General features: G+C 66.8%; 52 protein-coding genes and 2 pseudogenes (2 of these 54 running past the window's edge). 31 read left to right on the top strand and 23 right to left on the bottom strand.

Annotation, left to right across the window (positions count from 1 at the left end):
- Nucleotides 1-50 carry the 3' end of a tripartite tricarboxylate transporter substrate binding protein gene (locus LH62_RS28930; protein WP_082012302.1) on the top strand. Its footprint begins 922 nt before the window's first position, so the window shows 50 of its 972 coding nt (coding positions 923-972); its start codon lies off the left edge, out of view; its stop codon occupies nt 48-50.
- Here LH62_RS28930 and LH62_RS32590 read toward each other — a convergent pair.
- The gene (locus tag LH62_RS32590; protein ID WP_082012301.1) at nt 31-864 is read right to left on the bottom strand and encodes a transglycosylase SLT domain-containing protein; all 834 of its coding nucleotides are present in this window, start codon (nt 862-864) and stop codon (nt 31-33) included. The two genes, LH62_RS28930 and LH62_RS32590, sit on opposite strands and share 20 nt — an antisense overlap.
- Nucleotides 865-1210: 346 nt before the next feature.
- On the opposite strand from LH62_RS32590, the gene LH62_RS01795 reads away from it, so the two are divergent.
- The gene (locus LH62_RS01795) at nt 1211-2155 is read left to right on the top strand and encodes an HpcH/HpaI aldolase/citrate lyase family protein (protein WP_082012300.1); all 945 of its coding nucleotides are present in this window, start codon (nt 1211-1213) and stop codon (nt 2153-2155) included.
- A gap of 426 nt (nt 2156-2581) precedes the next feature.
- Nucleotides 2582-3354: pseudogene (locus LH62_RS28920) on the top strand (IS5 family transposase).
- 23 nt (nt 3355-3377) lie between these two features.
- Here the strand turns inward: LH62_RS28920 and LH62_RS01790 are convergent.
- Nucleotides 3378-4715: pseudogene (locus tag LH62_RS01790) on the bottom strand (IS701 family transposase).
- A gap of 192 nt (nt 4716-4907) precedes the next feature.
- On the opposite strand from LH62_RS01790, the gene gmd reads away from it, so the two are divergent.
- From gmd to LH62_RS01770, 4 genes are all read left to right on the top strand, one after another.
- On the top strand, nt 4908-5888 hold the full coding sequence (gene gmd, locus LH62_RS01785) for a GDP-mannose 4,6-dehydratase (RefSeq protein ID WP_043358876.1): 981 nt from the start codon (nt 4908-4910) through the stop codon (nt 5886-5888).
- A 9-nt stretch (nt 5889-5897) separates the two neighbouring features.
- Nucleotides 5898-6863 carry a GDP-mannose 4,6-dehydratase gene (locus tag LH62_RS01780; RefSeq protein ID WP_043358873.1) on the top strand — a complete coding sequence of 322 codons (966 nt, stop codon included), beginning with the start codon at nt 5898-5900 and terminating at the stop codon, nt 6861-6863.
- Nucleotides 6864-7639: 776 nt separating this feature from the next.
- Entirely contained in the window at nt 7640-9013 is a 1374-nt protein-coding gene (locus LH62_RS01775; protein WP_052213596.1) for a glycosyltransferase family 1 protein, read from the top strand.
- Between the two features lie 85 nt (nt 9014-9098).
- On the top strand, nt 9099-10385 hold the full coding sequence (locus tag LH62_RS01770; protein WP_082012299.1) for a glycosyltransferase family 4 protein: 1287 nt from the start codon (nt 9099-9101) through the stop codon (nt 10383-10385).
- A 399-nt stretch (nt 10386-10784) separates the two neighbouring features.
- Here LH62_RS01770 and LH62_RS01765 read toward each other — a convergent pair whose 3' ends face one another.
- The 3 genes from LH62_RS01765 to LH62_RS01755 are packed head-to-tail and all read right to left on the bottom strand — an operon-like array spanning nt 10785 to nt 16044.
- A complete protein-coding gene (locus LH62_RS01765) occupies nt 10785-12467 on the bottom strand; it encodes a hypothetical protein (protein WP_043358871.1) in 1683 nt (560 codons plus the stop codon).
- 47 nt (nt 12468-12514) lie between these two features.
- Entirely contained in the window at nt 12515-13645 is a 1131-nt protein-coding gene (locus tag LH62_RS27955; RefSeq protein WP_052213594.1) for an FkbM family methyltransferase, read from the bottom strand.
- Between the two features lie 2 nt (nt 13646-13647).
- The gene (locus LH62_RS01755) at nt 13648-16044 is read right to left on the bottom strand and encodes a glycosyltransferase (RefSeq protein ID WP_144404342.1); all 2397 of its coding nucleotides are present in this window, start codon (nt 16042-16044) and stop codon (nt 13648-13650) included.
- 1766 nt (nt 16045-17810) lie between these two features.
- Between LH62_RS01755 and LH62_RS30970 the strand changes: the two genes are divergently transcribed.
- From LH62_RS30970 to LH62_RS01735, 4 genes are all read left to right on the top strand, one after another.
- Complete coding sequence (locus tag LH62_RS30970) at nt 17811-17957, top strand: hypothetical protein (RefSeq protein WP_160299761.1); 147 nt, start codon at nt 17811-17813, stop codon at nt 17955-17957.
- 283 nt (nt 17958-18240) lie between these two features.
- The gene (locus LH62_RS01745) at nt 18241-19293 is read left to right on the top strand and encodes a DUF808 domain-containing protein (RefSeq protein ID WP_052213592.1); all 1053 of its coding nucleotides are present in this window, start codon (nt 18241-18243) and stop codon (nt 19291-19293) included.
- A 132-nt stretch (nt 19294-19425) separates the two neighbouring features.
- Entirely contained in the window at nt 19426-20253 is an 828-nt protein-coding gene (locus LH62_RS01740; RefSeq protein WP_043358866.1) for a substrate-binding domain-containing protein, read from the top strand.
- A gap of 43 nt (nt 20254-20296) precedes the next feature.
- Nucleotides 20297-21277, top strand: a complete 981-nt coding sequence (locus LH62_RS01735; protein ID WP_043358864.1) for a tripartite tricarboxylate transporter substrate binding protein — start codon at nt 20297-20299, stop codon at nt 21275-21277.
- Nucleotides 21278-21715: 438 nt separating this feature from the next.
- On the opposite strand, the gene LH62_RS01730 is transcribed toward LH62_RS01735, so the two are convergent.
- A complete protein-coding gene (locus LH62_RS01730) occupies nt 21716-22642 on the bottom strand; it encodes a LysR family transcriptional regulator (protein WP_043358861.1) in 927 nt (308 codons plus the stop codon).
- Between the two features lie 144 nt (nt 22643-22786).
- Here LH62_RS01730 and LH62_RS01725 point away from each other — a divergent pair, with 144 nt between their 5' ends.
- From LH62_RS01725 to LH62_RS01700, 6 genes are all read left to right on the top strand, one after another.
- Entirely contained in the window at nt 22787-23515 is a 729-nt protein-coding gene (locus LH62_RS01725; RefSeq protein ID WP_043358859.1) for an SDR family oxidoreductase, read from the top strand.
- A complete protein-coding gene (locus LH62_RS01720) occupies nt 23515-23862 on the top strand; it encodes an Atu4866 domain-containing protein (protein ID WP_082012296.1) in 348 nt (115 codons plus the stop codon). The genes LH62_RS01725 and LH62_RS01720 overlap by 1 nt, the downstream gene beginning before the upstream one ends.
- A gap of 173 nt (nt 23863-24035) precedes the next feature.
- Nucleotides 24036-24422 carry a nuclear transport factor 2 family protein gene (locus tag LH62_RS01715; protein WP_201445404.1) on the top strand — a complete coding sequence of 129 codons (387 nt, stop codon included), beginning with the start codon at nt 24036-24038 and terminating at the stop codon, nt 24420-24422.
- Nucleotides 24423-24891: 469 nt separating this feature from the next.
- Nucleotides 24892-25422, top strand: coding sequence for an NnrS family protein (locus LH62_RS28915; protein ID WP_369796736.1), 531 nt, complete (start codon nt 24892-24894; stop codon nt 25420-25422).
- 46 nt (nt 25423-25468) lie between these two features.
- Complete coding sequence (locus LH62_RS01705) at nt 25469-25789, top strand: carboxymuconolactone decarboxylase family protein (RefSeq protein WP_201445403.1); 321 nt, start codon at nt 25469-25471, stop codon at nt 25787-25789.
- A gap of 302 nt (nt 25790-26091) precedes the next feature.
- Nucleotides 26092-27906 (top strand): sensor histidine kinase, encoded by a 1815-nt coding sequence (locus LH62_RS01700; RefSeq protein WP_043358852.1) that lies wholly within the window; start codon nt 26092-26094, stop codon nt 27904-27906.
- On the opposite strand, the gene LH62_RS01695 is transcribed toward LH62_RS01700, so the two are convergent.
- From LH62_RS01695 to LH62_RS01685, 3 genes are all read right to left on the bottom strand, one after another.
- Nucleotides 27844-28533, bottom strand: coding sequence for an NnrU family protein (locus LH62_RS01695; protein ID WP_043358846.1), 690 nt, complete (start codon nt 28531-28533; stop codon nt 27844-27846). The two genes, LH62_RS01700 and LH62_RS01695, sit on opposite strands and share 63 nt — an antisense overlap.
- 10 nt (nt 28534-28543) lie before the next feature.
- Nucleotides 28544-28840, bottom strand: coding sequence for a hypothetical protein (locus tag LH62_RS01690; protein ID WP_236552442.1), 297 nt, complete (start codon nt 28838-28840; stop codon nt 28544-28546).
- Nucleotides 28841-29230: 390 nt separating this feature from the next.
- On the bottom strand, nt 29231-29674 hold the full coding sequence (locus LH62_RS01685; RefSeq protein ID WP_043358844.1) for a group III truncated hemoglobin: 444 nt from the start codon (nt 29672-29674) through the stop codon (nt 29231-29233).
- Nucleotides 29675-29748: 74 nt separating this feature from the next.
- On the opposite strand from LH62_RS01685, the gene LH62_RS01680 reads away from it, so the two are divergent.
- Both LH62_RS01680 and LH62_RS01675 read left to right on the top strand, forming a co-directional pair.
- Nucleotides 29749-30198 carry an Rrf2 family transcriptional regulator gene (locus LH62_RS01680; protein WP_043358843.1) on the top strand — a complete coding sequence of 150 codons (450 nt, stop codon included), beginning with the start codon at nt 29749-29751 and terminating at the stop codon, nt 30196-30198.
- A gap of 63 nt (nt 30199-30261) precedes the next feature.
- Nucleotides 30262-32685 (top strand): recombinase, encoded by a 2424-nt coding sequence (locus LH62_RS01675; RefSeq protein WP_043358841.1) that lies wholly within the window; start codon nt 30262-30264, stop codon nt 32683-32685.
- A gap of 330 nt (nt 32686-33015) precedes the next feature.
- Here the strand turns inward: LH62_RS01675 and LH62_RS01670 are convergent, their stop codons facing one another.
- From LH62_RS01670 to LH62_RS01660, 3 genes are all read right to left on the bottom strand, one after another.
- Nucleotides 33016-33291 carry a hypothetical protein gene (locus LH62_RS01670; RefSeq protein ID WP_052213588.1) on the bottom strand — a complete coding sequence of 92 codons (276 nt, stop codon included), beginning with the start codon at nt 33289-33291 and terminating at the stop codon, nt 33016-33018.
- 384 nt (nt 33292-33675) lie between these two features.
- Nucleotides 33676-34947: a hypothetical protein gene (locus LH62_RS30085; RefSeq protein ID WP_144404341.1), complete on the bottom strand. Its 1272-nt coding sequence runs from the start codon at nt 34945-34947 to the stop codon at nt 33676-33678.
- The gene (locus LH62_RS01660) at nt 34944-35843 is read right to left on the bottom strand and encodes a hypothetical protein (protein ID WP_144404340.1); all 900 of its coding nucleotides are present in this window, start codon (nt 35841-35843) and stop codon (nt 34944-34946) included. Before LH62_RS01660 ends, LH62_RS30085 begins: the two co-directional genes overlap by 4 nt.
- 396 nt (nt 35844-36239) lie before the next feature.
- Between LH62_RS01660 and LH62_RS30080 the strand changes: the two genes are divergently transcribed.
- The 4 genes from LH62_RS30080 (at nt 36240) to LH62_RS28910 (ending at nt 38269) form a co-directional block, all read left to right on the top strand.
- Complete coding sequence (locus tag LH62_RS30080) at nt 36240-36617, top strand: hypothetical protein (protein WP_144404339.1); 378 nt, start codon at nt 36240-36242, stop codon at nt 36615-36617.
- 2 nt (nt 36618-36619) lie between these two features.
- Nucleotides 36620-36985 carry a glycosyltransferase gene (locus LH62_RS01655; RefSeq protein WP_201445402.1) on the top strand — a complete coding sequence of 122 codons (366 nt, stop codon included), beginning with the start codon at nt 36620-36622 and terminating at the stop codon, nt 36983-36985.
- A 227-nt stretch (nt 36986-37212) separates the two neighbouring features.
- On the top strand, nt 37213-38133 hold the full coding sequence (locus LH62_RS27950) for a hypothetical protein (protein WP_052213586.1): 921 nt from the start codon (nt 37213-37215) through the stop codon (nt 38131-38133).
- Nucleotides 38114-38269 (top strand): ATP-binding protein, encoded by a 156-nt coding sequence (locus tag LH62_RS28910; protein ID WP_160299759.1) that lies wholly within the window; start codon nt 38114-38116, stop codon nt 38267-38269. The genes LH62_RS27950 and LH62_RS28910 overlap by 20 nt, the downstream gene beginning before the upstream one ends.
- 132 nt (nt 38270-38401) lie before the next feature.
- On the opposite strand, the gene LH62_RS01645 is transcribed toward LH62_RS28910, so the two are convergent.
- Nucleotides 38402-39352 carry a LysR family transcriptional regulator gene (locus tag LH62_RS01645; RefSeq protein ID WP_043358836.1) on the bottom strand — a complete coding sequence of 317 codons (951 nt, stop codon included), beginning with the start codon at nt 39350-39352 and terminating at the stop codon, nt 38402-38404.
- Between the two features lie 143 nt (nt 39353-39495).
- Here LH62_RS01645 and LH62_RS01640 point away from each other — a divergent pair, with 143 nt between their 5' ends.
- A complete protein-coding gene (locus LH62_RS01640) occupies nt 39496-40521 on the top strand; it encodes an MBL fold metallo-hydrolase (RefSeq protein WP_052213585.1) in 1026 nt (341 codons plus the stop codon).
- 286 nt (nt 40522-40807) lie between these two features.
- On the opposite strand, the gene LH62_RS01635 is transcribed toward LH62_RS01640, so the two are convergent.
- Nucleotides 40808-41941 carry an NADH:flavin oxidoreductase gene (locus tag LH62_RS01635; RefSeq protein ID WP_052213584.1) on the bottom strand — a complete coding sequence of 378 codons (1134 nt, stop codon included), beginning with the start codon at nt 41939-41941 and terminating at the stop codon, nt 40808-40810.
- Nucleotide 41942: 1 nt separating this feature from the next.
- The gene (locus tag LH62_RS01630) at nt 41943-42338 is read right to left on the bottom strand and encodes a RidA family protein (RefSeq protein WP_043358835.1); all 396 of its coding nucleotides are present in this window, start codon (nt 42336-42338) and stop codon (nt 41943-41945) included.
- An 87-nt stretch (nt 42339-42425) separates the two neighbouring features.
- On the opposite strand from LH62_RS01630, the gene gcvA reads away from it, so the two are divergent.
- The 4 genes from gcvA (at nt 42426) to LH62_RS01610 (ending at nt 47593) form a co-directional block, all read left to right on the top strand.
- The gene (gene gcvA, locus LH62_RS01625; RefSeq protein ID WP_236552441.1) at nt 42426-43385 is read left to right on the top strand and encodes a transcriptional regulator GcvA; all 960 of its coding nucleotides are present in this window, start codon (nt 42426-42428) and stop codon (nt 43383-43385) included.
- 549 nt (nt 43386-43934) lie between these two features.
- A complete protein-coding gene (locus LH62_RS01620; RefSeq protein WP_236552629.1) occupies nt 43935-44399 on the top strand; it encodes a (2Fe-2S)-binding protein in 465 nt (154 codons plus the stop codon).
- Between the two features lie 4 nt (nt 44400-44403).
- Nucleotides 44404-45399, top strand: a complete 996-nt coding sequence (locus tag LH62_RS01615) for a xanthine dehydrogenase family protein subunit M (protein ID WP_043358833.1) — start codon at nt 44404-44406, stop codon at nt 45397-45399.
- 4 nt (nt 45400-45403) lie between these two features.
- Nucleotides 45404-47593, top strand: coding sequence for a xanthine dehydrogenase family protein molybdopterin-binding subunit (locus LH62_RS01610; protein ID WP_043358831.1), 2190 nt, complete (start codon nt 45404-45406; stop codon nt 47591-47593).
- Between the two features lie 321 nt (nt 47594-47914).
- On the opposite strand, the gene LH62_RS01605 is transcribed toward LH62_RS01610, so the two are convergent.
- Genes LH62_RS01605 through LH62_RS27945 form a run of 3 tightly spaced genes read right to left on the bottom strand, consistent with a single transcriptional unit; the run spans nt 47915 to nt 50601 of the window.
- On the bottom strand, nt 47915-48826 hold the full coding sequence (locus LH62_RS01605) for an SDR family oxidoreductase (RefSeq protein WP_043358829.1): 912 nt from the start codon (nt 48824-48826) through the stop codon (nt 47915-47917).
- Between the two features lie 12 nt (nt 48827-48838).
- Entirely contained in the window at nt 48839-49591 is a 753-nt protein-coding gene (locus tag LH62_RS01600; protein WP_236552440.1) for an SDR family oxidoreductase, read from the bottom strand.
- Between the two features lie 26 nt (nt 49592-49617).
- Nucleotides 49618-50601 (bottom strand): helix-turn-helix domain-containing protein, encoded by a 984-nt coding sequence (locus tag LH62_RS27945; protein ID WP_052213582.1) that lies wholly within the window; start codon nt 50599-50601, stop codon nt 49618-49620.
- 339 nt (nt 50602-50940) lie between these two features.
- Here LH62_RS27945 and LH62_RS27940 point away from each other — a divergent pair, with 339 nt between their 5' ends.
- A complete protein-coding gene (locus LH62_RS27940; protein WP_052213581.1) occupies nt 50941-51879 on the top strand; it encodes a helix-turn-helix domain-containing protein in 939 nt (312 codons plus the stop codon).
- A 193-nt stretch (nt 51880-52072) separates the two neighbouring features.
- On the opposite strand, the gene LH62_RS01585 is transcribed toward LH62_RS27940, so the two are convergent.
- From LH62_RS01585 to LH62_RS30075, 3 genes are all read right to left on the bottom strand, one after another.
- Nucleotides 52073-52684, bottom strand: a complete 612-nt coding sequence (locus LH62_RS01585; RefSeq protein ID WP_160299758.1) for an ester cyclase — start codon at nt 52682-52684, stop codon at nt 52073-52075.
- Between the two features lie 529 nt (nt 52685-53213).
- Nucleotides 53214-53363 (bottom strand): hypothetical protein, encoded by a 150-nt coding sequence (locus LH62_RS30965; RefSeq protein ID WP_160299757.1) that lies wholly within the window; start codon nt 53361-53363, stop codon nt 53214-53216.
- Nucleotides 53364-53976: 613 nt separating this feature from the next.
- Complete coding sequence (locus tag LH62_RS30075) at nt 53977-54348, bottom strand: hypothetical protein (protein ID WP_144404337.1); 372 nt, start codon at nt 54346-54348, stop codon at nt 53977-53979.
- A 155-nt stretch (nt 54349-54503) separates the two neighbouring features.
- Between LH62_RS30075 and LH62_RS01575 the strand changes: the two genes are divergently transcribed.
- On the top strand, nt 54504-54857 hold the full coding sequence (locus LH62_RS01575) for an EthD domain-containing protein (RefSeq protein ID WP_052213579.1): 354 nt from the start codon (nt 54504-54506) through the stop codon (nt 54855-54857).
- A 189-nt stretch (nt 54858-55046) separates the two neighbouring features.
- Nucleotides 55047-55736: a hypothetical protein gene (locus LH62_RS01570; protein WP_043358825.1), complete on the top strand. Its 690-nt coding sequence runs from the start codon at nt 55047-55049 to the stop codon at nt 55734-55736.
- A 425-nt stretch (nt 55737-56161) separates the two neighbouring features.
- On the opposite strand, the gene LH62_RS01565 is transcribed toward LH62_RS01570, so the two are convergent.
- Entirely contained in the window at nt 56162-57229 is a 1068-nt protein-coding gene (locus LH62_RS01565; protein WP_082012288.1) for an HWE histidine kinase domain-containing protein, read from the bottom strand.
- Between the two features lie 118 nt (nt 57230-57347).
- On the bottom strand, nt 57348-57671 hold the 3' portion of the coding sequence (locus LH62_RS01560; RefSeq protein WP_160299756.1) for a PAS domain S-box protein. Its footprint extends 2799 nt past the window's final position; only the last 324 of its 3123 coding nucleotides appear in the window; the start codon falls outside the window, past its right edge — the gene reads right to left on this strand; it ends in the stop codon at nt 57348-57350.

Below are 57671 nucleotides of genomic sequence, written 5' to 3'. Positions count from 1 at the left end.
CGCCGCGCATCGCCAGCTTGATCGCTCGATCTAACGTGAGGGGCGGTTGACTTGGCGTGCCTCCTGAGTGGCAGGCGAGTGTCCTGGCGCCGGGCTGCTCAGCCTGGTCTCTGTCGGCGTAGCAGCGAGGCTAGCAGCGATTTGGGATGAACTTGGGAGTCGGCGAGCCCAAGCCGATTCGAGCAACGTGCCAGCGTCCGAGTGCCTAGCCCTGTCTTCGTCCATGCGCCGAAGACGTGCCGCGAACTCAGGCAGGTACATGGAATAGTCAGCGCCGGTGTTGATGGCGGGGCTGGCCGTTGTTGGCAAAGGTCCGTAGCGCTCCGCCAAGGGCCATAGCGCGAGGACCTTCCGTGCATAATCATTGCCTCGCTCGGCCAGGCGGGAGTGGTAGGCAGCGGCCGCAAGCGGCCAGTTGCGCGTGTCTCCGTACAACGACTTGAGGAAACGCGCAGCGTAGCCAGCATTGGCTTCGGGGTCGAAGGCACGTTCGAGAGTAGCGAAGGCTGTGGGATGGTGCAGGAGGTTGACCTGTGCGCAGCCAACATCAATGGACTTGATACCCCTCGCCTGGAAATTTCTGACAGCCGCAACGGCCTCCTCACTGCTGGAGAAGAAGTAGCCGGTTCCCGACACGTTGATGGTCCAAGGCCAAGGCACCGTACGCCCGGTCACGGGATCAGCCCGCCCGCTTTCCACGAGGGCGATACTGCGCAGCAGCTGCGACGGAATGTGCATTTGCCGTTCCGCCGTCTGGATAGCCGACAAACATCGCTCGCCAGGCGACGGGGTGCGCGAAGTCGTTGGTGATGCCAAGGCAAGAGCCGGCACCAATCCAAACAGCGCTGCTAAGCTAACCTTCATCGAGTAACAACATTGCGAGTTCACCTGCTATGCAATAGGGCTCACAGCGCCCGATGCGCGAAGGTACCAAGATCGACGCCATGGCAACAACACGGTCTGGTTGGGTAGCCTCTGTGGGTAAGATACTGAGTGGGAGCAATAGGACTTGGCGTGTAGGGCCGCTATCCTTGATCGCATCACTCTTACGCAACCGATGGGCGACCGAGTAGCGGTTCGGCCGCTCATTCAGCGTCTGCTTTGTTCGCAGAAAGTAGGGGCAGTTGCGCCAGACTGCGCGGTTACTTCCGTCGGGTCCACTTGGCTTTGCGGGATTCTCCAAGCGGCCTCATTCTGAAATGGATGTGTGATGCCTGAGAACTCAGCGCTGGAAGCAGGTGGTTTCCCTCAGGTTGCGCAGATGCACTGGCCGGACAACACTTGCGATCAGCACCAAATTACCCGGAGGAAGCAAACCATGCGCCCAAATCGCTTGCGCCAGAAGCTGAACGCTGGAGAGGCGACCATTGGTACGCACATACTGTCGAGCTGGCCAACACTCGTCGAACTGATTGGTGACGCCGAGAATTATGACTATGTCGAGTTCACGGCCGAATATGCACCGTTCACCATGCATGATCTCGACAATCTCGGCCGTGCCTTCGAATTGAAGAACCTCTCCGGCATGATCAAGGTTGAGCAGAAGCAGTACACGCATCAGGCGATGCGGGCGATCGGGTCAGGCTTCCAAAGCGTGCTGTTTGCCGATATTCGGACCGTGGCCGACGCCGAAGCGTGCGTCGCCGCAGTGCGTGCCGAAACCCCCGGCACCGGCGGACGGCTTGGTGTCGGCATGCGACGCGACGTGCGCACGGTGCTGGAGGGCGGTTCGCCGGCCTATGTCGACGCGCTCAATGAGGTCGTGATCGCCGTCATGGTCGAAAAGCGCGAGTGCGTAGAAGACTTGGAAGCGATCCTGTCGGTTCCGGGCATCGATATGGTGCAGTTCGGGTCTTCCGATTACTCGATGAGCCTTGGGCTGACCGGACAGCGCTCTCACCCGGATGTCATCAAGGCAGAGCGCAAGACGATCGAAACAGCGCTGAAGATGGGCAAGCACCCGCGCGTCGAATTGGCGGACGTCTCCGGCGCGAAGCCGTACCTGGAGATGGGAGTGCAGCACTTCTGTATCGGTTGGGATGTGCGAATCCTGTACAACTGGTGGCGCACCAATGGAGCCGGCATGCGGACCATGCTGACGGGCGAGGCGGCTGCGGCCCCGGCGCCCCAGCCGGTGAAGACCGGGACCTACTGAAGCGCCAGGGCGACGCTGAGGAGCGACATGCCGTCCGCGGTGCTTGAGAAACGTGGGCTGCCAGGGCAGCCCGCTTTCATTGCTTGGTATCCGGTAACTGCGCGTTGGTCGACGGGGCGCGGCTTATAGGCAATGCCTCGTCTTCGGTAACGTGAGGCCACGCGGTCGTCTTCAACATGCTAGGCCGCATTGGCGGGGCGGACGCAGCGGCTGAAATTTGGCATAAACGTCTCTCTGGCCTTTCGCAGTCCGGTCCTGGTCGCCAAGCAATGCGGCCACTATTGACGTGCTGTCGGAAGGCCGATCGTTACTGGCTCTCGGCATCGGCAGTCCGGCGGCGCCTGAGTGTCCATCCGGGAACAGATCGAGTGATTTGAATCGGTTGTGATTGGCTCCCGGCGGCAGGTGCGGGAAGAAGGGCGTCCCATATGGACGTCCGAGAACCGGTCAAAATACGACCGCAACAAGCTGCGCTACCCAAGCGACCTGACCGACGAAGAGTGGTCGATCGTCGGCCCTCTGATCCCGGATGCGAAGGGCGGTGGTAACAAGCGGACGGTGGACATACGAGCGGTGCTGAATGAGGTCATGTACATCCTGAGCACCGGCTGCCAGTGGGCGGCGCTGGGACGAGGACCGGACGCTCGATCGCATTCACCATGCGCTCTACGTTCGGTGCCGGGAGCAGGCCGGGCGCGAGGCCAGCCTGACGGCCGCGATCATCGACAGCCAGAGCGTGAAGAGCGCGGAAAAAGGGGGACCTGCATCGACCCCTCGGGCTACGACGCGGGCAAGAAGATCAAGGGTAAGAAGCGGCACGTCCTGGTCGACACTCAAGGCTTGCTGATGCAGGCCGACATCCAGGACCGCGATAGTGGCGTGCTGCTGATGGGCTCGCTGATCGGCCTCTACCCCTCCCGCTGAAGCTCTACGCCGATGGCGGATACCAGGGCGCCAACTTCCAAGCCGGGCTGCGCACGACCTGTCGCCAGATCAACCTCGAGATCGTCAAGCGATGCGAGCTGCGCAAGTTCGTCGCGCTGCCGAAGCGCTGGATTGTCGAGCGCACTATCGCCTGGCTCAACCGCTGCCGACGATTGGCCAAGGATTGGGAGTGCCTGAACCGCCGCGCGCTTGCCTTCCTGCGATGCGCTTCCGTCCGCCACATGCTCCGAAGGCTATGTCAGAAAACAACATGATCCCGGACGGACTCTTAGGCTTTTCAGCACTGCCTGGGCAGTTTGAAATCATGTGGTGGCCTGAGCGTGTGCCGGCAGTGCGGACATCGGATGGGCGCGACGAGGTTGGCGAACAGCTGCGCCATGATGGCACGGCGCGCGGCCGGCAGGCTCGGCGATGGTGGCGGTCCCGGAACCTGACCCGGCATTTTCGTCGACCCCGTCGAGCGCTGCCCGGCGAGGCGGGGGTGCTGCAGCCAGGCAAACGCGATGCAGGTCATCAGTGCGTGTCGGTGCAGGCCCGTCCAAGACCGGCCCTCGAAGTGACTCAAGCCCAGTTCCTGCTTGAGCTGGTGATGCGCCCGCTCGCAGACCCAGCGCGCCTTGATGGCCGCGGCCAGGGTGCGGAGCGGGGTGCGGGGCGGCAGGTTGGACAGGCAGTATTTGCGCTCACCGCTCGAGTGCCACTCGCCAACCAGCCAGAACTCGTCGCCCGGCAGATACCGGTTGTTGGCCCAGACCGCGCCATCGGCGACCCGGATGCGGGTGGCGGCAAAGCGAGCGGGCCCTTGGTGCCCTGCCGCCAGGTCACCCGGCGCCAAGGCAGGTTGGCGAGCACCGCCTCCGCCTCCCTGGGTTTCTGGTCCGGCACCGGACGCCGCTTGCGGCCGCCGGGCGGGACCAGCTGGAACTCGGCATTGTAGATCTTCTGGTTGCGCGAGATGCCCACCGCCCAAGCCAAGCCCCGCTCGCTCAGGCCCTGCCGGATCGCCGCGCTCGCGCCATAGCCGGCATCGGCCAGCACGATGCCGAACCGCACCTGGGCAGCGGGCAGCCAGCCCAGCTCGGCCGGCGCAATCTCACCCTTACTGCGGGCCACCGTCCTGGCTTCGGGCCCGCCAGCGGCGGCGCAGCGCTCGGGATCGCGGGTCCACTCCTCTGGCAGGAACAGCCGCAGCCCCACAGGCGCCGGCACCTCGGCGCCCGCCAGCGTCAGCGAGACCGGCGCCTGACAGTTGGCCCGCTTGCCCAGCTGGCCACAGTATTGCCGCGCCACCCCGACCGAGAGCATGCCCTTCTTCGGCAGCGCCGTGTCGTCGATCACCAGCGCCGCCCGCAGCCCACCCACCAGCCGGTTCGCCTGCTTGGCCAGCACCTGCCAAAGCGGAGCGTCGTCCCAGGCCGGGCTGGCGATGGAGTGCTGCAGTTGATTGTGCCCACCCAGTTCCAGGCACGCAGCCATCGGCTGCAGGCTCTTGCGCTCACCCGGACCACAGCAGCCCGCACCGGTAGAGCGGCGCCTAGAGCCGCCTCCTCCTGTGCCCAAGCACGGCCAGGAACCGCTTCAGCCAGCGGTCCAGATCCGGCATCGTGCGGCCCATCGCGCGCCCCCAAACTAAGCCGTTTCAACCCAGTTCAGACACCGCCCATCAGCCGCAACAGTGCCCAGGTAGTGCTAGTATGGCTGGCACGTAGTGTTCGGAATTCAAACCAATCCATTGAACAGCCATCTTGGAATTTTTGGCCGATGCGGCTAAGGACGCGCTTAGCAGCTTCATCAGGGTTGATTTTAGATGCCGCGCGTACTCATTACCGGGGTTACCGGCCAGGACGGGGCATATCTCTCGAAGCTCCTGCTCGACAAGGGTTACGAGGTTTTCGGTCTGCTGCGTCGCTCCTCCTCGGGCGACGTGATCGACGAGCGCCTGCGCTGGCTCGGTATTGCCGGTCAAGTGCAGATGATGGACGGCAACCTCATCGACCTCTCCTCCCTCATCCGCATCCTGAATGAGGTTAAGCCGGACGAGGTCTACAACCTCGCCGCCCAGTCCTTTGTGAAAACCTCCTGGAACCAGCCGTTGCTAACCGGCCAGGTAACGGCGATCGGTGCCAACAACCTGTTGGAGGCGGTGCGGCTGGTCGCGCCCGGCGCCCGCTTTTACCAAGCCTCTTCCTCCGAGATGTATGGCTTGATCCAGCAGCCCGTTCAGAGCGAGACGACGCCCTTCTACCCGCGCTCGCCCTATGCCGTGGCCAAACTTTACGCCCATTGGATGACGGTGAATTACCGAGAGAGCTTCGGCATGCATGCATCCAGCGGCATTCTCTTCAACCATGAGAGCCCGCTGCGCGGAATCGAGTTTGTCACCCGCAAGGTCACCGACGGCGCCGCCCGCATCAAGCTTGGCCTGGCAACCGAGCTGCCGATGGGCAACATGGACGCCAAGCGCGACTGGGGCCATGCGCGCGACTACGTCGAGGCGATGTGGCTGATGCTGCAGCAGGACAAGCCGGATGATTATGTGGTTGCCACCGGCCGCACCGTCACGGTGCGCGACATGGCACGCATCGCCTTCGAGCATGTCGGGCTGGACTACGAGGAATTCGTGAAGGTCGACCCAGCCTTCCTGCGCCCTGCCGAGGTGGATGTCCTGCTCGGCGACGCTTCCAAGGCGAAGGCGAAACTCGGCTGGACGGCACGGACGACGCTCGAGGAGATGATTAAGGAGATGGTTGAGGCCGATCTCTTCCGCCACCGCGCCCGCATGCGCTGAGCCGCGACCATGGCCCCGCCGGCGCGCATCCTGGTGACCGGTGCCGGCGGCTTTGTCGGCCGCCACCTGCTTCCTGCGCTGCGCACCGCCTTTCCCGCGGCAACCCTGATCGGCGCAGGCCGCGGAGCCGCCATCCCCGGCACGGATGAGACCTTCTGCCTCGATCTCCTAGATCCCACCGGCCTGCCAGAAGCCATTGCCGCAGCCCGGCCGGATGCAGTGTTGCACCTCGCTGCCCAGGCGGATGTCGCCGCCTCCTTTCGCACTCCATCCGAGACCTGGCGACCTAACCTGCTTGGCACCCTGGCGTTGGCAGAGGCGGTGCAGCGGGAGGCGCCCACCGCCAGTTTCCTTTTCATTTCCTCCGGCGAGGTATATGGGCTCAGCTTTCAGTCCGGGCTACCGCTGGACGAGACGGCCGCTTTCCAGCCCGCCAACCCCTATGCCGCCAGCAAGGCCGCGGCCGACCTGGCAATCGGCGAAATGGCGCTGCGCGGCTTGCGCGCCATCCGCCTTCGCCCCTTCACCCATACCGGCCCAGGCCAGACGCCGCACTACGTCGTCTCCAGTTTTGCACGTCAGGTGGCGCGGATCGAGGCTGGTCTGCAGGAGCCCGTGCTCCGCACCGGTGCCCTCGACCGCTGGCGCGACTTCGTCGATGTGCGCGACATCTGCACCGGCTATGTCCTAGCCCTTTCATTGGCAGACGATCTGCCGCCCGGCCTTGCCCTAAACCTTTGCAGCGGCCAGCCACGCCATATCGGTAGTATCCTGGACTCGCTGCTCGCCTTGGCTGGCGTCGAGGCCAGCATAGAGCAGGAGGCCGCCCGTCTCCGTCCGACTGACGTGCTGCACGTCCAGGGAAACCCTGACCGCGCCCGGGAGATGCTGGGCTGGGCCCCTGCCATTGCCTGGGAAGAAACCCTGAGCTCCATCCTCGCTGATTGGCGGAGCCGTGTCGCGGCTGGCGAGTAGGCTGTCCTACCGGCCCCTGACCCGAACGGAATGCCGACACGCCGAAGTCCGATCCCTTCAAGCTTCAGGTCCTGCAGCTACCAGCAACGGATTGCGGACCAGGAGAGCCTCAGCCCGCCGCCGGCGGCCGCCTGTTCCCACCGCGGCGCCCTGTTCTCCGCTGGCCCGCCCGCAAATGCCGGTTCCGCGCGTAGCGAAAGTCCATTGCGTCAGACCGCAGGGCCTTCCGAACCACCATGTAGGAAAGCCCACGCTCACGGCAGATCGCCTCGAGCGGCATTCCTTGAACCAAATGCAGTCCATGGATCTTCGTGATCGTCCCGACGACCAGCATTGCGATCCAGGTTGCGAATGCCTGGAAGCCACAGTGACACCACTCGACAGGCGAAGTCCCATAGAACGTTCGTCACCCGCTCCGAAAGGTTGTTCCACGCCGAAGCACAAGCCCTCCCGCTCCAAGCGGTACGATCGAGGAGGCAGTGGTAGTCCACAAGCCAACCTTTTCGGCAAAGCTCGATGATCCGGAGTATGCTGGCCATCATGTATCAACCCGGTGCCGAGATGACCAGTTAGGAGCATTTGGGCGTGACACCAATTTCGATGCTGGGAAAGTGGCGCGAACTACCAGGTCGCCGCGGCGAAGCGGGCTGGCAAGCGCGGCACGGCGCTCATCCGTTGACGGAGGCCCCCCAGCTTAGCCGATCACTTGCTCCGCGTCTTCGACGTCCGGGGAACGGCCAAGGTCGAGTTTAGCGTTCGAGGGAACCACGCTTCAGATGATGATTTGGTGTGACGTCGAGGACCTGTTCGAGTATGCGCGGTCCCGGTCCCGACCAAGCGGCATTCAGCGACTTGCCTACGAGGTCTATGTAGCGCTGCGTGCCCTGTCCGGCGACCAAGTGGGCTTCGTCCGCCAGGATCCGGTAACCGCCGCGCTTCGGGTCGTTGACTGGCAAGACGTGGAGGCGCTGTACAACTACATGAGCAACGCCGCGCCGCTTCCGCCGCAGCGCGCGGTGCCGCCTGGTTTGATCGTCCCCACGGCGTTGCGTGGGCTGGCACGTCGTGTGCCGGACGATGTGCGTCTGCCACTGGGCCGGGCTGCACGCGGGCAGATCACCGCCGTTCGCGGCGTTGCTCAGGCCGCTGGTGCAATGCTGAAATTGCTGAGGGCCAGGGACTCGCCGCCAAGTCCGGTCGATACCGCCAAGGTGACGGGGCGCCACCTCCGGGAGGTCGCGCGCCCTGGCGACGTGCTGGCCGTCCTCGGCTCGCCTTGGTCGCATCCGGATTACCCAGCCATGGTGGCGGAGCTGAACCGGACCGCCGGGCTGCGGTTCGCCCTGCTGGTCTACGACCTTATCCCGGCGATCCGACCCGAATACAGCGCGCACCATACGGTGCCCGCATTCCTCCGCTTCATGCGCGGATGCCTGCCGTTGGCGGACTTCATCTTCGCCATCTCGAAGGCTACGGCCCAGGACTTAACCAAATGGGCGGAACGGGAGTTAATCCCGTTGCGCACTTCACCGCAGCCGATCCCGATCGGCACGGAATTCGTCCGACCGAACGCCGGCACCCCACTGCCCGGCAGCTTGGTGCCGGGCGGGTATGCGCTGTTCGTCTCGACGATGGAGGCGCGCAAGAATCATCAGCTGGCCTTCCGTGCCTGGCGCCGGCTGCTCGATGAAATGCCGGCGGAGCAGGTGCCAACGCTGGTCTTCGCGGGCCGGATCGGCTGGATGGTGGCCGATCTGATGCAGCAGATCGAAAACTCGAAGCGACTGGATGGCAAGCTCGTTCTGGTCGACAACGCGGACGATGCGACCCTAGCTGCGCTGTATGCCGGGGCGCGTTTCACGCTGTTTCCTTCCCTCTATGAGGGCTGGGGGCTTCCGGTCTCGGAAAGCCTGGCCTTCGGCAAGGTTTGTCTCGCCTCCAACCGCAGTTCGGTGCCTGAGGCCGGTGGTCCGTTCTGCCTCTACCATGACCCGGATAGCGTGACGGAAGCGGTGACGCTCTACAGGCGTGTCCTGAAGGAACCCGAGATGCTACGCGCGCTCGAACAGCGTATCGCTGCCGAGCACCGGCCGACTGCGTGGTCGGCAACGGCGCGGACGATCTTAGACGCGGTCGGGAGCGCGGCGTGAGGCCACTCGGTGCAATGCGCTGCCGCGATGACGGGCGCCGCATGGGGGCTACAGTCGGGCAACAAGGACGTGGGGCGCCCACCGCATGATCAAGGTATATGACTTAGGGCAGGGGCCAAGTGGACGCCCCCTGCGCCGGTTGGCACAGGGGCTCTATCGGCAGTTGCCGCAAGGCCTACGTCAGGCTGGCTTTCGCCATCTGACCGCCCTGCTGGCGCCGCGGCCGACGCGGCGCGGCGGCGACGGCCCGCGCGCGCCGGGCCTGATCATCGTCGGGGAGTTCTCTCTTCCAACCGGTCTCGGCCAGGCAGCACGGCTGATGCGCGATGGAGCCCGACGCCGCGGGTTGCCGGTTTGGACCATCGATGTCAGCCGCGTCGTGCCTGGCGGGAACGACCAGGCACCGTCGCCGCAGGTCTGTCTCGACGACTATCCCCCCGGCGTTCCTCTGGTGCTGCAGGTCAACCCGCCGACGTTGCCCTGGACGCTCCTGCACCTGCCGCGAGCGCTGCTCAAGGGACGCCGCGTCATCGGCAGTTGGGTCTGGGAACTGGAACGCGCTCCCGCCAGCTGGCGTAGCGCCGCACCCTTTGTGCATGAAGTCTGGACGCCATCCCGCTTTGTCGCGGGTGCCTTGGCGGACTGCGTCCGCTGCCCGGTGAGGCGCGTTCCCTACCCGGTGGCAGATGTCGAAACCTCACCCACCGCAATCGACCGGGACGGCTTCGGGCTCCCCCGCGACCGCACCATCGTATTCGCGGCGATCGGGCTGCATTCGTCGCCGGCGCGCAAGAACCCTGAAGGCGTGATCCAGGCCTTCAAAGCCGCGGCAGCCGGTCGTGACGACATGCTGCTGGTGCTCAAGGTATCCGGGCAGAATGCTTTCCCGGCCGACATGGCGACGCTGCAGGCGGCAATCGCCGGCGATCCTGCCATCCTCATCGAGGATCGGGTGATGCCCGATTCAGACATGCAGGCCCTGCTGCGGTGTTCCGACGTAGTGCTGTCGATGCACCGCAGCGAGGGCTTCGGATTGGTACCCGCCGAGGCGATGCGCGCTGGCATTCCGGTCGTCGCCACCGATTGGTCGGCGACCGCCGAGTTCATTGACGCGAGTTGCGGCGTACCGGTGCCATGCCGTCTCATTCCCGTCCAGGATTCCCGCAGCGTCTACACCCTGCCCGGCGCCCGGTGGGCAGATCCCGATCCTGCCGCCGCCGCGCAGGGATTGAAGCGTCTCGTTGAGGATGCGCAACTGCGGCGACAGCTCGGTGCCCGAGGCATGGAAATGGTACGGCAACATCTGGGTGCCGATGCGATGATACAGGCCCTGGCTGGCGATGGCGCGACCGTGCCTCATCATGGGGCATAGCGGTGCTGGTCTCTGGCGAGTCCGGAGTGGCGACGTGCCCCGCTTCCGGTGCAGTTTCCGGATCTAGGGCAGCAAGATCAACGGACGGCCGTTCTTCGCCGAGGTGATTGCCCAGGCAGTCCGCTGAGACCTGGTGCTGGCCGCGACGCGACGGGCATCCCTGGTTTTATATAAGTAGCGCTCGATCCGGCGCGATATCATCGGTGTCCCGGCCCTTGGCCCCAGTCAAGCGAGCGGCCTGGGGCAGGCTGTCGATGAGCTCGGCCGCCACCTTGGCATCTTGGGTCTCGCCTGGACGGGTCAACGGGCCTAGCGGCCAGCCGGCCGCGTTGGTGCCGGCATGGGGCTTGGTCCTGAGCCACCATGCGACCGGCCAAGCTTCTGGCGATGAGCCCTACTTCACGGGACGGAACCTGCCGCCGGAGGGTGCCATGCCAATGAGGTTAAATCCAGCACACACAAACCCTCGATGCGGTGATGCTTCACATAGGCGTCTACCCGTGCGGCGTAGTCGGGGTCGCTGGAACGAGCGAAGTTCCAGTCCCGCGGCACGAAGCTGGCCATGCCGTTGATCGTGGGCATGCGCAGATACTCGGCGATCAGCATCGCATCGACATTGTGGCTGTAGACTGCATCCACTTCCGGCGAGGCAGCCAATGGGCCCGGGCGCACCCCAGCGGTTGCGAAGGCGCGACAAGACGGTGGTGGGGGCGGGATGGCGGCCAGACGTGCCAGCTCGGTGTCTGGCGACAAGCCCACGGGATGTCCGAGATTGATCTCCCCGGCGACCAAGCCCAGCGCCAAGCAGGCCAGCAGCGGCCGGCTCAGTCGCGCGGTCGCCATCCAAAAGACGACCACGACGACCACCGGAGCCATCAGGAAAATCTGGTACCGGGCGATCACCCGCACTGCGGCCGCGCCGGGCACATAGGTATATACCCAGCGCCAGGGCGTGAAGCCGCCATAGTGCAGGGACAACAGCCAGGTTGCCAGGGCGGCGAGTGCCAAGGTGCGGGCGAGGCGATGCGGGCGTGCCGCGGGGGCGAAGCACAACCATGCCGTCGCCGCCAGGAAGGCCAGTATCAACAGTGGCGGCAGGCCGGAACTGCGCTCGCCGTCGGGCGGCACACCCGGTCGCAAGGCGGCATTGATCCATTCATTCACGCGACCGAACAGCAAGTTGTGTGTGCCGACATTGAAGGTGTCGAGGACGGAGGGCGAGAAGGTCATGGCCTGGCTGAAGGAATGCATGCCTGTTTCTGCCGCCTTGGGCAGGTAGACGAGGGCGAAGGGCACCAGGCCCGCCAAGAGCACGACGGCGCCGACCGCGGCGGGGCCCGCCATGCGTCGCCCGGCTATCACGGCGCGAGCCAGGCTTCGTGGGCCGGACAGTGCGTGGATGAGAAGGGCAAAGCAGGTGAACAGCGCGAAGAACCAAGCCGTGTAAAAGGCCGTGATGACCCAGGCGGCATAAAACACCGCGGCCGCAACGCACCAGCCGGCGCAGTTGCGCAACGCATCGCGCATGCCCGCATTCCAAGCGCGAAACAGCAATACGGCCATGACTGGCACGAAGGCCACGCTGAACAGCTGGACGTGATGAGCCTGGCTGAAGGTGTTGTTGCTGATGGAAAACAGCAAGGCCCCCAGAACCGCCAGCATTCGCGGCGTCGGCAGCGCGCTACGCATAAAGGCGTAGAAACCGATAAAGCCCATCGCCTTCACGGTGACGTTGACCATTTCCGCAGCAAGAAAAATGTTCAAGCCAAGAACTCTGAAGACGGTATGGATCAGGCCATAGAGGAAGTATCCATCATTGTAGCCCAAAGTATACGGATGGGGATAAAAATAGAACAGCATGCTCCATTTGGCGTGGCCAGTGAACACGTTGTGCCAGTGTTCCAGGATCGTGACTTCGATGGAGCCATCGGTCCGGTCTCCAAACAACAATGTCCAGCCATTGGTGATCTGCAGTCGGAAGAAAACCGCAATGGCGAGGATAAGCCCCAGCGCCACCGCGCCGACCCAGGCACCACGAAGCCTGGCAGGCGCGTCTTCGCGGCCGTGAAACTGCTGATTCATCCCAAACCTTTATGTGGCCATAGTGACTTCCGAAGCGTGAAATCGCCTCAGGAGCGTCCGAAGAGGATGCCGAGCGAGCGGCGCGGTCGGGCCAGGGCCCGCATCGGTCGCGTGATGCGCCAGGACGTCGACGCATAGACGTTGTGCAATTCACGGGCGATGCGGTCAGTCTCCGTCATCTGCAGCGCCGGCCGGGCCTGGGCCAACATCAGCTGCATGGTGACGCCGTCCAGCTCCGCCGACAGGGCCTCGCATCGGCTGCGCATGGCAGCCAGTTCGCTGCGAGCATGATGAAGGTCGACGCCTTGCGCCTCCGCCGCAACCTCGGCGCGATGGAGCTGCGCGGACAGCGCCGCATGTGCTGCGTCGCGCCGCGTCAGCTCATCATCCAGGGAAGCAATGCGGCGGCCGGCATTCTCCCGCTCCAGCTGCAGGTCTTCGACCTGGGCCTCCAGCGCGGCACGGGCGCGGACTAAATCATGCTGGCTGTAGGGGACGTAGCGGTCAAACACGTTGGGCGGACGGTCGAACGCCTCGGGTGGGGGCGCGAAGTTCCGCTCGACGTAGAAATCGTTCAAGCCGTCGAAATAAACGTGGCGATACCCTTGCGCCGCCAGGTAGTCCGCGACGCCGTCCTGCCGGCGCATTGGGCTTGCGGGGAAGGTGCCCTCCGCCAGGATGACGCGCGGGCGGAAGCGGTCCCAGTCGTTGGACTGCATGACCTTCAGTTCAAACCCTTCAACATCGACCTTCAGCACGTCGATGTCCGGCGGCGCGGCCTCCTGCAGAATGTCACGCAGGGTGCGGGCGGGGACGGTGTGGCGCACCACCTCGAATCCCGCGGCCGCAGCGCGGGAGGCGTCATCGGCGTTGCCGGTGGACAGGCCGGTGCCGACCACTTCGTGAAACACCAGCTCGCCAGGCGCATCGGACACCGCGACGTTCAAATTGATGTCCCGCGGCCGCTGCGCCACCAGCTCATGGAAGAACGCCGCCGTCGGCTCGATGTTGATGCCACGCCAGCCGCGGTCGTACAGTGCGCGGGTGTCGTTTTCGTACAGCGGATGGGCGGCGCCGACATCGACGAAGAATCCATGCGCCTGGCCACCGAATACCCGGTTCAGGATCACGTCCTCATTGTTGGCGCTGTAGGACAGGAAGGTGGCGGCCGTAGTCATCGTCATGCTCCAAGGGACCAGCTTGCCAACTGCCGGAGGCGGGCGGCCTGCAGACCGGCGATGTGGGCGCGGCTGTGGTTCTTCCGCAGATGCTGGGCGGCGTGCGCCACCAATGGTGCGGACCGTGTCGGGTCGTCGCAAAGCCGCCGCATCAACCAGGCGGCATGGGAGACGTCCGGCTCCGCCCAGAGCTGGCCTTCGGCGAAAGGGTAGTCGCCCGGTTGCAGCGCCACCAGCGCGTAGTCGACGGGATAGCCGGTGGAGGGCCCCAGGAACTCGCGGCTGGCGGAATAGCCGGTGGCGATCACCGGCTTGCCTAGCAGCATCGCCTCGGCAATCAGGAGCCCCAAACCCTCGCTGCGGTGCAGGGAGACGACGGCGTCGGTGGCGGCGATCAGCCCCAGCGTGTCGGCGCGGTCCAGCGTGGCGTCAATCAGGAAGATATCGGGATGCCCGTCGATCTCGGCAGCGAATGCCTCGAACCGGTCGGGTGCCAGGGCGCCGTTCATGCATTTCAGCACCAGCCCGGCTTGGCCGATACGGGGGAAGGCTTGGCGGAAAGCCTCGATAACAGCACGTGGATTTTTGCGCTCCATAAATGAAAGGAAGTCGAAGGAGAAAAAGAACAGGAAGCGGCCGTCTGGCAGCCCGAAGCGCGCACGCGGTAGCCTCGGGGCCTCGCCGACCTCGACTGCGACGGGCATGTAGATTGCCGGCTTGTCGAGCCGGCCCGCCAGGGCGGTTTGGATGAAGCGGCTGGGCGCCCAGATCTCGTCCATCTCGTTCAGTTGTGGCAGCCATTCGGCCGGGAAGCGGCTCAGCTCCCAGAACGGGATATTGATGCGCAGCGCGTCTGGGCGCAGCCGGTCGCGCATATGCCTCGTGACCAGGCCGAGCTGGTCGGCGTTGACGTTGAAAATCTGCACCGGCGCCGCGCCGTTCTCGCGCAGCAGGGCCGCGCAGCTTTCGTCGTTGCGTTGGGCGGCGACGTTCAGCGCGACGTCGCAGCCTTCCACTCGCAGGCCTCCGGCGGCCAGGGTCTGCAGCGTCTGCCGGCCGACCTCGCCGACGCCGGAAGCGGTGCGCAGATAGCCGACGACGGTGACTTCGGCTTCACTGGCTGCCGCCGGGGGTAGCAGCCGGGCTGGTGCCTGGAACAGTCCCATGCGGGCAGCTTCCGGCTCGATCAGCGGCAGGTCCAGGCGCAACTCGTGCGCCGCATGCATGACGAACCAGTCCGCGAGTTCCTGCACATGCGCGGCTTGGGCGAGGTCCAGCCGGTTGGCGAAGCTGGGGAAGCGGCCATGCATGAACTTCATGATGTTGGTGACGATACGGCTGGGTGCAGCACGCGAGGCACCGGGCCAGGGTTGGTGCAGGAATGCCTCGTAGGTTTCGAAGGGGTCGTCCGGCCAGGCCTTGTGCCATTCGCGGAACATCTGCCGCACTAAATGGTGGATGGCAGTGCCGCTGGCAAAGCGGCCATAGGCGTACAGCCCGGCCGGTACGCTGCCATGGCCGTTGGCCAGCAGGCGTGCTGCATATCCGGAGGTCAGCAGGCGCATGGCCTCCGGCATCCGGCTGGCGAACGCGGTATCGTATTTTGACAGCCGGTCCGGCCGGCGCGGGTCGAAGCCGCTATAGTGAAAGAAGCCCAGGGGCTGGCCGTCCACGGTCCAGTTCTTGCCGTCCTGCCGGAGGTCGCGCTGCTGGAGGTTCCAGTAAGCCACGTTCAGTGTGGTGTCGTTGTTGATATGGGCGTTCGGCGCGAATCCGGGCACCAGGTCCATGAACTTCTGGTCAACGAAGATCCCCTGCTCCTGCGCGCTGATGCACAGGAATCTCAACCGCCGCGCCCACCAGTCGATTATGGGGCGCGATTCTGTCCCACGGGCCACGCCCAGGAAGCCCAGGTTGTAGATGCCTGCGCGCATGATGGTCAGGTCGTTCGGCTCCGCCTCCGCCTCGTTCGGCGCACAGAGATGCGGGGTCAGCACGAAGGAGGCGCCGTCGCGCAACCGGCCGAAGATGTCGTCCAGCGGACGGAAGATCTCGATATCGGGGTCGAAATACAGCGCCGCATCGTAGCCGAGTCCGTCCAGCAGGCGGCGGAACATGAACGGCTTGACCGCAGTATTCAGCTCCATGATGTCGTAGCGGAAGGCGAAGCTGCGGAAATCCGGGATGTCCAGTGCTTCCGCCGGGATGATCGTCCAGCCCGGGTCGTATAGCCCCGGCATGTCGATGACGCGGTCCGCCAAGCAAAGGAACAGGTCGGCGTCCGGATGGTGGCGCCGGGCCGATTCAAAGAAGGTTCGTGCTGCCGGAACGTAGTTGTTGGAGCAGATGGTGAATATGGCGGCGCGAAACGCAGGGGTCATGGCCGCTTTATCCGGCAATATCCGGCCGCAGTCCACGCCACACCTGGGTCAGCCGCGGGCATCCCTCCTCGCAGACCAAGCGGCCAGCTGCCTTATCGCCTCCATCTGCTGGTCCGGCACCGCGGCGATGGAGGTTGGCCTGCATCCGGCGCAGCGTTGGCGGCGCGATGCCGTATTGCTTGAGGCGTTCGACACGCCGGCCATGCCCCACCCCGCGCACACTGTTGCGCGGCCGATGCATCTGCATGGAACACCGCGACCATCTGCTCAGTTGTAAGATAGTGGATGTCGGAGCGCAGCGGCGACGATTGTAGATGCGTTCGGCATGCTGGAACAGGTCAACTCTGGCTTGGTTGCTGGTGAGGTAGTCATACGGCTCAACGAGTTCGCCCTTCGGAGTGGCATGGAACTTTCCATCGGCGCGTTGTCTCGGCAACCGCCCTTGCGGCTCGTGGGGCAGAGCATACCGTTCTGCTGCAATTTCTGACGGTACTCGTGTGCTGCGATCTGTATCTTGCGGTTTGAATGGTGCCTCAAGCTGGGCACCAGCCGCTCACGAGCGAGGGCCATGTCGAGCGCGGCCAGCGCAAGCTCATAGCCGAGATGGTCAGCCATGCCTCGACCGAGCGACGCGGCGGGAGAACAGGCCGACACCATAGCCAGATACAACCAGCCCTCGGCAGTCCAAGGGAAGGCGAGATCGGCCAACCAGACTCGGTTGGCGGACTGGCCGTAAGGTCGTGCCCAAGCAGATTCGACGCCGCTGGGAAAGTGTATGTGCTGTCGGTGGTGTACCGGTACCGGCGCTTGCGCTTGGTGAGCCGTGTACGTCCGCGTCTGCCTCGTCGGCGAAGGCGCTCAAGAGTGCCGTCAGGTCCGGGTTGAGCGGCGGGCCCGGTTGCAAGCGGGCTACGATGCTGGGTTGGTCCGGCTCATGGCCGGCGCGGCATAGCTTCATTTCGGTCAGGGCGGCGCTCCTCGGCGGCGAAGGCTGTGGCGGTCAGATCAATCACGCTGGCGAGCCTTTTAAAGGTGGCGTCCAGACCTGGCCCGTCCGGCGGCGCTTGGTCCGCAAGGATACCCGGATCTCGCCTGCCCTGTTTTCGCCTTGGCGTCTCGCCTCGCGCCCGGCAGGCGGCGCCGCTAACGCCAGGTCCGCTCGCGCGGCAGCGGATGGGCGGAGCGGCGACGTCGGCGGGGGCTTGGGGACCGCACCGGCGTGGCCGCCGGTAGGCCAAGGGGTCAGATGCGTCCCATCGCCGTATCACAGGCGCGCCATCTCTTCCCTCAAATGGCGAGCGGCCCGCCTGAGTCTCCGGCAGAAACGACGTCGAGCTTGCAAGTATCTCCTAGCATGTATCAGCGGGCGCTGTTCCTGGGCATTGGACGACGGAGACAAAGTCCGCCTTGCACTCGACTCATTTGTGAAGCCGCCTTCGGCAGCAGCCCAGAAGCGCGAACCCCGGCCGATCAGGCGCAACTTTCACGGGCGGTAGGTCCCAGCCGGACAGTTGGCCCTGCCAACTGCTATCCACCCCTGCCAAGGTCGCGTAGCAGCCGCTGCCGGTCAAAAAGCAGCTTTTGTTGTCTAGCCACGTAAGGTCCGCCTACCTACCTTCCCAAGCATGTCCCGCTCCCCAAATGCCGACTTGGCTCCCCTCGTTAAGCTCCTACAGGCGGGCGTCCCGCCCACCCGCGCGGCCACCGAGTTCTCTCGCGTCCTAGCGATCTGGGCAGCCGAACTCCAGGACGACAACGAGGCGCTACAGGAGCGGCTATCTGGCTTGGCCGAGCAGATGACGACGGGGATCGAAGAAATGCACGAGGGCATCGCTGAGGCGAGCGACAAAGGGAAACCCACGCTGCGGCGAATCCTGGCGACGCACGAGGCGGTGCTTGAGGCGGTGCGGAAGGCGCAGGGAGCAGGGTAAGCATCCGACCGCCCTGCTCGAAAGGCTGCCGCAGCAGGCGACCCGAAGCGAACTGGAAATGGCACGCTGGACCGTGATGGGGCGCATCCAGAAGATGCATTCTGGATGAAGCCCGATCAACGCTGACTGCCTCCCGCCCTAAACAGCACCAGCACCCCCGTCCGGGGAGGCCAGCGGCGCCCGCGACCCAGTTCTGATGTTTTCGAAACGAACTTCTGGGGCTGCAGCGAGCTTACCGATCGTTCATGCTGAATGCGCACGCGCGCAACCGGGGGAGCTGCGCTTGAGCACAGGGTTGATCGCGCTGTTGGACGACATCGCCGGGCTGGCCAAGGTCGCGGCGGCCTCGCTGGACGACGTGGTGGCGCAGTCTACCAAGGCGGGCGCCAAGGCGGCGGGCGTGGTGATCGACGACGCGGCAGTGACGCCGCGCTACGTGGTGGGCTTTTCCGCGGCGCGCGAGGTGCCGATCGTGGCACGGATCGCGTGGGGATCGCTCAAGAACAAGATGCTTTTCCTTCTCCCTGGGGCGCTGCTGCTGAGCCTGTTCGCGCCCTGGGCGATCACGCCGCTGCTGATGCTGGGCGGGGCCTACCTTTGCTACGAGGGAGCGGAAAAGGTCTGGCATGCGGTGGCGCCGCACGGGGCCAGCCAGCACGAGGCGACGGTGCTGGCACCGCCGGAGAACCCCAAGGCGCTGGAAGACGCGAAGGTGCGCGGCGCCATCGGCACTGACTTCATCCTGTCGGCCGAGATCATGGCGATCACGCTGGGCACCTTACCCGACGTGCCGCTGTGGGAGCAGGCGGTGGTGCTCGCGATCGTGGGCATCGGCATCACGGTGGGCGTTTACGGCGTGGTGGCGCTGATCGTGAAAGCGGACGATTCCGGGTTGGCGATGGCGGTCGGCGAGCGACCCATCTCGGCGATCTTCCGCCGGAAGATTGGCCAGCCCAGCAGCGCTGACCTTTCGGTGCGCCCGGTGACGCAGGCAATCGGGCGCGGGCTGGTGGTGGGGATGCCCTGGTTCCTCAAGGTGCTGGCGGTCGTGGGCACGGCGGCGATGGTGTGGGTGGGGGGCGGCATCATCGTGCACGGGCTGGCGAGCTACGGCCTGCCATGGGTAGAGCACGCAATCCACGGCGTTGCCGTCGCGGCGGCGGAGGCGGTGCCAGCGGTTGCTGGTGTCGTGGAATGGCTAGCGACGGCGGCGGGGTCGGGTGTGGTGGGATTGCTGGTCGGCGCAGTGCTGATCCCCGTGGTGCAGTTTGTGGTGTCGCCGCTGATCGGCCTGTTTCGGCGGGAGCCGAAGGGGCACGAAGCGGCGGGCGGCTGATGGAAGACGCGGTAACGGCGTGGCGAAGGGGTAGGGGGTGCCACACCTCCGACATCCAGCGGATCCGCAGCGACCGAAGCCTATCATGCTCGCGCATGGGCACCATCTAGAAGATTTCCCAAGCCGACTAGGATGCAGCACGTCCCGTTGAAGAGGCATTCCATGCGCTCAATGACCCCAAACGGCACCAAGCGCCGCGCATTCCTTCTCGGTGCGGCCGCATTGCCTTTTCTTGCCCGTTCTGCCGTCGCGGCCGAGCTTACTGTGTTCTCCTCTGGTGGCCTGAACGCCGCCTATCTCGCCCTCGTCCCCGAATTCCAGCGCGCGACCGGCCACACCCTCATTTCGGTCGCCTCCTCCTCCATGGGGACCGCCCCCGACGCAATCCCGCAGCGCCTCGCCCGCGGCGAGCTTGCCGACGTCCTCCTTCTCGCTGACGGCGGCCTTCCTCCGCTTGAGGCGCGCGGTCTCATCCGCTCCAGCAGCCGCGTGGACATCGCCCGGTCCCTCATCGGTGCCTGCGTGAAGGACGGGGCGCCGAAGCCCGATATCTCTACCCTCGATGCCTTCCGCCAGGCCCTCCTGAACGCCTCCTCCATCGCCTATTCCGCCAGCGCCAGCGGCGTGTACATCGAGAACGAGATGTATCGGCGCCTCGGTATCCACGACCAGGTCATGCCAAAGTCCCGCCGTATCCTTTCCGAGCGCGTTGCCGTCGTCGTCGCCCGCGGCGAGGCAGAACTCGGCTTCCAGCAGGTGAGCGAGATCGTCACCGTTCCCGGCATCAGCTATCTCGGCACGATCCCCGAGGACGTGCAGCTTCCGACGATCTTCTGCGCCGTCGTCACTGCGAACGCCCGGCAGCCGGAAGCCGCGCAGGCCTTGATCCACTTTCTCGCTTCGCCCGAAGCGACGCCGATGTTGCGCCGAACCGGGCTGGAACCGTTGAGCAGGGGCTGAGCCCCATCTCGCCGACGACCACGCCCTTTCGAGGATGCACACCATGCCGCACCCCGTCCCGTACCGCCGCACCCTCCTCGCCTTGGCCGGCACCGCGCTGCTACCCACGCCCGCGGTACTGGCCCAGCGCGGCTTCCCCAACCGTCCCATCCGCCTCATCGTCGCCTTCGCGCCGGGCGGCAATTCCGACACGCTCGCACGCCTGATCATTGGGAAGATGTCGGCGGCGCTGGGCCAGAACATCGTCGTCGACAATCGCGGCGGTGCCGGGGGCACGCTCGCGGCGGGCGCGGTCGCCTCCGCCCCAGCGGACGGGCACACGTTGCTGTTCGATGCGGCTTCTTTTGTCGTCGCGCAATTCATCCATCGCTCGACGCCATTCAACTACGAGCGCGACTTCGCGCCCGTTGGTATGGTCGCAGAGGTTCCTTACATCCTCGCCGTGCCGGCACATGAGGGGGTGCGCGACTTCCGGAACTTCCTTGACAAGGCCAAGGCGGACCGCGACGGCCTTTCCTACGGCACGCCCGGCGTCGGTAGCCCGGGCCACCTGGCCGGCGCGCTGCTGGCGCATCGGGCGGGGGTGAAACTGGAGCACATCCCCTATCGCGGCGGGTCGGAGGTCGCGCGCGACCTCGCCGCAGGGACGCTGCCGGCCGGCATCCTCACCGCGAACTCCCTCAATCCCGTCGTGCAGGGCGGGCGGGCCGTTGCGCTGGCCGTCACCAGCGCGAGGCGCGGCGGCATCCCCGGTGTGCCGACGATCGCCGAATCCGGCATCCCGGACTTCGACATCACCAGTTGGAATGCGATCTTCTGCCGCAGCGGCACGCCGGAGGAGGCGCGCCAGCGGCTGGAGGCTGCAATCAACGCCGCGACCTCGGATGCCGAGGTGAAGGCCCGCTTCGCCGAGATCGGCGCCGAAGCGACCGCCGCCGAGCCCGCGCGGCTCGGTGAGCGGCTACTGAGCGAGCGGGCCCTGATCCAGCAACTCATCCGCGACACCGGGATCAGCCTGGGCTGATCTCCTCGTCCTGGCGTGCGCGGCAGGCCACTTCCGGCCAGACCATACCACAGGGAGTGGGCCCAGATGGGCTACTTCGTCGGTTGTTGGAGAATGTAGAGCAGACATTCAGGGGGATGGCCTCCCACAGCCGCTAAGCACCCGATCCAGCTCGAAGGCCGAGATTGGTTGGCGACATCAGGCGCCATTCCGGGCGGCCCGAAGCCCTGGTCACATGCGACAAACGCGCCTGCCGCAAGTGAGCATCTGATAGCGACAGCAGGCTCCCATACGGCCCGTGGCTACAGTCCTGCTCGATCCGAAGGTGTTCCTCGTCCCTGATAGCTCAGCAACCTTCCGGAGAGCGGACGCTGCGTCTGGCTGTCGGTGGATCGAGAAAACCAGAGCTGAAAGCGGTGTCGCTCGACAGCACGAGCTGTCAGAGCTGACGTCTTCGCCTCAACGTCTTTGAACCGAACTGCTCCTGCTTGCGGCGCCACGACGGCGTTGAACGTGGTCGATGAGTGCGCGAAGCTTGGGCGCGACGTTTTGGCGGTTCGGATAGTAAAGGTAGAAGCCCGCGAAGGGCGTATTGAAATTCTCCAGCAAAGGCACGAGCTCCCCGCGTTCCAGAAAGCTCCGGAACGTGTCCGCCATGCCGAAGGTGATCCCGGCGCCGTTGAGCGCCATGCGGATCATGAGGCCCATGTCGTTGGTGGTAACCTCGGGGACCACGTCAACGGCGAACTCGCGCCCGCCTTCGGTGAACTCCCAGCGATAGGGCGGGCGGTGCGGGGCTGGGCGCCAGCCGATGCAGCGATGCCGCGCCAGATCGCGTGGGTGTCCTGGCCGGCCGCGCTCTGCCAGATAGGCGGGGGAGCACACTGCGAGTTGGCACTGATCGTCCGAAACGGGGACGGCTATCATGTCCTGCTCGATCACCTCGCCCAACCGCACGCCTGCATCGAAGCCCAGCGCGACGATGTCGCCCTCCTCGTCGGTGACGAGGATGTCGAGCTGAATCTCCGGAAAGGCCCGGCAGAAGCCGGCGAGGAGCGGGCCGGACAGGAAGGCTTCGGCGATGGAGGACACGGCGATACGCAGCTGCCCCCGCGGCGGACCGCCGAGGCTGCGAACGCCCTCCATGGCCGCGTGCATCTCGGCGATCGCTGGGGCGATGTCGGCACGTAACCTATCGCCGGCCTCGGTCAGAGCGACGCTGCGCGTGGTCCGATGCAGGATCGTCACGCCAAGTGTTTCCTCTAGCCGACGAATCGACTGGCTGACGGCGGACCGCGTGACCCCCAGGCGGTCTGCGGCGGCGCGGAAGCTGCGTTCCTCCGCCACGGTGACAAAGACGGCGAGGGCGTTGAGGTCGGAGCGCATTGTCCAGTTATACTAACCAGCTCATCGCTGAAAAGGTGGATTATCGAGCCAGTTCTGAATGCATAGCTTCTGCCCAACCGAGCGATGCCGCCTGGTCCTGCCAGCAGGGAGCGGAATCGCACCAGTCAAATGGGAGAAGCTGCTATGGCTCTTGAAAAAGTCGTTCTTATTACCGGCGCCTCCAGCGGCATCGGGCTCGGCATCGCCAAGGAACTTGCGGCGGCCGGTGCAACGCTGGTGCTCGGCGCCCGTCGCACGGAACGCTTGGAGGTGCTGGCGGAAGAACTGCACGGCACTGGTGCCCGCATCCTGACACGTCAACTCGACGTGACGGATCGTGCCAGCGTCGAGGCCTTCGCCCAGGCGGGGCGCGAGGCATTCGGCCGCGTGGATGCGATCGTCAACAACGCCGGGGTGATGCCGCTGTCGCTCATGGCTTCGGTCAAGGTCGAGGAATGGGAGCGGATGGTGGATGTGAACATCAAGGGCGTGCTTTACGGCATTGCCGCCGTGCTGCCCGAGATGACGGCACGCGGCTCTGGCCACGTCGTCAACATCGCTTCGGTGGGCGCACTCACTGTTTCACCGACGGCGGCAGTATATTGCGCCACCAAATTTGCCGTGCGTGCGATATCGGATGGCCTGCGCCAGGAGCGCAGCGACATTCGCGTCACCTGCATCCATCCGGGCGTGGTGGAAAGCGAACTTGCTGACACGATCACCGACCCCGCAGCGGCGGAGGCCATGAGGACCTATCGTGCCGTTGCGATCCAGCCAGATGCCATCGGCCGCGCCGTGCGCTTCGCGCTGGAGCAGCCTGAGCAGGTGGACGTTAACGAGATCGTGGTGCGTCCAACCCGGGCGGCGCATTGATGCGCGGCCTTGGCGCAGCGGCGGCGGGCCTGGCCATGATGTTCTCCATCCCTGCGGCAGCCGAACAGGGCGCGGCGCGGCCGGCGCATCCCTATGTCGGCATGTGGGTCACCGATGACGGGCGAGTGCGGCACGAGCTGTTGCCGAATGGACGTTACGACGAGGCGCGCGGCACGCGCGAGAGTGCGTACCGGGGCCGCTACGAGGTGACCGGCACCCACATCGAGTATTGGGACGACACCGGCTTCACTGCCGATGGCGACTTCGTCGAAGGAGATACCCTTCATCACGGCGGCATGGTGCTGCGCCGGCGGGTGCAGCCGGGCCAGGCCACGTCGCTCCCTTGATCACGCGGTGCCCCTGTTCGGGCACGATGGCTGCGGTGTCCTGCAACTGGAGAGGTGATGTCATGCACCTAAGAAGCTTGGTTCGACCGTTTGCGGGTGCCGCGCTGGCGCTCGCAATTGCTGCGGCGCCCGTGGCGGCCGCGGATACAGCAGCATCCCGCAACAAGGAGACCGTGCGGCAGGCCTTCGAGGGATGGAGGGCGGGCAACAATGTCTTCGCCCAGCTGCTCGCGCCTGATGTGGTCTGGACCATCCATGGCTCTGGCCCGGTCGCGGGTACCTATCGGAGCCGCGAGGATTTCGTCGAGCGCGCGTCGCTTCCTCTTATCAGCCGGCTCGCGACGCCGCTCGTCCCACGGGTTCATCATATCTGGGCCGTCGACGACACGGTCATCATCCGCTTCGAGGCGAGTGCGACGACCACCTCGGGTGGTGCCTACGGCAACCAGTTCGTCTGGATCTTCCGGATGAGGGACGACATGGTCGTGGAGGCCGAGGCTTTCCTCGACCTTGTCGCTTATCAACGGGCCGTGGACACAAGCGAGCCGCGTAGGCCTTGAGGGAATCCTCCCGCCCGGCATCTGCTTTTGAACGCTAGCCAGATGGCCGTGGATGACACCAACGCCGAGCTTCGCTGAGCCTGCTTCGTGCTTCGCACAGCTCTCTCGCTCTGGCCGAAATCCCAAAGCGAAGGAGCTGCCTTCGGCCAAACCATGTCGTTAAATGTGGCGTCGGACGCATCTCCCATATGCAATAGATCCCGCACAGGACTACGCCGATCCGATGCCAGCACTGGCGGCGCAAGCTCAAACCGCCGCCTGACTTCAGACTGCCCAGGTAGTGCCGAAAGGCCCGCAACATCATCGAGCGCACTATCGGACGGCTGAAGGACTGGCGCCGTATCCATGCCCGATACGGCAGGCTCGCCGCCAAAACGCCTCAGCCATCGCCATCGCTGCCATCCTCGCGGATGAACCTGATTGAGTTCGGAGCCTAATAATCTTCACGGAAAAGCGGTTCCCAGGGTCGGTGGCGGGTTGCGGCGACATTCCATCAGATTGCCTCATACTGTCCGCTGGCTCGCTGCCGAGCGGCCCGTTCACATCAAGGACGAGGGTGCTCGCTTTACTTACGCCTCGTCGCCTACGACGCCTCCGGCGTGCCGCGCACCCTGCATGCGCAGCACCGCAAGAATCCCGCTGGCAGGGGCTGCGGACGCTTGGGCGCCTGATCCTCGCGGTGCTGCACCTCGCCTACCTGATGCTGCCGCTGGCCCTGGCGGTGAAGGCGGCCTGCCTGCTGGGCGGTGCCGAATGGGCGGCGGACTGGCTGCACCTGCAGGGGATCGGCACCGTTGGCCTGATGACCCTGGCGGTCATGCCCCGGGCCACGCGTGGCCACACCGCCCACCCGCTCATCGCCGCGCCTGCCATGAATGTGGCCTGGGTCCTGCTGCCCTATGCCGCCGCTGGGGCGCTTTGGGTGCTGGCCTTCGGGCTGTTCCTGCTGGCGCACGGGCCGATGCTGCTGCGGCCGCGGGCGGACGGGAAGCCTGGCTGACCCTGGCGCGTTGCTCGCGGCGTTTGGGGAACGGGAGACGGAACCGGTGCAGCAGAACGAGGAACTTCCCGCCGCGGCGGGGCAGGTGGCACGGGCCTACCCGGAACTCTACCGGGCCTATGCCGCCCTCGGCGAAGCCTGCGCCAAGGCGGGGCCCGTCGAGGGCGAGGCGCTCCGGCTGGTGAAGCTGGCGCTTGCCATCGGTGCGGGGTCGGAGGGCGGCGTCCACTCGCATTGCCGCCGGGCGCTGGAGGAGGGGGTGCCGAAGGAGGCGCTGAAGCAGGTGGCGCTGCTGGCCGTTCCGACCCTCGGCTTTCCGCGCGCGGTCGCGGCGTTGACCTGGATCGAGGACATCACCGACGGCTGACGCGGCCCGGCGCAACCTCCCGGCTGACATGGAAGCGGCCGATCTGGCGGCCGGAGGGCCACCTGCCGTGCGGCCTCCTCGACGCCGCCGGTTGGGGAGCAGCTGCCAAGGGATGTAAGATGTCGGTCGTGGCGACGGCCAGGTCAGTTCCGGTCCAAACGGATTCACCGGAACTGCCCCAAGCTCTTGTTCTGGGATCAGATTGATGCCATCGACGAAGCCGCCCTGCATCGATCCGCTCCAGGCGCCGCCCGCGCGTTGTACCGGAAAGAGGCAATGACCATAGCCGAGACTGGCCCACCGTGCGCCGCCTGACGCTGCGCGCCCGCATGGCGCTCCTCGTGCTGGCCGGGGTGGTCCCGCTCAGCGCCTACGACCTCGGCATCGTGTACCTGGGCTATGCCCGCGAGCGCGAGCGGGCGAGCTCCCAGGCGCTCGACCTTGCCCGCGCCATCGGCAGCGCGGTCGAGGCGGAGTTGCGGGCTCGCACGGCGGCGCTCGGGGTGCTCGCGCTGTCGGGCGCGCTTAGGGCCGACGACCTGGCCGCCTTCCGCAAGCAGGCCGAGGATGTCGTCGCCAGCGAGTTGTCTGGGGCCACCGTGCTCTTGCGGCGTGGGGATGGGCAGCAGTTGATGAACACGGCGCTGCCGCCCGGCGAGGCGCTTCCCCGGCAGGATTGGCAGACGCCGCGGCGCGCCCTCGCCGCGGGTGGGCCTTCCGTCTCGGATGTCTACTTCGGCCCGGTGCTCCGCCGCCCCGTCGTCGCCATCGAGGTGCCCGTCAGGCGCCCCAGCGGGCAGCCCGACCTCGTGCTGGCGATGATCCCCTCCGCCGACGCCTTCGACGCCATCATCCGGCGGCAAAAGCTGCGCGAGGGGTGGATCGTCAGCGTCATCGACGGCAAGGGCGTGCGCATCGCCCGCCAGCCCGACCCCGAGCGATTCGTCGGGCAATCGGTGACCCCCGAATTCCTGGCGACGTGGACTGCCGGACAGGCCGAGGGCGTGGTCGCGGCGCTCTCGCCTGACGGCGTTCCCGTGCTGACCGCCTACAGCAGGCTGCCAGGGGTGGGCTGGGGCGTGATCGTGGCGGTGCCCACCTCGGAACTGACCCGGCCGGCCCTGACGGCGGCGATCGTCTCGCTCCTGGTCGGCGCCTTGTTGCTCGCGTCCGGTCTGGCGCTGGCCCGCTGGGCGGCCGGGACCGTCACCCGACCGTTCGCCGCGCTGCGCCGAATCGCGGCCTCGGCTGACGATGCGGGCGGCGTCGCCGACCCGGGCGGCACCGGATTGCCCGAGGCGGACGAGGTGGCGGAGGCGTTGCGCGCCGAGGCGCGCCGCCGCCGCGCAGCGACCGCCTCGCTGCTCGAGAGCGAACGGCGGTTGCGGCTCGTGGTGGCCGAGCTGAACCACCGCGCCAAGAACGCGCTGGCCACGGTGCAGTCGCTGGCCCTGCAGACGGCGCGGGGGGAGGCGGGGGGAGACCCCACGCGGTTCTCCTCGGAGTTCGGCGCGCGGCTGCGGGCCCTTGCGCGAGCGCACGACCTCCTCGCCGCATTCCATTGGGAGCCAGCCGCGCTGGTCGCCGTCGTCCGTGCCGGCGTCGCACCCTGGCTTGGCGGAACGGACGCTCGGGTCAAGGTGCTGTGCCGGTGCGGGCCGACGGTTCCCCCCGCCGCCCCTGGCCAGGCCCAGGCGCTCGTCATGGCCCTGCACGAGCTGGCCACCAACGCGACGAAGCACGGCGCGCTGTCCACGCCGGGCGGACGCGTCGAGATCACCTGCCGCGCGGGGGAGGCCGACCGCACGGCCATCGTCGAGTGGCGCGAGGCCGGAGGTCCCCCCGTGCCGGGGCGGCCCGAGCGGCACGGGTTCGGGACGCGCCTCCTCGAGCGGGCGCTCACTCGCGACCTCGGCCCCGGCGGGAGCGTCTCGCTCGACTTCAACCCGTCCGGTGTCCGCGCCGTCATTGCTTTCCAACTCCGCGAGCAGGCGAGCCTGAAGGACGAGATCGCGCCCAGGCGCGGGGATCCGGAGGGGCACCATCCGCCGGGATTAGCGCGGCAACGGCGTGACCCCGATGACCGGCCCGTGCAGCACGAGAAGGGCAAGCCATAGCAGCGTCGCCGCAACCAAGCGCCGGGGAGAGGGAAGGGCGGCGGGCCGCCACCGTCCGGACGCCAGCGCGGCGCCTGGCCAGAAGGCGGTGCGGCGGGCGAGCCTCGCCCAGGCCTCCGTGCCGAGCTGACGCCTGCGGCGCCGGTCGAGGGCGCGCATGCCGAGGAGCGCGAACCCTGCGAAGCCGCCGAACAGCAGCAGGTGCGCGAGGTCGCCGTTCGGCACAGCGTGCGCCGCGGCCCAGAGCACGAGGGCCCAGAGCAGCGGGTGCCGAGTGAACCCCGCGATGCCCGGGTGCTCCGGGTCGTAACCGGCCATGCGGCCGCCGAGGGAGAGCGGGTTGGGCGCGGCCGTCCCGAAGGCCACCAGCAGGCAGGCGGGCGGCATGGCGAGGTTCGGCATCCACCATTGCCAGGGTGCCGTGTCCCAGAGCGCCAGGTACGGCGCCCGGCCGGCGGCCGCGACCAACCATGCGAGCGCCGCCACCGAGAGGAGGCTGTAGAGCGTGAGGTAGGCACGCTCGCCGAGCACCCTGGCAAGGCGTCGGCGCAGCCCGGGGCGCGCGGGCAGGGCGTGGGAGAGAAGGAATAAGCCGAAGGCTCTGGCGAACTCGCCCCACTCGCCCATGCGCGTCCCCTCAGGCTCCCTTGGGCCGGAAGGCAACGCAGGCGGCTGGGCCGGTTTCCAGCCGCGGCCCGCCGATCAGGTCGATGCAGTAGGGTATGGCCGGGAAGACCGCATCCAGGCACACGGCGATGGCCGAGGGCGTGCTGGGCAGAATGACGATCAGGCTGCGCCCCCGCGTGCCCGCCGTCTGGCGCGAGAGGATCGCGGTCGGCACGGCGCGCAGCGAGACTACCTCGGTGGCCTCGGGCGTGACGTCGCGCGGCGCCACCTCGATCGCCTCGCGCTCACCCGCCACCAGGCGCCGCACCGGGTGCCAGAGCGTGGCGAGGATGCGGGTGAGGGCGGCCTCGATGCCCGGGCCTCCCCTGTCCTCGTCTCGCCGCGGCTGGCGCGGTCCGAGACGGTGACCACGCCGATGGGCACGGACGCCGCCCCGCTCAGGCCCCGAAGCGCGGGAACAGGACGTTGTTCGACAAGCGGATGTGCTCCATCGGGTCGTCCGTCAGCTTGCAGGTGCCGGAATGGAGCGCTCGCCAAGTGTTGCAGGCGCCCGCGGTCAGTGCCTCCGGCGCCTGGATCTGCGCTCCGTGGCCGTCGTGCTCGTGCCGCCTCGGAAGTCGAGCCAGCGGCGCCGGAGGGCCGCCGTCGCGTCAGGCGGCGTCGGCGGGCTGGGCGAGGGGCCCGGTCATGGCTGCACTCATGGCGCCGTCTGGCGCCCTCTGGCCGGCAGCGCGAGGGGGATGAGCCCCATCTCAAGGCTGCGGGCGATCCGGCGAGCGCGCTCGAGCATGTGCCCGGCGCCTTGCTCGGTGAAATGCGCCCGCGCCGTCGCCTCGAAGAGGGTGAGCCAGCGGGCGAAATGGTCCGGGGTGAGCGCAAGGTGCGCGTGCGCCTGCATCGGCTGGCCGTGGTAGTCGCCCGTCATCAGCGCAACCGAGCCCCAGAAGCGTGCCAGGGTGGCGATGTGCCGGTCCCAGTCCGCGATGTCGGCGAAGGCGGGGCCGAGCAGCGGATCCTGCCGGGCGGCGCCGTAGAAGGCACGGAGGAAGGATTCGATGGCGGCCGCGTCCAGGCCCGTGCGGGCGGTCACCTCGCGGGTGAGGACGGCACGCCGCTCGGGAGTTTCGGGGATCGCGATCAAAGTTGCATCTCCAGCACCACTTATTTTCGTCGCTGATTGTGGTATCGTCAATACCAGATTCGAGGAGCCCTCAGTTGCGCCTGCTCGCTTCCACCGACGTCGCCCTGCGCCTGCTGATGCGGCTCGCCGCCGAGCCCAGCCGGGTGCGCACGGCCGAGGGGCTCTCGGCCGAGGTCGGCGCGCCCCGTAACCACCTGCACAAGATCATCCAGGACCTGGCGGGGGCGGGGCTGGTGCGAACCCTCCGCGGTGCCCGCGGGGGCGTGCAGCTGGCTCGCCCGGCCGCGGAGATCCGCGTCGGCCAGGTGGTCCGCCTGCTGGAGGAAGGGCAGGCGCTGGTCGAGTGCTTCCGGCCGGATGGCGGCGCCTGCTGCCTTTCGGCGGACTGCCGCCTGCGCGGCGTGCTTGCGCGGGGACGAGCCGCATTCCTTGCGGAACTCGACGCCGCGACGCTCGCTGACTGCCTGCCGGGATTGGTACAGGCGCAGCGTTCCCTATATATGGTAGGTGACAGTCGCCTGTAGGCGCTATATTATGTTTTTGCCGACTCGCCGACAGTGGCGGCCGGCGAGGACAGAGACGCCCCGATGGATGGTTATCTTTCCCGCGCCCCCGAGGCGCGGCATGCCCCGAGCCCCGGCGCGAGCTTCGGCACCCTGCCGTTGCCAGCCCGTGTCCTCGACCCTGGCATGGGCGTGGCCGTCGCTCGGCGCACCGTGTTCCGCGCCGGGGACGGTGAGGATTTCGGCCGCGTTGCCGACCGCGTGGCCGCGGGCAACACGGCCCTGCTCGGCGACGCGGCGGATCCGGTCGAGCGGGCGCGGCTGCGCAATGCCATCGCCACAGGAGCCCTCATCACCTCCGGACGGCACCTGCAGCACGGCGATGCTGACCAGCCCGGGCGGAACATGGAGGTTTTCACCAACTGCTCGACCGCGAACGCCTCGTTCACCCTGTTCTACTTGCTGCTGAATGGCAGCGGGGTCGGCCGGGCTTACGATGACGAGCTGGTCGCGGTGGACTGGGGCCGGGCGCCACGGCTGCTGTTGCGCCTCGATCCGGCGCATCCCGACAGGCCGCGCACGCGCGCCGACCTGCACCGCTTCGGCGCCGAGTTCGGCCTGCTGCCCTGGGGCACCAGCCTCGACGCCTTCTCGGAGGCGCAGGAGGCCGAGATGCGCGGCTGGATCGACCGCGAGTTCTTCGCCGAGGCCACCGAACCGGCGCCCGGCACCATTCGCCACGAGATCGCAGACAGCCGTGAGGGCTGGGGGAAGGCGCTCGAGCTGCTGGAGAGCCTGGCCTTCGAGGGCGCGGACGACCGCATCCTGCTACTCGACTTCTCGGCCATCCGCCGGCGCGGCGCCCCGATCGCAGGCATGCAGGGACGGCCGGCCTCCGGCCCGCTCTCGCTCATGCGCGCCTTCGTCAACCTGCGCCGCCAGGTGATCGAGCCGGCGCGGCACCGCGCAGCCGATGACGAGGCGCTGCAACCCTGGGAGCAGGCGCTGTTGGTGGACCACTACCTTTCGGTCGAGGTGCAGGTGGGCGGCGCTCGCCGGGCCGCCCGCATGGCGACCAAGTCCTGGCGCGACCCTGGCATCCTGCGCTTCATCCGCGCCAAGTCCGAGGGCGGGCTATGGACCGCCAACAACTCCGTCATGGTGGACGCCGAGTTCTGGGAGGGCGTGCGCGCCGCCCGCGCGGGCAGTGCCGATCCCTGGGCCCGCCACGCGCTGGCGGTGTTCGACGAGGCGACGCGCTGCGCCTACATCAACGGCGAGCCCGGCTTCATCAACGGCGACAAGCTCGAGGACGCGCGCACGGGGAACGCCTGGCGGAAGCCCGTGCATGGGGACGGGCGCGACGTGCGCTCCGCCCGCTACCAGGCCGACCTCGCCGTGCCGCTGCTCGCCGAGCTGGCACGCCGGGCGCAGTCGGCGCGCTTCCCGGTCACCACCAACCCCTGCGGCGAGATCACGCTGCATGTCACGGGCGGCTACTGCGTCATCGCCGACTTCGCGCCGCTCTTCGCCTGCCCGGCCGATCTCGCCACCCTGACGCCCGGCCTCGTGCCGGACGAGCTCGCCGCCGAATGGGACGCGCGGGTCGAGGACAGCGTCCGGCTCGGCATCCGCTTCCTTATGCGCGCCAACACCATGGACGCCCTCTACGCCGAGGAGGTTCGCCGCACGAACCGCATGGGCATCGGCCCGACGGGCCTGCACGAGTGGGCCTGGATGCGCTGGGGTCTCAGCTTCGGCGATCTGCTGGACGAGGCGCGCTCCGCCCCGTTCTGGGCCATGCTGGCGCGGCTCTCCGAGGCGGCGAAGGAGGAAGGCATCGCCTATGCCGCAGAACTCGGCCTCGAGGCGCCGGTGACGGTCACCACGGTCAAGCCGGCTGGCACGACGAGCAAGCTCTTCGGCCTGACCGAGGGCGCCCACCTGCCCGCGCGGCGCCAGTATCTTCGCTGGGTCCAGTTCAAGGGTACGCGCGACGGCACCGGCGCTTGGGCCGCCGACGGCGACTCGCTGCTGCCGGACTACGAGGCCCACGGCTACCCGGTGCGAGTGCTGCGCTCCTTCCCCGGCATGTCCGTCGTGGGCTTCCCGACCCTGCCGCTGATCCAGCGCCTGGGCATCGGCGAGCGCCTGGTGACCGCGCCGGATGCCTCGCCCGAGGACCAGTACCGCTGGCTGGCGCTGCTGGAGCGGCACTGGATCGGCGCCGAGCGGGGCAACCAGGTCTCCTACACGCTCAAGGTCTACACCGACCGATACGACCTCGACGCGTTCCGCGCCATGCTGCTGGAGCACCAGCCGCGAATTCGCTGCTGCGCCATCCTGCCGAGCCGGCCAGACCACGCGCTGGGCTACGAGTACCTGCCGGAGGAGGAGGTGCCGATGGGCCGCTTCGCGGGGCTGGTCGAGGGAATCCGCGACCCGTCTCTCCATGAGGCCATCGACCTCGCCCACCTCCAGTGCGCCTCGGGCGTCTGCCCGATCTGAGCCTCGCCTGGGCAGATCGACATCGGCTGTCCGGGCGAGTCGCGCGCTGCGCTCCCGCAAGGCAACTGGGTCGTTCCGCCCACGACTTCCACGCCGGGCATTGCAGGTTGTTGGAGCAGCGGTTGCTTTGGACCGAGCGACATAGTGCCTGTGGGGGCAGGCCGTGATCCGAACGCATGGCTCCTCGAGCCAGATCGAGCAGGCCCCATCGAGCAGGCCTCGCAAGCCAGCGACGAAGATAGTCTTCAACCAATGACTATGTGGGATGGCGGCGCGCAGCCGTTCCCCACGAAGTGCCCGACCATGGATTCGGGCCATGTTGGTCGAGGCTCAGGCCTCATCGATAAATACCGAAAGGTTGGGATAGAGATCGAGCTTCGTCTCGAATAAGGTCCGGCACTGTCTCATGACGTCCGACCGGTTCTGCACCCGGCGTGAGCAGACTTTTTTGCGTGTCATTCGGTGACGGCCGAAAAAGCGCCAGAGCGTGCCGAAGCCAGCAGACACACCAACCTTAGCCAACCCGGCCCGGATCTCCCGCAGCATCATGATCGATTTATGGTCAACAAAGCGAAGGATCAGCGCCGCGTGGGTCTCAATCTGCACCGAACGTCGATCCCCACCAAGCCCTCTTGCCACAACAACGCCGCCCAGCAGACCGCGTTGGGCGCACGTACTCTGAAGCGGACCGCCGCCGCCGGGTAGGACGACCCCGCCGCGACACGTTCTCACGAAACAAGCGACAGCGCCTTGGACATCCGCATGGTCTGAAGCGAATCTGAATCATCTCCGTACAGCTTAAGAAGACACAAGCGCTTCAGTCAGGCAGGAGACTGCTTAGGTGCGTAGCATCGCCTTGGAGTGGTCAGCCCAACCACCGGCCTCAGCCTGCGCTACTGCCGTTTACAAAGCCGCCTGTCGGCTGTTGGTGCCCCGTGAGGCCCCTGACGTGCCTGCGACCGGGGCCACGCGGCTCTTGACCCTGCCCACTCAGAAAGGTGTTGGTTGGGTTCTCAGCGGACCCAGCATGCCGAGGGCAGCATCCGGACCGAGAAGGATTTCGGCAAGGCGCAGCAGTTCATGGTGTTGCAGCCGGTGCGTGCTTCTGCCGCGCGAGCCGTTTGCGAGCGTCATCACCGCCGACCGCAAAGCTTCGTCGTAATAGTGCCCGGCAGCGCTGGCGAACTTCCGCCCGCTATGCTCAATCCGCTTCAAATCCCGGGCCTGGCACTCCAACTCGCTGACCGTCGCCGCGCGGTCCCGCGCGCCATCATCCAGGGACGCAGCTTTCTCCAGAAATCCGCGCCGCATCGCTGCAGCGAACCCTTGGCGGCAATGTAGGTCTAAACTCGACCGGAGAGCCTGCAGCTTGGCTTGCCTACCTCGCCTGTTCAGCAAGGAGGAGGCCTCGATATCCTCCAGAAGCGTCGAGGCTGACGTGGCGGCCTGGGCAATCGCCTTGGCATCGCCGTTCTCGGCTGGACCCGCCTTCAAATCGCTCATCATGGCCAACCGGCATACTAGCACTTCATCGAACAGGGTGTCGGCAACCTCGACCGTCCTACCTCCATTGGCCGTTAACTCGAGCGCTGCACCGATCACGGTCGCCGGCCGGGCTGCGTTTTTCAGCAGAATCCGCAGCGCGACCTCGAAGACCTCGCCGCCTTCTGCAATCGGGCCCATCAAAGCTTCGTGGATTGCCGCAAGGGGTGGGCCGTCCGCCGCAGCGTGCAAGGCTGGCCAAATGGCGACTGCGTGGCGCCACCCAGCCTTGCAGCGACTGGCGAGCGGATCATAGGTTCGCTCTGGCAACCCGGAGTCCTGCCACGACGGAGGTGGTGCCCCCGGGAGGGCGCGGGCCGCTGCGGGCCATAATTCGGCGCCCAGTGTGCTGACGGATACGACGTCGTCCATGGTCCGATCTGCGCAGCCGGCGGCAAGGTGTTCGGCGCGCAAACCGAGGCCCGCTTTGACCGCGTTGGCCAGAGGGAGCAGGGCTGTGCGTGGTATGTAAGGCGAGTCCAGGGCCCACCGGCTGGGCGGGACAATCAGAGGGTCAAGTGGCGTGAACAACACCCGTTCCAGCTGCATCGGTCGAGCTAAGCCAAGGTCGCGCAGGCGAGGCCGCACGATTTCGATCAAGCGATCAACGCTTCCCCGTTCAGGAAGCTTATCAATCGTAGCGATCATCTGAGCGAGCTGCTCAGCCGAGGCACTCTTGACCAAGCTGCTCAGCGCGCGGACCTCAGCGGCGACGCTCATATCATCTTGCCCACCAGCGCCTCATTCCGGGCGACTATTTCAACGATGCCACCATTGCGCCATTCTTCGAGGCGAAAGACGTATCGGCTCCGAGCCCGAGTGGTGAAGTCAAATAGCCGGTCGTCACATCCCGTCCAGACATTCACTTCCTTCGGCATAGTCGGTACCAACATCGCCATCTCGCGCACCGCTACCGCGATGTCCTTGCCCGCGGTCCGCCAAATTCCGATCAGCGTGGCCCAACCGTCGAGCAACCAAGCAGGACGGGCTGCAAGCTCGAGGAAGGCGTCTCGGTCTCGGGTCCAGCGGCAAACCATGCTGCAGATGTCAATGCTGCAATCCAACAGACCGGAAAGCAGTTGCCGTCCCAGCTCCACAGTCATCTCTGCCGAGCGCACCACCAGAGAGGCGGCACCTGCATCCTGGGCACTCGTCGCATTGCTCAACCAGGCCGTGGTTTCCAACGCTAGGGCCCGCAGCTCCTCGAGCTGGAGTTGGTATCTGGCACGAGTGGGATCGCCCCGGAAGCCGATGGGCGCAAAGACCGCCGCAAGCTGTTCCAAAGCGACGACCATGTCGGTGACACTGATGCCGAGCTCCGGGGCCGTGCGCGCAATGGCGCGGCGGGCTCTCCGCTCGACATTGGCCGGCGTGTCCTGCCCGGGAGGGACGGGGTTCTCGTGGCGTGGTTCGACTTGCTCGACCAGGTGAATGAGCAGTCGAAAGTTTGTCAGGACGCGCTGGCTGCGATCAAATTGTTCGCCACTGATTGCGGCGCTGGCTGCCGCTTCGCCTGCGAGCCCTTCCTTCGTCACCGAGCGTGCCAGGGCGAGCATGGTCGCTGGGGCGATGTTCGGCCTTTCCTCGATCGCTTTGCACAGCAGCCGGTCATGCAAGGTTGGAACGCAAACCTCACTCAAAGCGCCAATGGGAACCACGTAGGAACCGCGAACTCCGGCAGGGTTTGGTACCACGAGCTCGATCGTGCCCCGTGCGGCTGGGCGAACGCGTGAACCGAGCAAAAAAGGTGTGGTGAAGGGGGCTGTGATGCCACGCTCCAGAAAAGTCGACGGACGGAGATCTTCAACAATGTAGCCCGCACCGCTCCTCGCGGCGCAGCTGGCAGGCTCGAGCGATTCCGTTGACGTTCGCATGACTGCAATATGTCCGGTGCGCAGTAAGCAAAACGTTAAAGCGGCCTAGCTGCGAGGGCTGTTAACGATGCAGTAAAGACGCGGTGGGACAGTGTCCTGGTGCAAACGGACGACCACGCCGGCCAATAGGACTCGCCGATGGGCATTATTGATCGACGGGAGATTACGTTTGATCGGCCTGCCATCGTGGCCGCCCTCGTTGATGTTGCCGATGGGGCCACAGCTCTCGGCCTGCCTAAGGCAAAGCCCGACATGGTGCGTCTGATTCCATCGCAGCAGCGGGTTACCTTGTTATGGACCGTCGGCGATGGAACGGCAGATTTCGACATACCTGTTGAGACACTTGGCGCGTTGCTGATCGCACACTGCCACCGCCGCCAGGTCGTTCTCCCGCGGCGAGCCGCCAAGTCGGTATCCGTCGAGGCCGACGTCGTAGTGCTGTCCTTTACGGTTCACATCAATGCCGGCGTTACACCAGGCGTCGAGAAGCTGAAACGCGGACGCTCGTGTGGCTGAGCATGCCGAGTCTGCCGCTCACTATCTTCGGCACCATCGAGGAGCCGACCTATTGGGAGGAGGCCGTGGCGCCGTTGCTGGGTGGCGCAATCCGCTACGGAGGCCATATCCGAAGCGCCATCCTTGCAGCGGAGATAGGGCGTGCCTCGGTGTTCCTGTTTACTCCGTGCTGGGATGAGCCATTCGGATTGGTCGCCATTGAGGCGATGGCCTGCGGGATGCCGGTTGCGGGCCTCGATGTGGGTGCCGCACGCGAGGTCGTCGCCGAAGCCGAAGCCGAAGCCTTCGCCACGAGCCACGAGCCACGAGCCACGAGCCACGAGCCACGAGGCCAAGGCATTGTCCCAGGCGATTCCACTAGCTATTAAAATTCCTCGTGGCATCGCGCTCGCGCGAGTTGCTCGTCTGTTTGCCCGAGACATTTGGCTGAACCGATGCGAACAGCTCTATCGGCAGGTCGGCGCGCGCTGGGCCAGCGCCGGCGGCGCGGGGCGCAGAAGCTCGGGTCTGCCTCCGCCAGCACCAGCCGGGCGGGATCCACCCTAAGCTCAACCAACGCGCGAGTGACGGCACCGGTGCCGGGACGAAAGACGGCTTGGTGTGCGGCGTCGAGATCTGCAATATCCCGGCGCAGGAGGTGCCGCCGCAGGAGACGCTTCTCGCTGCGATGCGCGACGTGACGGTGGCGCGGCTCGGCCTGCCGGCCGACGAGTTGCGGGTGCAGTTCGTCTCCGTCCTGCAGGCGCTCAAAGGCACTCGCTACGCCGCACACCGGCTTGCGAACGGCGGTGCCGACCCCGTCGGCGAGAAGGCGGCGGCGCTGGACTTCGCTGGCGGGATCACCCTGGCGCGGCTGCTCGAGAACGGAAGCTGGCGCGTGGTCAACCCGTCGGGCTCGATCGTCCGCGGCTGGATGACACTGGCCGCGATCTGGGTGCTGTGCACGATCCTCTTCGCCATTCCCTGCGCCTATGTCGTCTTTCGCCAGTTGTCGCAACCGATCTGGTACTTCGCCAAGGCGGTGGAGCGGCTGGGCCGACACCCGCGCGAGCTGCGGGGCGTGGCCTTGTCGTTCAACGAGATGAAGCGCCGCCTTGGCCGCTACCTGGATGACCGGCTGAACCTCATGAGCGCGATTGGGCACGACCTGTGCATTCCGCTTACCCGCCTCGTCTTCCGGCTAGAATGCACACCGGAGTGGATCTGCAGCCGCGCCGCGGCTGACATCGCGGAGGTGCAGCAGATGCTCGGCGCGTGCTGTCGTTCGTACAGGCGACGCATGCTGCGCGCCCAAGGCAGCCGCAGGAGTTGCGCTCCCTTCTTTCCACCATCGCCGATGACATGGTCGAGACCGGCCGGCGGTCAGCCTGGAGGAGGGGCCGGACGTCATCCTGCCGGCCGATCACATCGGGCTTCGCAGCCTCTTCACCAACCTGACTCCAACGCCTTCACTCATGGCGGCGCGCGTGCGACTCAGCCGGCAGGATGGTGCCGCAGTGGTGGAGACCGAGGATGACGGGCCAGAGCTACCGCCGCAGGGGCTGGAGCGTGCCTTCGAGCCCTTTTATCGCGGCGAGCCGTCGGGATATCGCGCGACGGGTGGGATCGGGCTCGGCCTGGCGTTCGTGCGGTCGGTCGCGGTCGTGCATTAGGGCTCTGCCACGTTGGAGAACCGTTCTACGCGGCCTGAGGGCGAGGGTGATCCTGCCGGCCAGAGCGGTGCCGGCCGTCGAGGGCACTACCGGCGGACAGGCGGGCCATGGCGTCACGCACGCTCAGTCGGCTCAGCGCAGCGCCGCCCTGCGACCGCGGCCTGGTGCTGCAGGATCGCGCCTACCATCCCGCCATTCATAGGCGCGGAGGTGGTCCAGGAAGGCCCGCATGGTGGCGCTGGCGTGGCGCCGGTTCGGGTAGTAGAGGAACCAGCTTGGAAGCTGCGGGCTCCAGTCGCGCAGCAGCTCGATCAGCTCGCCGCGCGCGACATGCGCCTGCGCATAGTCCTCGAAGACATGCGCGATGCCCTGGCCGGCAAGGGCCGCCTGCAACTCCTGCTGCGCCGAGCTGAGCGTCAGGCGCCCTTCCGGTGTGACGTCGAGGGCATCGCCATCCTTCTCGAAGCGCCAGGTGACAAGGGGCCCGCCCGGGAAGCGGCGGCGGATGCAAGCGTGCCGGACGAGGTCGTGCGGCGTGTCGGGCGCGCCGCGCATCCGGATGTAGTCGGGCGAGGCGACGATGGTGTAGCGCAGGGGTGGCCCGAGCGGCACCGCGATCATGTCCTTGGCGACCTCCTTTCCAAACCGCACGCCGGCGTCGAAGCCGCGTGCGACGATGTCCACGATTGCGGCGTCGCTGACGATCTCGACCCTTACCTCCGGGTGAATGCGCATGAAGTCGAAGGCGAGGGGGCAGAGCACATGATCCGCCGCCGGCCCGGGCGCATTGATGCGCACGGTGCCCGAGGGACTCTTCCGCAACCTGTCGAGCTCGGTGACCGCCAGCTTGATGTCGTCCAGCGCCGGCACAAGCCGCTCCAGCAGGCGCGCTCCGGCCTCGGTCGGGGCGACGCTCCGCGTCGTGCGGTTCAGCAGCCGGATGCCGAGCGCCGCCTCCAGCGCGGCGACCGTCTGGCTCAGCGCCGAGGACGAAACCCCGCGCTCTGCCGCCGCCGCCCTGAAGCCGCCGCATCGGATGACCGCCGCGAAGGCGTCCAGGCTGTCGAGGCGAGGCGGCCGCATTGCAAAGCCCTGCTTACCAGGCCGCGCAGATTAGCAGCGGTTATCCGCATAGGTCGACAGGGTCATCTCGGAGTGCGCCAAGGCAGCCGGCGCACCAGGCCGCACCGGCCGCCTGACGCGAGGAAGAACGGAGGAAACGCCGCATGCACGATCTGATGGGTTGCCGCCGCAGGACTGCGCTGACCGCCATGGCCGGCGCGACCTCTTTTTTGTCCGGGCGCAGCGGTGCCCGGCGGGCCGTCGCCCAGCCCTTCGACCCAGCTGCCAGCAACGCCGGCCATTATCGCTTCCGTGTCGGCGAGATCGCCGCAACGGTGCTGAGCGACGGGCTGATCGGCGGCCCACCGCGGGTCTATGCCATCGATGCGCCGGAGGACGAGCTCAGGAACGCGCTGCGTGATGCCTTCCTGCCAACCGACCACCTGACCCTGAACTTGAACACCTTACTGATCGAGACAGGAGGGCGGCGCATCCTGCTCGAAGCTGGCGCCGGGCAGACCATGGGGCTGAATGGCAGCCGGCTCTTCGCCAACCTCGCGGCCATCGGCCTGACACCAGCCGATATCGACGCGGTGGTGATCTCGCACATGCATCCCGACCATGTCGGCAATCTCCGCGCGGCCGATGGCGGCAGGGCTTTCCCGCGCGCCACCATCTTTGCGCCCAGGGCCGATTGGGCCTTCTTCGTGAGCGGCCAGCCGGACCTGTCCTACATGCCCGTGCCGGATGATTTCCGCCGTCGCTTCGCCGCTGCCATCAAGCGCAGCGTCGAGCCCGTGGCCGCCGGGGTCGAACTGTACGAGGGCGGTGCCGAAATCTTGCCGGGTCTTGCCACGATCGCGGCGCCTGGGCACACGCCCGGCATGGCGGCCTTCCTGGTCCACTCCGGCGCCGATCAGCTCCTGCTCACCACCGACCTCGCCTATCATCCAGTGGTCAATCTGGACCGTCCCTGGCGCCCCGGCCCGGACCGCGATCCGGGCGCTGCGCTGGTTGCCCGCCGAAGCCTCTTCGACCGGGCGGCGGCCGACCGCATGCCCGTGCTCGGCTTCCACTATCCCTTTCCCGGCCTGGGCCGCCTGCGGAAGACCGATGCGGGCTACGCCTGGGTCCCGGCGGCCTGGCAGTTCCGACTCTCCGAAACCCAAACCGGACAGGCGACCCGATAGTTGGTCAACTCTCCAGCGCCGGCCGGCGCGGCTTCCTCGTCTTTGCGGCGCTCGGCGCACCACTCATCGGCGCCATGGCGCTCGCTCAGGCGGGAGGCGGCACAGGCCGCTGCGGCAACCGCCAAGGTCGGAGCCCCGGTCATCACGCGCCAGTTCGGACGGATCCGCAAGACGGTGACGACGCTGGGCCTCGGGACCTTCCTGACCTATGGCCTGAAGCCCAGCGTCCGCCGCCGCATGGCGCATATGCAGCGCCGGCCGCCCCGGAATGCGCGTCTGGTGGCCTTCACAGCGACAGTTCGCTGGCCTTGATATCGGCAAGAGGACCGAGGATCACCGGATCGAAGTCCCGGAGAGGCAACTGCGCTGCAAATCGCTTCGGCAGGTCCGGGTTGGCCAGAGCGCCTCTGCCGAAGGCCACCATGTCGGCGCCGTCGCCCAGCGCAGACATGGCTTTCCCAACTTCGTGCAGGTTGCCGTTGGCGACGACGGCCGCGGCTGGAGCGTATTTTTTCGCCAGATGAACCAGGGTCGGGCCAGCGTCGCCAAAGGCAGGTTTCCAGGCCTCGAACTCGGTAACGTGGATGAAGTCTACGCCAGCATCGCCTAAGCTGCCGAAAATGACCTCAGCGTCCTCCTCTCCACGCTGCCATTTGTGGGAAAAGTCGTTCACCTTGGCCTGCGAGATCCGGACGCCAACCGGTACGGCGGCGCCAACCCGGTGGCGCACCTCTTTCAGCACCTCGAGACTGAGCCGGATGCGGCTTCGCGTGCTGCCGCCCCAGCGGTCCTCGCGGGCGTTGGTGTAGTCGGTCATGAACTGGTCGAGCAGGTAGCCATTCGCCCCGTGGATCTCCACGGCGTCGAACCCGGCTACGGCGACCGCGCGCTTTGCAGCGTTGCCGAACCCCGCCACGGCGTCGGCGATCTGGGCGTCGGTCATCGCCGACGGCCTCCCGTAGGTGCCCGTGCCGTAGTAGAACGGCATCTGCCGGCCCTGCGGTTGAATGACCGAGGGGGCCACCGTGCCCTCCCGGAAACGATTGCCCTGGCTGATGGCGCCGGCGTGCATGAGCTGGGCCACGACCGGGACGCCGTGCGCCTGGATGCCGAATAGCACCGGCTTCCAGCTATCCGCCTGGCCATCGTCACTCATGCCGGGCTGGAATCGGTACCCCTGCGAGAACTGCTGGTCGGTGTAGATGCCCTCTGTCACGACCATGCCGAAACCGCCGCGTGCGAAACGCTCATAGTAATGGGCCATCCGCGCGGACGCACGGCCGTCCTCGTCGGCGCTGACGCGTGTCATCGGCGCCACCGCCAGGCGGTTCGGTAGAACCAATCCGCCGAGTGACAGTGGCTGAAACAAGGAGGCTGCCGCTGCGTCGACGATAGGATGGGCCTTGTCTGCGGTGCGCATCTCACGCCTTCTCCGCAATGTGGACGGCCGCGATCGCCTCGATCTCGATGAGGGCCGCCGGATCGTAGAGGGCCTTGATCTCCGCGATTGTGTCGGCCGGATACGGGGGGGAAAAGAATGCCCTGCGGAGTTCCACCACCTCCCCGAAGTTGGCCATGTCGGTCACGAAAATCGTCACCTTGATGACGTCCTTCAGGCTCGACCCGCCCGCTTCCAGCGCCCGCCGAAGGTTGGCGAAGGCCTGCTCGCCCTGTGCCCGGAAGCCTCCGTCGACGATCTTGCCGTCGTCGCCGGCGCCGGCCTGGCCGGAGATGAAGAGAAGGTCGCCGAACCTGATGCCCTGGGACAGCAGGAAGGGTTCATAGTTGTCGGGGGTGGTGACCACGCGTTCCAGCATCTTCTCATATCCTTCGTGAAGACGAGCTCGGCCCGTCCCGGTGTTGTCTGCTGGACACCACATGCTCCCTGGCGACATGCGGGACAAATGGCTATTCGTCAGCTGTCAGATGAGCTGTATTCATTCATGGCCATGCGGCGTCTGCCTTCGCTTTCCACTCTTCGCGCCTTCGAGGCGGCCGCCCGGCACGGCAGCTTCAAGCGGGCAGCCATGGAACTCGCCGTCACCCCTACCGCCATCAGCCACCAGATCCGTCAGCTCGAGGAACAGACCGGTCTGAGGTTGTTCAACCGCGAGGTCCGGAAGGTCGTCCTCACCGAAGCCGGTGCTCAGGTCTACCCGGTGCTACGGGACGGCTTCGATGCGTTCCAGGCGGTGTTCGAGACGCTGGCGCAAGCCAAGAGAAGGCCGCAGGTCACCATCTCCGCTACCGTGGCCTTCACCTCACGCTGGCTGGTCCCGAAGGTGTCGGAGTTCCAGGCCCGTCATCCGCAGATCGACCTGCACCTGCACGCCTCGGACGAGATCGTCGATCTCGCTGCCAGCGGCATTGATCTGGCCATCCGCTACGGGCGTGGACCCTACCCGGGGATGGCGGTCGAGCCGATGTTTGCGGACCAGTACGCACCGGTCATCAGTCCAGCGCTCGGCATCACTGCGCCGGAGGATCTGGCCAAGGTGCCTTTGATCCACTTCAGGTGGCGATGGAATCATCCGCTGAACCCGACCTGGAACCAATGGTTTGCCTCAGCCGAGTTGGAGCAGCCGGTGTCATCCGCACAGCTTCGCTTCTCCGATGAGAGCCACGCGATTCAGGCCGCCGTGGCGGGGCAAGGGGCCGCATTGCTCAGCTTGGCTCTCGTGGAAAGCGAGATGGACGCAGGCCACCTGGTGCAGCCGTTTGGTCCGAGCATAGCCGGTCACACCTATCACATCGTGCAGCGCTCTGATCGAGATGCTGGGGCGCATGTTCAGGCCGCAGCAGACTGGCTTCGTTCGCAAGTCAGCCGAACGGCTTCGAAGCGGATGCGCAGCCCGTCACGCTGAGCCGGATGATGGTGCACGACTGACGAAGCTAGCGACCAGCAACCGCCGCGTTCAGTCATCGAACATGCGGTAGCAGCCGGTCCGCTTCCGGCCAACCTTGGCCAATGGGTGTGAGCCGAAACACGTTAGTTCATCTTCGCTCTCGAAGGCGGGCCGGACATCCCGCAGCCGCTGTTCAAGGGTCTTAGGAGCCTTCGTACGCTCGCGTGCTCGGAGAGGAGCTGCTTGGTCAGGAGATTCTGATCATCCCCTTCCGCAGAACTTCCTGACGCCGCCAGGTGCGGCCGGCACAGCAATCTGGCGAACGCGTTTGGCGAGACGGCGAACGTCGCCCGCCTGGACGCCACACCGGCGTGATGAACAGAATGTCACGACTGACCGGAGGCCGACACAATGGAAGAGATATCCGATGACCCAGGTGGCGTCCCGCTTCCGGTCAGCCGCAGGAGCCTGATGATCGGCGCGACCCTCGTTGGCTCCTCTCTGGCTCCCGCTGAATCCGCAGCGCAGGACACCAATGCGCGGGACAGCGCCTCAGGTGGGTTGGAGATGCGCTTCACGGTGAATGGCGAGGCCCGGCGTCTCACCCTTGATCCGCGCGCCTCGCTGCTCGACACGCTGCGCGAAGGCTTGGCGTTGACCGGCGCCAAGAAGGGCTGCGACCACGGGCAGTGTGGCGCCTGCACGGTGCATCTGGACGACCGGCGCATCGCCTCCTGCCTTACGCTGGCAGTGCAGGCCAATGGCCGCGCCGTGACGACGATTGAGGGCATCGTGCCGGAGGACGGTTCGCTCCACCCGATGCAGCAGGCCTTCATCGATCACGACGCCCTGCAATGCGGCTACTGCACGCCTGGCCAGATCATGGCTGCGATCGCCTGCGTGCGGGAGGGCCATATCGGCAGCGCGGACGAGATCCGCGAATACATGAGCGGCAATCTCTGCCGCTGCGGCGCCTATGCCGGCATCCTGGCCGCGATCCAGGATGCCGCGCCGAAGATGCAGGCGGGCTGAGCCGGTGCGTCCCTTCGCCTATGCCCGGGCGGAAACCGAGGCGGCCGCGATCCGCGCCGTCTCGGCGGGCGGCCCCGGCACGCGTTTCCTGGCCGGCGGCACAACGCTCTATGACCTGATGAAGGTCGGTGCCGAGGCGCCGGAGCGGCTGGTGGACATCAACGCGCTGCCTGGCCTCGCCAGCTTCGACACGGGCGGCCGGCGCGAGCTGGTTTTCGGTGCCGGCGCGCGGATGAGTGACGTTGCAGCCGATCCCCGGCTCGTGGCTGAGTATCCGGTGCTGTCGGACGCGCTGTGGAAGGCGGCCTCGCAACAGCTCCGCAACATGGCCAGCCTCGGTGGCAACCTGTTGCAGCGCACGCGATGTGCCTATTTCCGCGGCGGTGAGCCCTTCACCTGCAACAAGCGCGCGCCGGGCAGCGGCTGCGCGGCGCGAGACGGGATCGACCGCGGTCACGCCGTTCTCGGCGGCAGCGAGGCTTGCATCGCCACCTATCCCGGCGACTGGGCCGTAGCGCTGGTTGCCCTCGACGCGGTAGTGGACGTAGCCGGCCCGAACGGCGCCCGCACCATCCCGATGGAGGCCCTGCACCGCGAGCCCGGCGCGACGCCGGAGGTGGAGACGAGCCTGGCACGCGACGAGATGATCCTACGCATCCGCGTGCCGGCGACGCAGCTTGGCCGCGCTTCCACCTACCATAAAATCCGGGATCGTGAATCCTACGCCTTCGCCCTCGCCTCGGCCGCCGTGGCGCTGCGGATGGAAGGCGAGGTGGTGCGCGAGGCGCGGGTCGCCCTCGGCGGCCTTGCCACGCGGCCCTGGCGGGCGCGGGACGCGGAGCGCGGGCTGGTCGGACAGCGGCTGACCGCGGAAGCGGCACGCGCGGCCGGCGATGCCGCCCTGCGCGGTGCCCAGCCCGGGCACCACAACTCGTTCCGCATCGAGCTCGGTGCCCGCACCGTGGCCGATGCCCTCATGATTGCGCGGCAGAGGGCCTGACACGATGAGCGACACCGCCTATCCCGACGCTCCGCGGATCGACGCGCATGACAAAGTGCGCGGCGCCTTGCGTTATGCCGCCGACGAGGCCAGGCCGGGCATGAGCCATGCGGCCCTCGCAACCGCCACCGTCGCGCGTGGTACGGTCCTACGGATCGACCTTGCCGCAGCTCGCGCCGTGCCCGGTGTGCGACTGGTGTTGACTCATGAGGAATTGGCCGGGCTGAAGCAACCGGGCTTCCTGATGGGTGGAGGCTACGGCTTCCAGAGCATCCAGCCCGTTACCTCGTCGCGTATCGCCTATCGCGGCCAGCCCATTGCCCTGGTGGCGGCGGACAGTCCTGAGGCCGCGGCCGAGGGAGCGAGGCTGGTTCGGGCGGAGTACGCGAGCGAGCCCCATCAGGTAACACTCGATGCGCCGGAGGTGGACATCGTCGCCCAGGCGGATTCACCCCTGCCGAAGCCGATGTTCGCCGATGTGACGGCCGGCGAGGCCGATACCGCCTATGCCGCGGCGGCAATCCGCATCACGGCGGAGTTTCGCCATCCGCCACAACATCAGAACCCGATCGAGATGCTTTCCACGGTCGCCGAGTGGCGGGATGGGCATCTCACCGTGCATGAAGGCACGCAGAATGCCGAGGCGATCCGGCACGGGCTGGCGCGGCAACTGGGGATCGAGCCGGCGCGGATCACCGTGCGTTCACCCTCGGCCGGCGGCGGGTTCGGGCAGAAGAACTCGCTCCAGGCGCATACGGTGCTGGCGGCGGAGGCGGCACGGCGCCTGGAGCGGCCGGTGAAGCTTGTCGTCAGCCGGGCGCAGATCTTCCACGACAGCAGCTTCCGCCCTGCCAGCCGCCATCGCATCCGGCTGGGGGCGGATGCGGCAGGCCGGATGCAGGCGCTGATCCATGAGACGGATTCGCAGACCTCGCGCCACGATTTCTTCCCAACTCAGTACACGGAACTTTCCGCCCGGCTCTACGGCATCGCCAGCTTCCGTGGCCGGGAGCGGCTGGTGCGAACCGATGTCCAGACGCCCGGCTACATGCGCGCGCCCTATGAGCACCCCGCCGCCTTCGCAGTGGAATGCTGCGTGGACGAGCTGGCCTATCGACTGGGCCAGGACCCCGTGGCGCTGCGCCTGGCCAATGATACGACCACGGACCCGATCACCGGCCAGCCCTATTCTTCCCGCCATCTGGCCGAATGCCTGCGCCGGGGCGCAGCCCGCTTCGGCTGGGACCGGCGCAGCATGGAGCCAGGCTCCATGCGGGCAGGGGACGGATCGCTGATCGGTTGGGGTGTGGCGATCGGGGCCTACAAGGCGGCGACCGCCGCGGCCATCGCCAAGCTTCGGCTCTCGGCGGACGGCGCCGTCACCTTCAGCGTCGGAGGGCACGAGATGGGCCAGGGTATCCGCACGGCTATCTCCGCCGTGCTCGTCCGGCGGCTGGGGGTGGAGCCCGGGCGCATCACGCTTGAGATCGGCAGCACCGGCACGACGCCGCAGCACCTGACTGCCGGTTCCTGGGGCACGGCCACAACGATCCCGGCCGCCGAGGAGGCCTGCGACACCCTGCTGCGAGCCCTGGAGGCGCTGCCATCGCGTCCCAGCCCGGCAGAGCGTCTGCGCGCTGCCGGCCGCCCGCACCTGGAAGTGGAGGTGAGCAGGTGTGCGCCGGGGCAGCCGGACGCGGTCATGGGCCGCCTGACCAGCGGCCTGCCGGCTGCCATCGGCCCGGCCTATCCCGGCTATGTCAGCTTCAGCCACGTGGCGCATTTCGTGGAAGTGCGGGTGGAGCCGGCTACGCGCCGCATCCGTGTCCCACGAGTGGTCAGCGTGGCTGATTGTGGCCGGGTGATCAGCCCGCGCACGGCGGCCAGCCAACTGCGCGGCGGCGTGGTCTGGGGCATCGGCGCCGCGCTGCGGGAAGTGAGCGAGGTGGACCCACGCTACGGCGGCTTCCTCAACGCCGACCTCGCCGAATACGTGCTGCCCGTGCACGCTGATATCGGCACGATCGATGTGGAGTTCGTCGACGAGCCCGATCCGCAGCTGAACGGAGCGGGCGTGAAGGGGTTGGGCGAGGTGGCGATGGTAGGTGTGGCACCGGCCATCGCCAACGCCGTGCACCACGCCACCGGGCGGCGGCTGCGAGAACTGCCGATCCGGGTGGAGAATCTGCTGTAGGCCGGGCCGGGCGGGGCGGCCCATGCCGACCCGCCCCCTGAGGATGCGTCGGATGCTGCTGCGGTCCAGTCATGGCAGGAACCTCGAAGGTGAGTCATCGAGGGCACGGCTGAAGCCCCGGCGCAGCGTGCACGGCGCGCTCCTTCCCTGACGCCTGCCTGGGCAACTCTCGAAGCTTTACCCAAGACAGCAGTTGGCACCTCCCCGGCGCCCATGGGGCTGCGGATCGGAAATGGCCGGATCGGCCATGGCCCACCGCGCCTCCATGCACCGTGGCGGGAGGGCTGCCGGTTGCGGCCCGCGAGCGGCCTCACCGGCCGTCTAACCCGAAGCGCAGTCACCCACTGCCGGATGCAGCAGTTCGGGAAAGCCGATGCGATGCAGGAACTGCTCGCGCACGCGATCCATCACCGCGAAGGTAACCGCCGCACCGTCGCTCGCGGGGTCGACATAGACGCGCAGCGGGCGCCTGCCGGCCGGTGCCGCCACGATGTCCACCACGGCTCGCCCGACCGCCGTCGGATCGGAATCCCCGGGCACGGTGCCGGCGAGCGCCTCCTGGATGCGGTCGGCGAAGCGATCCGGCCACGCCGCAGTGTAGGCCTCCTCGATCGCGCTGTCCTCGGGGCGGCCCGCATGCGCGAAGTGGTTGGTGCCGGTGGTGAACGCGCCAGGCACCACGATCGAGGTCTCGATCCCGACCGGCGCCAGCTCCTTCGCGTAGCAGACCGCGAGCGCGTCCATTCCCGCCTTTGCGGCGAAATACGGCCCGAGCAGCGGCGGGACGCCGCCCGCGACGCTGGTGCTCGAGACCCAGACGATCAGCCCCGACCCGGCTCGGCGCATATGCGGCAGCACCGCCCGGTTGACGCGGTGGGTGCCGAGCACGTTGACGTCATACTGCTGCGCCAACTGGTCGGGCGTGAAGGCCTCCAACGGCCCGTACACCATGTGCCCGGCATTCTGGACCAGCACGTCGAGGCGGCCATGCTCGGCAATCACCTGCTCCACTGCCACCGCGATGGATGCCTCGTCCTGCACATCGAGTTCCACCGAGCGCAGGTCGATGCCGTGCTCGCCGGCGTAGTCGGCGTTCTCCTTCACGCGCGCCGCGTTCTTTCCGGTCGTGCCGCGCATGGAGGCGTAGGCGGTATGCCCCGCATGGGCGAGGTCGCGTGCGATCATCTGGCCGAAGCCGCTGGACGCGCCGGTCACGAGTGCGATGAGACCCATGGACGATCTCCCTCAGACCACGCCGCCATTGGCACGCACGATCTGCCCCGAGACCCAGTGCATGTCGGGGCTGAGCAGCGCGGCGACGGCGGCCGCGATGTCCTGCGGCTCCGCCAGGCGGCCCATCGGCATCATCCTGGTCATCGCGGCGATCTGCTCCTCGCTCTTGCCGTCGAGAAATAGCTTGGTCGCCACAGGGCCGGGCGCGATCGCGTTGACCGTGATCCTCTTCGGGCCGAGCTCCTTGGCAAGGATGTGGGTCATCGCCTCGACACCGGCCTTGGTGGCGGCGTAGGCCGCATAGCTCGGCTGGTACAAGCCGAGGACGCTGGAGGAGAAGCTGACGATCCGGCCGCCCTCGCGGATCTGCCGGGCGCCCTCGCGCAGGCAATTGAACACGCCCTTCAGGTTCACGGCGACGTGCCGGTCGAACAGCGCATCTTCCGTCTCAGCCAGTGGCGCGAGCTTCATGATCCCGGCGTTGTTGACCAGTCCGTCGATGCCGCCGAAGGTCTGCTGCGTCGTGGCGAACATCTGCCGGACCTCGGCCGGATCGCTCACATCCGCCCTGACCGCGATCGCCCGGCCACCCGTGGCCGTGATCTTCTCGGCCAGGGCCTGCGCCGGTTCGGCATGCCCCGAGTAGTTGACCGTCACGGCCCAGCCGTCCGATGCCAGACGCTCGGCCACCGCCGCCCCGATGCCCTGCGACGATCCCGTCACGATCGCCACCCGTCCAGTTGTCGCCATGTCGAGGTCCTCCATTTGAGACAAGCGCCCCTACGCCGCGCTCAGGGTGCCGTTTCGGCGGCGGGTCCGGTTCGGCGCAATCCGGAATTCAAACCGCACGCCCGCGAAAGTGGGGAATCCGCACGCAGGGTCGTCGGCGTCGTGCCCGTCTGCCGGAGGAAGGCGGTGGAGAAGGCACTCGGCCGGGGATAGCCGCACCGCAGGGCTATCTCGGCCACCGGCAGGTCCGTGGTCGTGAGATAGAGGCGTGCCCGCTCCATCCGCAACTCGGTGAGATAGGCGGCCGGCCCCATGCCGGTGCGCTCGCGGAATCGCCGCCCGAAGTGGTGCACGCTGATCCCCGCCTCGCGCGCCAGCTCCTGCAGCGTTAGCGGCTCGTCGAGGTGACAGCTCATATACTCGATCACCCGCGCCAGCCGCCGATCGGTGATGATCGCGGTCAGGCGTGGATCGTCGGCGATGTGCCGCCACTCCGATTGCTGCGACAGGATGTGCGTGGTCATCCAATGCGCCGCGCTCGCCGCGTAGAGATCGGGTGCGCCCGCCCGCATGGCCGCCAGCAACGCGCCAGCCTGTCCCGCAAGGACCTCGTCCCGGCAGGCTGCTACCCGAGCAGTGCCCACGACCTGACCGACGCGACGGTATTCGTCCGCAACGCCGGCGACAAGCGAGGCAGGCAGGTAGACGTGCAGGCTGCGGAACCGCTCGGTCGGCGATTTGGCGAGCAGCCGTACTCTCGCCGTCTCGCCGGGCGGCGTGAGACAGGTGATCCCAGGCTGGAAGATCGCCGACCGCCAGCGCCCATCCAGCAACTCCTGGACCTCGTGGCGCCCAACGACAACAACCGTCAGGCTGAGGTCATCGGTGGGATGCGTCTCGAAGGTCTCGACGGAGCCGATGCCCTCCTGATGGTTCAACAGCAGGGAGGTCCAACCTACCGACGTGCTCGAATCCAGCACGCTCAGCGGGATCGCCGAAGCGCAGTGAAGGCTCGCCGCCGCATGATGGTGAGCAAAACTCAGCATGGTTCTGTTCTCCCGCAACGGCCGAGCACCAGCCCTATGGCACATACGGTTCGTATGTCGAGTACAGGATGATTATTTTCAAGCATACTCACAGAAAGTCATCGGCAATTATGCAAGGAGTTCCAAATGGACATCTGCGTCCGCAATTACGCGAGACATTCGCAATCTAAGAATAGTCTGAAATCTGCGCGGATACTTTGCGGTTTGCCCGGCTGGCCGCTTCTGCCGGATGCTTCGGGAACACGCCCTGGGATCTGCGCGAAAAGGCCGGCGCCCCCGTCGCCTCTGGCCCGCGCCGCGACCAGTGGAAACGGCGGCATCGCGGGCCTATCATGCGGCATGGCTGTTCCCGGTCCCGACCGACTGTTCTCAGCGGCGCACGAGGCCGCTCCTGCCGACCGCGGCGCGTTGCCGACGGTGTTCGGCGACGTCATGCGGTCACTCGAGCGCCTTCCAGGCCAGCATGTGCTGTGCAGCCTGGACGCGGGCTGGTCCTCACTGTTGCTGCGGCGCTACTCCGAGCCCGCCCATGCCGGCGCGTTCGAGACCGCACCCATCCCGTGTCAGACGCTTGTCCTCGTCAAGTCGGGCGGCACCGCCATCGAGAGCTTCAGCGATGGCTACTGGCGCAAGACGGCCTATGTCCCGGGCGATCTCGGCATGACGCCTCCGGGCGAGACGGCACGCCTGCGGTGGCGGGGGCACGAGAGGCATGAGACCCTGCAGCTCTTCCTGCCGACGCCATTCCTCGATCGGGCCGCGGCCGAACTCCGGCCCATGAAACCTGTCCTGAGGCTGAACAGCCTCTCCCGACGGGAACCTTGGGCCTCCACCGCGATCCTGGCGATCGAGCAGGGGCTCATGGCAGGCTACCCCGCCATCTACGCCGAAAGCGCGGCCCACTTCCTGGCGCTCCATCTCCTGTGCTCCAGCCCCGGGCGCGATGACGGACCTTCCAGCGACGAGGTGCAGATGCGCCGTGCGGAAGACTACATGCGGGCGCGGCTGGCGGAGCCGATCACGCTGGCGGACATCGCCGCAGCCATCGGCTGCAGCAGCTTCCAATTGATCCGCCTGACGAAGCGCATCCGTGGCCAGACCCCGATGCGGCTCCTCGCCACGGTGCGGATGGAGGCCGCGGAACGCTTGGTGCGCGAGGGCCGCCTCAGTGCGCGCCAGATCGCGCTGGATTGCGGCTACACGAACCCATCCCACTTCGCCACGGCATTCCGCCGGCAGTTCGGCGTGTCGCCGCGGCAGTTCCGGTCGAGAGCGTAGCGGGCGCGGCGAAACCTACGGTGGCGGTTGCCGTCCGCACCGGCTCACGGATCCTGCCCTGGTTGTCGTCCGACGAGCAAATTACGCCTGCCGGACGATTCCATCTGACAGTAGGTTGCTCCTGCCCGCCCGACGACAGCGGCATCGCGGACCGGGAATTCGTAGCCTATCCGGCAGCGGTCGCGCCGGCCCTTCATCGGCCAAGCACCAGGTTGGCACCGAGCCGCTGCAGGAACATGCGGCTATCATACTGCGCCCACTCCTCGATCAGCGTGCCGTCCGGTGCATAGCGAAACACGTTGTTGATCTTGTAGAAGACGGACCGGCCGTTCGGCTGCAGCGTTCCGAGCGGCGAGGCGGTGAAGGGCCGTCTGAAGACGCCGTAGAACGTCGTGCGGGCAGCCAGGTGATCGCCGCCGTCGGAGAAGATCTGCTGTCGCGTCACCGAGAAATCGTCGAAGGCTGCCCGGCAGGCGGCGAAATACGCCCAGAGCTGCTCGCGTCCCAGGGTGCCCCCATCCGGTCCGTGGAAGCGGAAATCGGGATGGAAGAACCTCGCCGCCGCCGCCTGGTCCTCACGTGCGATAGAGATCTCGCCGATGCGGATCAGCTCGCGGGCACGCGGCGACAGGGCCGGATCGTCGGCACGAAGGTTGGGTTCTTCCAGCATCGTGTCTGCTCTTGGGGGTTCATCCTGGGCCGCACGGGCCGCGTTGCCGCCTTGGGTGAAAAGGGCCGCGGCGCCCAGCGCCACAGCCGCCCCACCGATCGCGCGTCGTCCCGTACCGGCTTTCTCATCGAACATCGATCCGTCTCCTTCAGCTGATTGAGCCATCTCAGCCAGGCAACGTCGGCGGGCCTCGGTGGCTTCGCCGGTGCAGATCGGGCGAAACCCAATGGCGAACCGGCGAAAGCGACACTGGTGGAAGGCCCGGCGGCGCCCAATGCCTTGCGCCGACTCTGCTGCCAGGCCCGCGGGAAGCTCTCGCGCATCTCCGCTACGAACAACCGGGGCTGCTCCCAGGCGGGAAAGTGCCCGCCCTTCGCCGCCTCGCTGTAGTGGCGGGCGACGGATGGCGCTCTTCCACCCAGCGGTGGCCGGCTTGGCGGATGTCTTGCGGGAACGGGGTATTGCCAACCGGTACGTTGATCGGCTGCTCTTTGAAACTTCGCATGCCCTGCTGATAGATGCGCGTCGACGACGCCGCGATGGCCGTGAGCCGATAGAGCGTTATGGTATCCATCATGTCGTCACGGCTCGGAGCCGCAGTCGTGGTCGGCCACTACTCGAGCTTTTGCTGAGAAGCAGGCCGCCAAGCCGAGGGGTAAATCGGTCAGCGCCTAGCCGATTTTATCGTCCTGAAAGCCTGCAGACGCGCCAGCGCCGCCCTTTCCTGCTCGTCCCGTGCCTTCATGCTCTTGAGGATCGGGAACATGTTGAAATGCACGGTCGGTGCGCCGATCGCGCCCAGGTGGTTCGCCACCGCATAGCCCCAGTCGCCCCAGCGGGTCGTGCTCGGTTCCGCGGGCCCGTCGGACGGACATTCCGGTTTTCGTCAACCCGCTTTTGCGCTTCGCGTAATAGCGCAAAGACCCGTTCAGCCTTGGCATAGGCACGCCGGGCGCGCAGCTAAGCAGCGTCGGCCACCGTGTCGACGACGCAGTCCGGAGGCGTAGGGGCGGGGAGGGCAGGGCCGGCGATCCGCCCGCTTTTCCGGCAGACGCATCCAGGCCCGCGCAAGCCATCGAAGCCAAATGGTCAAAGGAGGCGAACGTGATTGCTAGCTCATCAGGGTCCAGCGGAGCCCCGGATGCGACATTGGCATTCGCGCGCACAGCATCACGGCTGATGGGTACTATTTCCGATCGCAATGCTTGGCTGGTTCGGTCCGATCCAACGCAGCATGCGCGTGTTTCACATCACCACCGGCGCGGCGTGCTGACGCTTCTAGCCGAACATGCAGGCGCCGCGGTGATGGCGATCAACATCGTACCGGGCGTGGTGTCCCTGCTGTCCGAGGGACTGGCCGCCTCCCTACATGCAAGACGTCGATCATGAACGGCAAGACGCTCTCCTTCGCCAACGACGTCACCGTCTCAGTCGGGGGATCGGAAATTTTTCGGAACGGGCGTCAGCGGCTGGCCGGGCAGGTCCGCGTTCTCAGCTTGAGCGGGAAATCCAGATTGCAGTTGGCGCAGCCTGCCCAGTGGCGCCTTGGCTGTCATGGAACGGGCGGTCTGCAGCACCGCCCTGTGCCTCGCCCGCCCGAGGGTTTTGCCACACTGGCAGATCCCGGTCGCATGGTCGCCGAGCTGGGGAGGGCGGGTCTTGTCGACGAGGAAGTCGAGGAGATCGGGGCCGTTTAGGATGGGCCGGCGGGTACGGCCTGTCTGAAGGAAGCGGAGGATCTGCACGGCTTCATGCCGGCCTATGCGCCCCTTGGTCCGGAACAGCAGTCGCGTGTTCACGCAGCTATCTGGCGATCGCGGACGAAGGGGGGCGGCGGCGAGGTCACGTTCCGCGCGACGACCGTGATCGGCTCGGGTCGGCTGCGCACTAATCCTTCCACGCACCGCAGGAGCTTCGGCTCCGCCCCGCGCATTGACAGTCGAAAGGCATCATCATGGTGAAGCTGAGCGTCTTCCTAACCCGCCGCAGTGACCTCACACATGAGGAATTCAGCCGATACTGGGTGAAGGAGCACGCGACCCTCCTGCAGTCCCTACCCGAAGTGCGGCAATTCGTGTGCCGTGACGTCCAGCAGGACGCGGTAAGTGGTTTGCCGGACGGGTTGCCGATCGCCCCTTTCGACGGCGTGGCCGAGCTGTGGTTCGATAACCTCGAAGCAGCCGCTGCCGCCATGAGCTCGGCGAACTACGCAACCGTCGTCGCCGATGACGAGGAGAAGTTCCTGGACCGCAGCAGAACACTGCTGATGGTGTCCGAAGGGCGCACCGGCATTTGGGCAGGCAAGTAGCGCCGCGCCGGCAACTGGTCCAGCAACATGCTCCAACACGGATCTGCTTGGTCCGCTCGGAGTGGGAGAGTCAGGAAGTTGAGTGACCTCCTGTCCTTCCGCCCCCGTAGCGGCGGCGGGCGGTCACCCGCGACGAGCCTGCAGGACCCTCCACGGTTCCAGCCGAAGCGTTGCCGCTGGATGGCACGGATGAGGCGAGCCGCTTCGCCCCTCGTCATCACCTGCTTCACTGCGCTGTTCCCGGCTCAAGCCCAGGACCGGGGTGCGGCCGCCGGAGCCCGGAATGTGGCGCCGCGGGATGGCGTCTGGCTCAGCGCGGGCCTGCGCACGCTCCTCGGCGCGGCGCCTGGGGCGCGTGGTGACGCGACCCTCTACGTATCGCGCTTCGGCGGTCTTGGGCAGCGAGCTGCCCTTCTTGAGCTCCGGCTTCTCCCGCCTACCTCCGGCGGCGTCGGCCTGACGGGTGCCTACGCCGCAAGCCTTTTGGAGCGACGGGACGGAAAGGAGAACCGCGCGCAACTCTTCCGTATCGGGTCGATTGCCGAGGGGCAGGTCGGACCGATGAGCCTCGACGGTCGCCTCGTCGCGGAGCTCGTGATGCCCGAGGGCGACCGTGGCGTTCCTCGGGCACGCCTGCGCGCCCGGGCGACATTCCCCGCACCGGCGGAGGGCTGGCCCCGACCGTTCGTCGCGGAGGAGTTGTTTTGGGAAGAGTCCCGGGGCTTCGCGTCGCGCCATCGCCTTTCCGCGGGGATACGCGCGATCGGGGCGCTCGGCGGCGCCCTCGATCTCGACGCATACTACCAGCGCGAGGAGCGGCGCGGCACGGCCGGGTTTCACGCCTTCGTCCTCCAGGCGATCTGGGTGATCGGACGATAGTGCCGAAGCGGCAGATCGGGTGGTCAGGGCGGGAGTGGACCCGCTCTGCCGGGAAGCATATGAGCTGGCCCCTGTCCTCCGCGGTGACGCTCCCCGGCCTTCTGATACGCATCGGCGGCCCGTGGGCTGAGGGCGCGTAAGCACCTCCACTTCATCGGACAAGCCAGTTCCGTTATTCATCTGCGATGAGTGCTGCGTGGGGCAATTAGTCCCCGCGCTCTCGCCCAGCTGGCGCTAAAGCCGCCCCCGGCGGTTTACGGAGCATCGTGCCAAGCTGATCGTGAGCGTCCGGCCTCCACCGCCTCCATCGGTTCTTGATGTCCTTGAAGGTTGGCGGTCTTACCATCAGGCGCATTCTCGACACTCCGCCGAAGCTGGACATCGAAGCCTCAGCTTTATGACGACCGAATAGTACGCGGCGAATGTCAGGGCACCTTAGGTACCACGGTCGCCAGTGGTGCATCCACCTCGCACCGCAAGCCGGAAGGCTCGAACAACATGCGCACATTGGCGCGTAACCCGTGCGTGAAGCCTCGCTCGATCAGCCGTGAGCCCAGGCCACGGTGCGGCGGCGGGGACACTGGCGGTCCGTACTTCTCAGCCCAATGGAGTTGCAGGCGTTTGTTCCCGCTATCGGGTACAACCGACCACTCAAATCGGACGTGTCCTTCGGGCCTGGAGAGGGCACCGTGCCGCAGCGCGTTTGTCAGCAGCTCGTGCAAGGCCATTCCGAACGCTACAGCAACACTGGGCGCGAGCCGCACCTCCGGGCCGGCAAGGTCGATACGTCCAGCATTGCCACGGTGCGGCATCAGCTGCCTCTCGGCCAGAGACTGAAGCGGCGCACCCTCCCAATGCTCCTTGGCGAGGAGAACGTGCACTCGGGACAAGGCAAGCAGCCGATCCCGGAAAACGTCCCGAACCTCGCCAACGTTTCGTTGGCTATCCCGAAAGGTCTGCGTCGCGACCGCTTGAACCGCAGCAAGTGCGTTGTTGACCCGATGATTGAGCTCATCGACCAGCCGCTTCTGACGCTCTTCCGTGCGCTTGCGCTCGGTCACGTCCCGCTGCGCGGCAACCCAATGAACGACCTGGCCATCCTTCAAAACAGGAGTGATGAGCCATTCCACGTCATAGGTGGTGCCGTCCTTGCGGTAGTTGACCGCTTCGGCCTGGAAGCTGTGGCCTGCCCGTAGAGCCGAATGCAGGTGATCCAGGACGGCACGGTCCGTGAGCGGGCCCTGGAGAAACCGGGGAGAGCGCCCGATGACCTCCTGCGCAGCATATCCGGTCATGCGCTCGAAACCGGGGTTGACGTACTCGATGATTGGCCCGGGGGAGTCGAGGTCCGCTCCGGTGACGACGAGCGCCTCACCGATCGCCCGCACGGCCGAGCGCAACAGCGCGAGCTCGTGACGCTCCCCCCACGGCTCCGCGGTCTGCGGTCCACCATTGCCATGGGGCGTGCTGCCGCCCCCATCTCTCTCTGCCATGCAGGGCCTGTCCGATCGCGCCGGCGCCGTTCATCATGGCGCTAAGGGATGACCAACCTGTCCTGGCAGGGCAAGTTCCTGAATTTCTTCGCCTTCCGGCCCGATGTGAAACCTGGCTTTATCCCAACTGGCGGAGTGCTTTCGACAGGTCCTCGGCCGAGTAGGGCTTGTGGAGCAAGGCGAAGCCCTTGGCGCCGCCCTCGGCCAGCACGTGGCTGTAGCCGCTGGTCAGGACGACCGGAAGATCCGGCCAGCGGCGCCGGATCTCCTTGCCGAGCTCGACGCCGTTCATGCCGGGCATGATCACGTCCGAGAACACCACGTCGAACCGGCTCGCATCCGCTTCCAACAGGACCAAGGCCGCCTTGGCATTCGGGGCCCAGGTGGCCACATAGCCGAAATCCTCCAGCACCTGCCGGGCGAACTCGCCAACCTGCGTGTT

This window comes from Belnapia sp. F-4-1 (assembly GCF_000802185.1).
Classification (GTDB): Bacteria; Pseudomonadota; Alphaproteobacteria; order Acetobacterales; family Acetobacteraceae; genus Belnapia.
Note: the sequence above shows the minus strand (reverse complement) of the source record. Positions and strands in the feature narration are given on the sequence as shown.

Bases quoted from the DNA above. Each gene is read 5' to 3' on its own strand.
- LH62_RS27940 (WP_052213581.1), top strand. From the start codon at position 50,941: ATGGCTGTTCCCGGTCCCGACCGACTGTTCTCAGCGGCGCACGAGGCC.
- LH62_RS01725 (WP_043358859.1), top strand. From the start codon at position 22,787: ATGGCTCTTGAAAAAGTCGTTCTTATTACCGGCGCCTCCAGCGGCATC.
- LH62_RS01775 (WP_052213596.1), top strand. From the start codon at position 7,640: ATGATGATTTGGTGTGACGTCGAGGACCTGTTCGAGTATGCGCGGTCC.
- LH62_RS01585 (WP_160299758.1), bottom strand. From the start codon at position 52,684: ATGTTCGATGAGAAAGCCGGTACGGGACGACGCGCGATCGGTGGGGCG.
- LH62_RS01740 (WP_043358866.1), top strand. From the start codon at position 19,426: ATGCAGCACGTCCCGTTGAAGAGGCATTCCATGCGCTCAATGACCCCA.
- gcvA (WP_236552441.1), top strand. From the start codon at position 42,426: ATGGCTATTCGTCAGCTGTCAGATGAGCTGTATTCATTCATGGCCATG.
- LH62_RS01655 (WP_201445402.1), top strand. From the start codon at position 36,620: ATGCCGAGTCTGCCGCTCACTATCTTCGGCACCATCGAGGAGCCGACC.
- LH62_RS01610 (WP_043358831.1), top strand. From the start codon at position 45,404: ATGAGCGACACCGCCTATCCCGACGCTCCGCGGATCGACGCGCATGAC.
- LH62_RS01620 (WP_236552629.1), top strand. From the start codon at position 43,935: ATGCGCTTCACGGTGAATGGCGAGGCCCGGCGTCTCACCCTTGATCCG.
- LH62_RS01770 (WP_082012299.1), top strand. From the start codon at position 9,099: ATGATCAAGGTATATGACTTAGGGCAGGGGCCAAGTGGACGCCCCCTG.
- LH62_RS01570 (WP_043358825.1), top strand. From the start codon at position 55,047: ATGAGGCGAGCCGCTTCGCCCCTCGTCATCACCTGCTTCACTGCGCTG.
- LH62_RS01730 (WP_043358861.1), bottom strand. From the start codon at position 22,642: ATGCGCTCCGACCTCAACGCCCTCGCCGTCTTTGTCACCGTGGCGGAG.
- LH62_RS01795 (WP_082012300.1), top strand. From the start codon at position 1,211: ATGCCTGAGAACTCAGCGCTGGAAGCAGGTGGTTTCCCTCAGGTTGCG.
- LH62_RS01675 (WP_043358841.1), top strand. From the start codon at position 30,262: ATGGATGGTTATCTTTCCCGCGCCCCCGAGGCGCGGCATGCCCCGAGC.
- LH62_RS01695 (WP_043358846.1), bottom strand. From the start codon at position 28,533: ATGGGCGAGTGGGGCGAGTTCGCCAGAGCCTTCGGCTTATTCCTTCTC.
- LH62_RS01630 (WP_043358835.1), bottom strand. From the start codon at position 42,338: ATGCTGGAACGCGTGGTCACCACCCCCGACAACTATGAACCCTTCCTG.
- LH62_RS27955 (WP_052213594.1), bottom strand. From the start codon at position 13,645: ATGACTACGGCCGCCACCTTCCTGTCCTACAGCGCCAACAATGAGGAC.
- LH62_RS01565 (WP_082012288.1), bottom strand. From the start codon at position 57,229: ATGGCAGAGAGAGATGGGGGCGGCAGCACGCCCCATGGCAATGGTGGA.
- LH62_RS01735 (WP_043358864.1), top strand. From the start codon at position 20,297: ATGCCGCACCCCGTCCCGTACCGCCGCACCCTCCTCGCCTTGGCCGGC.
- LH62_RS27945 (WP_052213582.1), bottom strand. From the start codon at position 50,601: ATGCTGAGTTTTGCTCACCATCATGCGGCGGCGAGCCTTCACTGCGCT.
- LH62_RS01720 (WP_082012296.1), top strand. From the start codon at position 23,515: ATGCGCGGCCTTGGCGCAGCGGCGGCGGGCCTGGCCATGATGTTCTCC.
- LH62_RS01605 (WP_043358829.1), bottom strand. From the start codon at position 48,826: ATGGGTCTCATCGCACTCGTGACCGGCGCGTCCAGCGGCTTCGGCCAG.
- LH62_RS30080 (WP_144404339.1), top strand. From the start codon at position 36,240: ATGGGCATTATTGATCGACGGGAGATTACGTTTGATCGGCCTGCCATC.
- LH62_RS01575 (WP_052213579.1), top strand. From the start codon at position 54,504: ATGGTGAAGCTGAGCGTCTTCCTAACCCGCCGCAGTGACCTCACACAT.
- LH62_RS01645 (WP_043358836.1), bottom strand. From the start codon at position 39,352: ATGCGGCCGCCTCGCCTCGACAGCCTGGACGCCTTCGCGGCGGTCATC.
- LH62_RS01640 (WP_052213585.1), top strand. From the start codon at position 39,496: ATGCACGATCTGATGGGTTGCCGCCGCAGGACTGCGCTGACCGCCATG.
- LH62_RS32590 (WP_082012301.1), bottom strand. From the start codon at position 864: ATGAAGGTTAGCTTAGCAGCGCTGTTTGGATTGGTGCCGGCTCTTGCC.
- gmd (WP_043358876.1), top strand. From the start codon at position 4,908: ATGCCGCGCGTACTCATTACCGGGGTTACCGGCCAGGACGGGGCATAT.
- LH62_RS01780 (WP_043358873.1), top strand. From the start codon at position 5,898: ATGGCCCCGCCGGCGCGCATCCTGGTGACCGGTGCCGGCGGCTTTGTC.
- LH62_RS01600 (WP_236552440.1), bottom strand. From the start codon at position 49,591: ATGGAGGACCTCGACATGGCGACAACTGGACGGGTGGCGATCGTGACG.
- LH62_RS01635 (WP_052213584.1), bottom strand. From the start codon at position 41,941: ATGCGCACCGCAGACAAGGCCCATCCTATCGTCGACGCAGCGGCAGCC.
- LH62_RS01765 (WP_043358871.1), bottom strand. From the start codon at position 12,467: ATGAATCAGCAGTTTCACGGCCGCGAAGACGCGCCTGCCAGGCTTCGT.
- LH62_RS30085 (WP_144404341.1), bottom strand. From the start codon at position 34,947: ATGAGCGTCGCCGCTGAGGTCCGCGCGCTGAGCAGCTTGGTCAAGAGT.